This window comes from Priestia sp. JV24, from assembly GCF_025910025.1.
In the GTDB taxonomy this organism is placed as follows: Bacteria; Bacillota; Bacilli; order Bacillales; family Bacillaceae_H; genus Priestia; species Priestia megaterium.
Map to the genome: position 1 here is coordinate 1 of NZ_JAPCIN010000023.1, position 57,671 is coordinate 57,671.

Below are 57,671 nucleotides of genomic sequence, written 5' to 3' on the forward strand. Positions count from 1 at the left end.
CCTCCTTGCATTGGCGGCATTCCTCCTTGCATCGGCATCTGGTCCATTCCTCCGTGCATTGGCGGTAGCTCTCCGTACATTGGCATTTGAGCCATATCTTTTTGCATCGGTGGCATTTCGCCTTGCATCGGCATTTGATTCATTCCTCCATGCATCGGCGGCATTACATCTTTCATCGGCGGCATTTCTCCGTACATTGGCATTTGTTTTGTGCCTTCTTGCACCGGCATTGCCTGCATTTCTTTTGCAGAAGGCATAGGCGGCATTTTAGCAGGTTTAGGTGCTGCTTGCATATATGGATTGGATATCGGTTGTCCGGTTTGTTTCATTCCATACGAATTTCTCATTTTTAAGGGCTCCTTCCCATTCTCTTACTCCGTTTACGTTATTCTTTTTACCATCAATCTGAAATTCGTCCATAAGAAAATAGGCCTTCTACACATTCAAAATTGTAGAACGTATAAGAAAAAAGCTATAATCGAGGCAAATTGCAGATAGAAAGGTGGCACATGATGAATAAAACCATTATCGTATGGATTCGAAAAGATTTTCGGCTGGTTGATAACCCATCTCTATTTCACGCAGCTAAAGAAGGAATGGTTGTACCTGTTTATATCCATGATGACTATGAAGAAAGCTCAATGGGAAGTGCAAGTAAATGGTGGCTTCACCATGCGCTGAATGACTTTAAAAACTCGATCGAAAAAATACAAGGAACGCTGATTGTACAAAAAGGAAACCCTAAAGATGTGTTACAAAAACTACTCCATGAAACGAATGCCCAAGATATTTATTGGAATAGACGCTATGAACCACATGTGCTAAAAAGAGATAAAGAGCTTCAAGCTTTTTTTTCAGAGCAACAAATAAATATTCGCACATTTGAGGGGTTTCTCCTTCATGAACCTTGGAAAATCACAAAAGAAAATGGAGATCCTTATAAAGTGTTTACAGCTTACTATAAAGCTTCTCAAAAACATTCCGTATCTTCTGCTGTAAAAAAAGTTACTTCCATACAGGCTTCCTCTAAACCCGTTGAATCTCTTTCAGTCTCAGATCTCGATTTGCTTCCAAGCATACCGTGGGATAAAACGATTAAGTCGACGTGGGAAGCTACGGAAAAAAGCGCTATTGATGTGTTCAAAACGTTTTTAAAGAATAAGCTGCTTCATTATGAAAAAGGACGAGATTTTCCTGCTGAAGCATTAAATTCATGTCTATCTCCTTATTTCGCTGCAGGACAGCTCTCAGCTCGAGTTCTTTATCATTATTTGAGAACTAAAGCAGAAAAAGTACGTTCTGATGCTTTTGAACAGCAAGCTGAAATGTTTATTCGTCAACTTATATGGAGAGATTTTGCTTATCAGCTGCTTTATCATTTCCCGCACACTACAACTGAACCGCTTAATGAAAAATTCAAGCAATTTCAGTGGGCTGACGGCAATGAAGAGCTTCAAGCTTGGAAAAATGGAAAAACCGGCTATCCCCTTGTCGATGCCGGAATGCGGGAGCTGTGGGAAACAGGTTTTATGCACAATCGAGTTCGAATGGTAGCTGCTTCCTTTTTAGTAAAGCACCTTTTAATTCATTGGAAACACGGAGCAAATTGGTTTTTTGATACCTTAGTAGACGCAGATTTAGCTAATAACACAATGGGCTGGCAGTGGGTTGCAGGCTCGGGAGCAGACGCCGCGCCATATTTTCGTATTTTTAATCCAATTACTCAATCAGAAAAATTTGATAAAGAAGGAGAATATATTAAAAAGTGGCTTCCAGAGCTTAAGCATATTCCTTCTTCTTATATTCATAAACCTTGGGAGGCCCCAGCAGGCGTATTAGAAAAAGCAAACGTTACGCTTAATAAAACATATCCGACTCCAATTGTCGATCATAAAGCAGCTAGAGAGCGAGCGCTAGAGCATTATCAGCCTATCAAATAAGAGGTAAATCACGCCTCTTATTTGATAGGCTGAATTTTTTAAATGTTTAAAAATTCCATTTCGCATCTATTTGCAACTAAAAACATGTATTTGAAATCTATTTATAGGGTTTTCAAGCCCAGTTTCCCTCTCTATAGCACATTTGATTTTTCATATTTTTTCCTATAATTTGAATATATAATAATGATTATATATGCTTGAGAACTCTCTCATTGCATAGATCTGATTGGAGTGATTCGATGCCCGTTTGTCCTTCTTGTAACTATAAGGAAGATTATAATTTTTGCAGAATGTGCGGCACTCAAGTTCGGCACACCTTCACGAACCAAGAAGATCAGCTTTTTTATCCATTAAAAGATCGAATCATGACGGATGACAATGAACCAAAGCATCAAGCTATTTTATCTCATACCCATGATTTAGTATGTGCTATTACTGAAGATGGCATTTATGAATACGCTTCTCCTTCTTACGCTAAAACTTTAGGCGTTTATCCTGATGAGCTTATTGGACAACATGTGCTTATCAATGCGTATCCTGAAGACAAACACCTAATCTCGACTATTTTAGCTAACATGAGCAAAACAAAAGATGCCTCCACATTTGAATACCGAAAGTTTCACGTGAATGGCACCATCGTTTTATTAGAATGTAAAGGCGCTCCCATTATCACATCCACTGGAGAAATCGAAGGGTTTGTATTTGTCTCACGAGACGTAACAGAAAAAAGACAAGCAGAGAAAAAGATCCGAAATTCAGAAAAACTTTCTGTCATTGGTCACCTTGCTGCAAGTATCGCACACGAGGTTAGAAATCCTTTGACAACCATTAAAGGGTTTATACAACTGTTCAGTGAGACACAGCAGCCGAAAAAAACAATGATTTATCGAGATCTCATTCAGCATGAGCTCTCGCAAATTGAACATATTATCGCAGAATTTATGAGTTTAGCTAAACGAGAGTACGCATATACAGAAAGCCTTGTTATGACAGACTTGCTAGATGAGGTATTAAAGCAATTTGAACCGGTTACTGGAGTCAAAAATATCCACATCATTCGCCATTATCCAGAAGAACATCCCCTGCTCATTAGTGGGCAAAAAACACAGCTAACCCAAGCATTTATTCATATTATACAAAATGCCATTGATTCGATGGAAAGTGGCGGCAAGCTGACTGTATCGATTAAAAAATCAGCTAGAGAAACGCTATGTATTGTGATAAAAGATAGCGGATGTGGAATTGACTCAAAGCGTATCCCTCATATAGGAGAGCCTTTTTATACAACAAAAGAACGAGGAGTAGGCCTGGGACTAACCATTTGTAACAAAATTATTAATGAGCATAATGGTTTTTTTCACGTATCAAGCGAAGAAAATGACGGCACAAGCATTACCATTACCCTGCCTATGAAAACGCCTGAACTTTATGTGGTAGAAGTGTAAAAGAAGCCATCTGAGTAAATCAGATGGCTTCTTTCTTTAAAACAGCTGGGTGTACAGCTGATACTTATAAAGCATATAAAAACTTCCTATCACTGCCAGGTAAAAGATGAGAGTCTCTGCTCCACCACCTGTTTCATATGTTAAAGGAGGCTTAAACTTCTTCTTGCTAAGAGGAGAGAAAAAAGGTACCCCTCGTTTAGAAAAGAAATCTCCAAGAATATGAAAAGCGTATCCATAGGCTATCCCTAATGTAAAATCGTTGTTATACATCGTATGTAAATAAAAAATAAGTCCACTTGCAAGAATAGAATGCGTAATACCTCGGTGTCCAAAAATAGATTTAATGACTTTTGCGAGACCAAGAGATCTTCTACCAATATATGAATTTGGTTCATCAATATCAGGAAGCAGCGCTCCAATCGCAATGCCTACAACATAAGGAAATGTAAACGAAGCGTCTCCTGTTATAGCCACACCGGCACCGGCAGCAATCGATGTTGCAATATGTGTGTGATATCTCAAATATGCCACCTTCTTTCTTTTTCAACTTAAGGCAAGCACCGTGACCAAAATCATACATATGTTCGCCCAACGTTAACTATAAGTGAAGGTGGTAAAAATGTCAAAATAATCTATAGTTACGTAAACTGCAGACCGACTAACCCGATAAGCATCACAAGAAAACTAATAAGAGTACCCTTTCCATTTTTCTTTGCTCTTCCATCTTTTTTGACAATGGAATAAATCCACGTACTCGAATACACGGCGAATCCAAGAAAACCAAATAACGTGATATATGTAAACATGCCGAAACTCCTTTGCTTGTCATTACTATTAACTATACGAGATTTTATAAAAAAAAACAAAGTAGTATGACGGCTTGTTTAATATCTCTTTCTTTTTCTTATACTAAAAAGAGGAGGGATGGCTATGCACCAAAAGCAGTTGGAAGATATATTTGACTTTTATGGACTGAGCGAGGTTTATCGAGGCAAATTTGAAGATGTTGAACACCACTGGTTATTTAAAGACGCCGAGCCAACTATACTAGAAGATTTTTTTAATTCTCACGATTGCGAAGACCTTGAATGCTGTACTCTAGAAGAATTTTGTTTTTTATTCATGAATTTTCAATCAATCCATGCACAAATTCCCCACGTGTACTATTACTAAAAAAGTGATTTCGCAGGAAAGCGAAATCACTTTTTATTAAAAGCCTAAAGAAATATATTTTACTTCCAAATATTCTTCAATTCCGTAATGTCCGCCTTCACGTCCAAGTCCACTTTCTTTAAAGCCGCCAAACGGCGCTTGTGGTGTAGAAGGTAGTCCATCATTTAACCCTACAATACCATATTCTAAAGCTTCAGCAATACGAATAGCTTCTGAAATATTTTCAGTGAACACATAGGCTGCTAATCCGTAAGGAGAGTTATTTGCACGGCGAATAACTTCTTCTTCTGTTTGATACGTCGCAATTGGAGCAATTGGTCCGAATGTTTCTTCGTACATACAAAGCATGTCGTCCGTTGCACCATCTACAACCGTAGGCTCAACAAAAAGCCCGCTTCCCTCTTCGCGTACAGCCCCTCCAGTTAAGACATTTCCACCCTTTGCTACAACATCATCTAAGTGGCGCTTTACTTTTTCTAACGCTTTTTCATCGATTAAAGGTCCGATATCCGTACCTTCTTCTAAACCGTTTCCGACTTTCAGCTGACTAACAGCCGCTGCAAACTGCTCTGCGAACGGTTTAGCAATAGACTCGTGCACGTAGATGCGGTTTGTACATACGCATGTTTGACCAGCGTTACGGAATTTAGAAGCAATTGCATTTGTTACTGCTTTGTCTAAATCAGCATTTGCTGTTACGATAAACGGAGCGTGTCCGCCTAACTCTAAAGACACTTTTTTAACCGTATCAGCTGCTCCGCGCATTAACAGTTTACCTACTTCTGTAGAGCCCGTAAACGATAGTTTACGTACGCGTCCATCTTGAAGCCACGCTTCTCCAATCGCTTTTGCATCTCCCGTAACTACATTAATTACGCCTTTTGGAATACCCGCTTCTTGTGCAAGCTCTGCTAGTCGAAGAGCCGTTAGTGGCGTTTGTTCTGCGGGTTTAATAACCGCTGTACATCCAGCTGCTAAAGCTGGGGCTACTTTACGCGTAATCATAGCTGCCGGGAAGTTCCAAGGTGTAATAGCTGCCATGACTCCCACAGGCTGCTTATGAGCAAATAATCGTTTATTAGGAGAAGAAGCTGGAATTGTTTCTCCGTAAATGCGTTTGCCTTCTTCTGCGTACCATGAAACAAATCCGTTGGCATAGCCAATTTCACCTTTTGCTTCTTTAAGAGGCTTACCTTGCTCAACTGTCATTATTTCAGCAAGTTCATCCGTGTGTTCTTCGATCAGCTGATGCCATTTAAATAATAATTTACCGCGCTCTTCTGCTGTTTTTTTAGACCATGTTTGAAACGCTTCATAGGCAGCATCTGCTGCTAGCTTCGCTTCTTTTTCTCCACCTTTTGCAACAGCAGCCACTACTTCATTTGTTGCTGGATTTACCACTTCATATGTATCATTTGCTGAAACAAATTCTCCGTTAATATATAAGTTTGCTTGCTTCATATTTCTTCACTCCCTGCTTAAATTTATCTACTCAATATTCTGTGCTGTCCGAAACGTACTTTCGAATTTTACGACTGGCTTGCGATTGGCTAATACCAAGCTGTTCTGCTACTTTGTAAGACGACCTATGCTGTTCAAACGCCTTGATGACCATTTCTTTTTCCACATGTTCAATCATTTCAGGAAGCGTATGCACAGGTGGGTCGATAGCAAACTCTTTTGCAAATGGCAAGTCTTTAAGCGTAATCATTTCTTCTCCTGTAACAACCAGGCGCTCAATGATATTTTCCACTTCGCGAACGTTTCCTTTCCATTCCTGTCCTAAAAATGCATCTAATGCCTTTGGTGATAAGCGTACATTACGTTCATATACCGTATTAAAATGCTGAAGAAACTGATAGACAAGAGGCAGAATATCTTCTTTTCGCTCTCGTAAAGGTGGAATCGTAATTGGCACCACGTTAAGTCGATAGTACAAATCACGTCTAAACTTTCCTTCTTCGACCATTTGTTCTAGATTTTGATTCGTAGCAGCAATAATTCGTACGTCTATTGATACTGCTCTTGTTGAACCCACGGGACGAATTGTACGGTCTTGCAGCACATGGAGCAACTTACTTTGTGCTGAAAGAGAAAGTTCACCAATCTCATCTAGAAAAAGCGTGCCTTCGTTCGAAAGCTCAATGATCCCTTTTTTCCCTTCTCGAAATGCTCCAGTGAACGTACCGCCTTCATAGCCAAATAGCTCTGATTCAATAAGCTGTTCAGGAAGCGCTGCACAATTAAGCTCATGATACGGCTGCTGTTTTCTTGTACTAAGCTGGTGAAGCAGTTTTGCCACTCTGCTTTTTCCTACCCCTGTTTCTCCAAGTAAAAGAACGGTTGTATTTACAGAAGCAACTCGTTGAATGGTTGAAAAAACTTTTTTCATCGCTTCACTTTTTGTCACGATGCCTTCTAAATCCACGGCTTCGTTTAACTCTTTTTTATAGTTTTCAAGCTGTTCTTCCATCTCTTCTACTTTTCGTTTTAATTCCATTAAGTCTGTGAGATCCCGAGAATAGCTAATAACGCTTTTTAAATGCCCGTCGTTTGTAAATACCGGCCTTGTCCGCACATGAAGATACCGGCCGGAGTTTGTTTTTTGAACCAATTCAATTGCTTGATTAGATTCAATCACTTTTAGCGTGGCCGAAGGATAAAAAATCCCCATTTCCTGCAGTTCTTTTACGTGCTTTCCAATAAAATCTTCCACTTTCAAAGCATAGTTTTTTTCACACTCTGAATTTACAACTAACACATATCCATTTGCATCAGTTACAAAGATTTCATCAAATGATGACTCAAATATATCGTAAAGTTCGTCGTTAATTTGCTGAATATGCTTTTTATGAATGGTCATTTGAATCACCTTTTCGTCAAAAAATAATTATTATTTTATTTTATCAGAAAATGAAAAATCTATAAATAGAGTGTCCAAACATACCTATTCTTTGCGATTCATGAAGAATGAGTGAAGAGTTCTCTCTTCACTCATGTCTCAATTTCACTTACACTTCAACCGTTTGCTGTACGCTTGCTTCTAGTGCTGCTTCAAAAATAGCTAAGCCTTCTTCCAGCTGCTCATCTGTAATAACAATCGGCATTAAGATACGAAGAACGTTTCCAAATACTCCTGCGCTAAGCAGTAATAATCCACGTTTGTTTGCTTCTTTTACGATACGCTGTGTGAGCTCTTTGTCTGCTTCTTTTGTTTCACGGTCTTTCACAAGCTCAATCGCAGACATTGCTCCTAATCCGCGGATATCACCGATACAGTCATATTTTTCTGCTAGTTTTTCAAATCGTGATGTTACCACTTTTCCAAGGTACTCACCGCGTTCGTTTAGCTTTTCTTCTTCAATGATATCAAGTACAGCTAAAGCTGCTTCACATCCAAGAGGACTTCCGCAATACGTTCCGCCAAGCTCACCAGGATTAGATTCATCCATGATTTCAGCACGGCCAATGACACCGCTGATTGGTACGCCAGCTCCTAATGATTTTGATACCGTAATTAAATCAGGCTCAACGTCAAAATGTTCAATACCGAAGTAGCGGCCTGTACGTGCAAATCCTGCTTGAATTTCATCTGATACAAATAAAATTCCGTGCTCTTTACATAATTGATACACTTCTTGCACAAAGCGTTTACCTGGAACAATGAAACCACCTTCGCCTTGAATCGGCTCCATTACAACAGCTGCAATCGTTTCCGGTGCTACTTCTGTATTTAAGAAGTTTTTGAATTCTGTAATCATGAAATCTTCGTATGCTTCAACTGATAACCCTTGTGGACGGCGATACTCATAAGGATATGGAGCTTTGTATACTTCAGGAGCAAACGGTCCAAATTCATATTTATATGGTTTTACTTTACTTGTCATTGTCATTGTCATTAATGTACGGCCATGGAAACCGCGGTTAAAGGAAATAATTCCTTGGCGCTTTGTATATTTACGAGCAATTTTCACTGCGTTTTCTACAGCTTCTGCTCCGCTATTTAAAAGTAATACTTTCTTGTCAAATTCACCCGGTGCAATTGCTGCTAATCTTTCTGCAAGCTCTACGTATGACTCATACATCATTACGTTAAATCCCGTGTGAATAAAACGGTCTACTTGTTTGTGAAGCGCTTCTTTTACTTTTGGATGACTGTGCCCTACATTGATTGTGCCAATTGCGCCTACGAAATCAATAAACGTATTGCCATCGACATCTTTAACGATCGCCCCTTCAGCCGTATCAGCAAATGTCGGAATGCCATAACTTACACCTTTCGGAATGGCACGGTGTCTTCTATCTAATAATTGCTTTGCATTTTCTCCCGGTAAATTTGTTGCTACTTTGCTAAAAGTTTGACTCATTTTTTATCTTCCTCTCATATTAAATAATTCTTCAATTAGTTTATATGCAAAAAACGTGCCAACTTTTAAAAAGCTGAAAAATAAGCATTTTTAGATAATTCTAACGATATTTTACTCATCAATAAGTCTATATAAACTTATTGATGAGTCAATAAAGACTTTCCTCTCGCATAAAGTACAGGAATTTTATATTGCCATAAAAGGAACAAGGCTTTTATAATAAATGTATAAATATAGTAATGTTAGGATTGACCTCTTTATAAAGGAGTGAAAAATATGCTAGAGGGCTGGTTTTTATGGGTTATTTTATTTTGGGTGGTCTTTTTAATGAGCATGTTTGCTATCGGCGGATTTTTTATGTTCAGGAAATTTTTAAAGCGCTTACCAAAAGAAGACGGCATGTCTGAGCTTGATTGGCAAGATCACTATCTTTCCAAAACCGTCCACCTTTGGTCAGCGGATCAAAAGCAGCTATTAAACGTTCTTGTTGAACCAGTACCTGAACTATTTCGCGATGTAGCCAAACAAAAAATCGCGGGAAAAATTGGGGAACTCGCAATTGAGGAACAAGCAGCCTCTATAACGAAAGACTTAATCGTACGTGGATACATTTTAGCTACGCCTAAACGTGATCATAAATTTTTATTAAAAACATTAAAAAAGCAAAAAATAGATGCCGTCCCTTATCAGCATTTATTTTAAACTAAAAAAGGTGGCTGCGCAGCCACCTTTTTTAGTTTAATATCGTTGTATTCCCAAGACGATCATTATGCAGCTTTCGTTCGAGCTTTTTGTACGATGTGTACATAGCAATGCGCCACGGTACAATCATACCAAATGCTAAAATCCAGAACATACCGCCAAGCTGGCCAACATCAATTGAAGAACTTAAATATATTTTCATTGCAATTCGAATAATAAGCAAACCAATAATAATGAATGCAAAAGCTTTTGAACGCTTCAAGTAAATATGATCGTCACGAATTTCAAATTTAGACGTTTTAATTAACAGGATTGAGAAAATCATGCCTGCTATTAACGCCTCAAGCAGTTCTGCACCCGTTACTCGAAACATTGGAAAGATAAACATTAATGCTCCCGTACTCATAAAAAAAGGCGGAAGTATAATTTTTTTTGCATTCGTTGGTTTATCAGCAGCTTTCATTCGAATAACTAATATGAAAGAAGCCATAAAAATTGCGACAAGTGTTGAAGCAATAACCAATGAAATCCTTCCTTTACTATAGTTTAGTGTTTGCTTATATTATAATCCAAAAAACATCAGAAGTAAAAGTGCAACAAAAAAACAAAAGAGTGTCTCTTCTGTTTTTATTTAGTAGAGGTAAGATCCGCTTTTGCTTTTTGCTTTTGTTTTTGCTTTTTCATTGATTTTAGTAAGAACCCGCCTTTAAATTTACGCGGCTCGTACGAAATAATGAAAGCACGAGGCTCATATTCTTCAATGAATGCTAATAGCTCTTCTTCTCTACTTCTTTTTGTTAAAATGTCCAATCTATAGCGTGCACTGTCTCTTCCTTCTCCTTGGTAAACAGTAACACCAAAACCTTCCTGTCGAAGGCGGTTAATTAACTCTTCATTTTTGGTCATAAGGTTAACTAAGAATGTTGTATATCCGATAGCAAGTCTAGATTCGATATAACTTCCAAGAATAATTCCCACTCCAAACCCAACTGCATATACAACCATAGCAAGCGTGCTTTGATCTCCTGAAAATACAAGAGATAAGCCGAATACATAAATTAACGCTTCAACAAATCCAAAAACCGAGGCATACATACTCATACCTTTGACTAAAAAAATTGTGCGCAGCGTCAAGATCGGTACATAGATCAGTTGCAAAAGCAAGATTAACAAAATATCTTTCAATTTATACACCTCTTTTTAACAATTAAAAATATGACGATTTCATTGTATCACTCCGTATTTATAGAAGATATAGTAAAAAAATTTTTTTCTATATATTTTTTACATCATATTCTTGTATATTTCCTAAGAGCAAAAGTAACTATTTTATCTTTTGAAAAATAAAAAGAATCTGCCAATTATCAGATTCTTTTTTTTATCATCTTCCCTTTTTAAAAGCCCGTAAACCCTCCAAATACGCTCGTTGTATAAATAATAATTTTTGTCATCCAGTCAAAATACAAAATAAATCCCATACCGATCATTGCATATCCGCCAACTTTCATCATAGAATTCATATGTTTTTTTAACCAGTTCATTTTCCCGATAAAAAACGTCATAATAAAAAATGGAATAGAAAACCCAAGTGAATAAGCTATCATATACAAAAGACCGGAGCCTGGGTTTGTCGCTGCAAGGGCCATAACTGATACTAAAATAGGGCCCGTACACGGAGTCCAGCCGGCAGCAAAAGCCATACCAATAAAAGAAGAACCTAAGAGTCCAGCCGGCTTATTTGCGAATTTAAGCTTGTGTTCCTGCATAAGAATTCGAGGCTTAAAAATTCCTAGTACAACTAGACCAAAGAAAATAATAAGAATAGCGCCAATCTGCCGAATTAAATCCTTATAGTTAAAAAACCACTGACCAATAAAAGAAGTAGCAAAGCCAATCATAATGAAAATAACAGAAAACCCCAATAGAAAAAATGCTGTGTGAATAAAAGCTTTGCGCTGATGTGACTTAGCGCCTTCCTTTAGCTCGCTAACTGACACTCCCGTTATGTACGATAAAAAAGCTGGGTACAAAGGCAAACAGCAGGGTGAAATAAACGATAAAAACCCCGCGCCAAATGCCAAAAACAAATTTAAATCTCCCACATTTCCCACTTCCCTTTTTTGTTCTTTTTGTTCTTTTTGTTCTTTTTCGTTACCATTTTGTAACCAAATTGTCTTATCTCACTTCTTTCAAATAGTACCATTATCTTGTATAATTAGGTAAACGACTTGTTAGAAGGGATACATAGCATTGGCCAAAAAAGATATTCTATTAGCGATTGAAAAGAAACGAGAAGAACTCATCCGCATAGTCCGAGTAAGTGGATTAAACTCTCCACCTGCTATTAAACATAGTCAAGAATTAGATCATTTATTAAACGTTTACAATGAATTCCCTGCTCAAACAACAGAAACAACCTCTTCATGAAGGTTGTTTCTTTTTTTTACCTTCACTCTATCAATTCTGTATAAATCTCTTTTACTCCTGTTTCTTTGCTGAAATTCTCTTCTTTTTCACTGTGCTGAAGCTGATACATATTATAGTACAAACCGCCTTTGTTTAGCAGTTCAGTATGTGTGCCTTTTTCGACGATTTTTCCTTTATGCAGTACTAAAATACAGTCGGCGTGTTGAATAGTGGATAAACGATGGGCAATCGCAATTGTTGTACGGCCTTTTCCCATATCTCTTAACACTTCTTGAATCGCTTCTTCTGTTTGTGTATCAATGTGTGCTGTTGCTTCATCAAGAATAAGGATTTTAGGATTCCGGATGACCGTTCTTGCAAATGCTAAGAGCTGACGCTGGCCGCTTGATAAAGTGGAACCTCTTTCGACTAGCACTTCATTATACTTATTTGGAAGGGCTTCGATAAATGCATGAGCTTGCACAAATTCCGCCGCTGCTTTTACTTGTTCATCAGAAAAATGGTCTTCGTGCAGCGTAATATTTCGTTTCACGGTATCTGCAAATAAAAAGGCATCTTGAAGCACTAGCCCTACCTCATCTCGAAGCTGTTTATTTGAAAAAGACGATAGCGGTTTATTATCGATCAAAATGTCTCCTTTTTGCTGCTCATAAAAACGCATTAATAAATTAATGATGGAGCTTTTCCCGCTTCCCGTATGGCCTACTAAAGCCACTGTTTCTCCTTCGTTTACCGTAAACGATATATCAGAAAGTACATCTCGAACACCATCATAGGAAAACGTTACGTTTCTGAATTCTACCGTTCCTTTTTGTACCCCCTGCTTTTGTTCTCCTGTCATGACTGGATTTTTTTCTTTTTCATCCATCAAGTCAAATACCCGAGAGGCTGATACCATCGCTTGCTGATACATAGAGAGACGCTGCATCATTTCATTAACAGGCTCAAAAAAACGATCCAAGTAGTTGATAAACGCGTAAAGAACACCAATTTTAACAGGACTGTCAGCTACGGAAATACCAAAATAACTGAGCACAAGAATAACGGCCAAAATGTAAAGAATTTCGACTGCCGGCCTTAGCAGCAAACCATCTAACTTAATATTGCGCATCCCCGCTTTGTAATGTTCATCATTGATTTCTTCAAATTCCGAGCGCAGCCGCTTTTCTTGACGAAATAGCTGAATAATAGACATGCCTTGCAAAGACTCATGAAGCTTGGCATTTAACTGGCTTAGTTTCTCTCGAAGCTGTCCGTAGTAAATAGCGCTGTAATGCTGATAAAGCTTCATAAGTCCCCAAATGAACGGGAGAAGAACTAAACAATAAAAAGCCAGCTTCATATCTAGCATAAACATGGCTATAAAAATACCGACCAAAAATACCCCATTTTGAATAAAAACCGCGATGACTTCTACAAACATTTCTTTCATGGCTTCCGTGTCATTTGTAATTCGAGATACCAGGCTTCCCGTGGGCGTGTTGTCAAAAAAGCGAAGAGCCAAGCGATGAACATGAGAAAAAACGTCAATTCGAATCTGCTGAATAATTTGAAGCGCAATTTTTTGGAACTGCAGAAGCTGAAAGTATTGAACGACAATTTTTAAAAGCTGTAAAAGCAAATAACTGCTAGCCAGCCACACAAGAGGCTGAAGAGGCAAATACTTAGGAGTTAAATAATCGTCAATGAAAATTTTAATCAAAATGGGCCCTAATAAATCCGCAGCCGTAGCAATTAATAATAGTGTGAACGCTAAAAAAAATGATTTTTTATGCGGAATTGTATAGCGAAACAGACGTTTATGTACCGAAGAATGCTCAATTTTCATTTTTCGTCTCTCCTTCTTCTACCGCACGTTCAAGCTGCTGTCTATCGTACATATCCTGGTACCAGCCGCTCACGCTAAGCAGTTCCTCATGAGTTCCTCGCTGAATAATTTTCCCTTTATCAAATACAAGAATCAGGTCTGCATGAGTAACCGAGCTCAGCCGATGCGCTGTAATAATCGTTGTTCGATTTTGACGTTTCTGCTTCAGCGCTTGTAAAATACCCGCTTCCGTTTTTCCATCTACCGCTGATAGCGAGTCGTCTAAAATTAAAAGCTCAGGATCTAATAGAAGAGCTCTTGCAATCGAGATACGCTGTTTTTGTCCACCCGATAATGAAACGCCTTTTTCGCCTACTATTGTTTGATAGCCATCTGTAAAATCGAGAATGTCTCTATGTACATTGGCAACCTTAGCCGCTTCTTTAATCTCTTGATTGCTTGCTTCTCTTTTTCCAAAAGCGATATTATCAGCAACTGTTGTTGAAAACAAAAAGTGATCTTGAGGAACATATCCAATGCTTTTGTACAATGAATCAAAAGCATAGTCTTTAATGTCTTTTCCTCCCCATAAAACAGCTCCGTCTCTTACATCAAATTCACGAAGCAGCAGCTTTAAAATCGTGGTTTTCCCAGCACCCGTCTTTCCGACAATCCCTAACGTTTGACCGCGAGAAAGTGTAAAATAAATTTCGTTTAACGTATATGCGTCTTCTTTACCATACGAAAACCTATGAATAACAGCTTCAATATTTCCTGTTGGCATTTCAACGCTAGGATGCGCTGCTTCTTCAATCGAATTTTCTTCTTTTAATAAAGAAAATACCCTATCATATGATGCTCTTCCACGTTCTACAATGTTAAATAGCCAGCCAAACGCGAGCATCGGCCAAATAAGAAGGCCCAAATAAGTTGTAAAGGTAACAAGCTGACCCAGTGTTAACTCTTCACTAATAACCATCTTGCTGCCAAAAATAAGAGCAAGTAAAAAAGAAAGTGCTACAATAATCGAAATGGTCGGATCAAACAATGCATCTACTCGGGCTACTTTCATGTTCTTTTGCACAACATCTGCAGACTTAATGCGAAATTCTTCGACATCAGCTGCTTCTTCCCCAAACGTCTTAATGACTTTAATTCCGCTAATGCTTTCTTGAACCTTATCATTTAAAGTAGAAAATGCTGCTTGTGCGTGATGAAACCGCGCATGAAGCAATGTACCATAGTAACTTGTTAAAACGGCCATAAGCGGCATAGGAATAAGGCAAATAAGCGTTAATTTCCAGCTGATTGTGAGGGCCATTGTGCATAGAACAAGCCCTCCTGTGACAATGGAATCCACGAGTGTCAAAACGCCCGAACCTGCAGTTTGTTGAATAGCTTGAATATCGTTTGTTGCATGAGCCATCAGATCCCCAATTCGCCGCCGTTGATAAAAGGCCTGATTCATCTTGGTAAAATGAGTGTAGAGGGTATTTCTCAGCTGCTTGGCTAGTTTAACAGATGAACCAAATATCATAATACGCCATATGTATCTTGTGAAATAGGCCACAACAGCAGCTCCTAGCAAAATGCCAACCATCTGCATTAAGCGCTTTCCATTCAGCGTCCCTTCTTTAATGCCATCTACCGTTAAACCAATAATTTTAGGCGGGAGAAGTTCTAATGCTGCCACAATAATGAGCAGCGCTATCCCCGTTATATAAGACTTTTTTTCCTGTTTGAAAAACCACCATAACTCTCGAAAAATTTTCATCGTATCCCCCTAGCCCCACAACTATTTTCTTATCTCTATCATAAAACAAAAGACACCCTTCTGAATAGAGAGTGTCTGTCCAATTAACCATTATTTAATTTGGCCGTTCATTGCTTTCATCATTTGGTTAATTTTTTTCTGCGATGGTTTCATGCCCATTTGCATCATCATCATTTTTAACATTTGTTCATTAATTGGTGGATTTTTCTTCAGATAGCTCATCATATACTTACGAGCAATGAAAAATCCTAGCGCTATCCCAACAATTAATGCTAGAACACCAACTAGAATATACATTCCCATGGTATTACTTCCTCCTTCGTGTTGTCTAACTTACAGTGTACTAGACCATACGCTATTATACAATATTTCCGTTCCAATTTCCTTAAATAATTACACAAATTTTCTTGTTTTCACAGGCCTCAGCCAGCCGTATTCATCCGTTCCATAATTCACTGCTAAAAAACAAGGATCTAGCTTGCGTAATACTTCAAAAAAAGCTGTCTCAGCATCAACATTGCCATCTCCTTCAATTGTTATACAGCGATTCGTTAATTTTATAGATGCTCGACTTTTTTTATGAGGATATTCCAGCACAAACGTCTCTTGATGAGTAAAAAAATGAGGATAATGAGAAAACGCCTGAAGCAATTCTCGTTGAATAAATGAAATGGGCAGTTGGCGAGTAATGTAATGAACTTGTTTTTGTAAGTGCGTTTCCTGCAAGTGACGTTTCATTCTATATTCAATCAGCAGCTGATAAATGAGCTTTTCTCTTCGAAAATAGGATGATGCAACTTCTTCCTCCATTAAATATACTTCATACGTTCTCACGATTCATCCTCCCTTTCGGCTCGTTCTTTTTTGTACCATTATACCGAATGGTGTACGCAATGCTTGTCTATCGATGAAAAAATTCCTTTGTTTTTTTGTCGAAAAAAAAGAGCAGACCACAGGAGTCCGCTCTTTCTTATGAAAAAGAATTATGCATTAAGCAAGCTTTTCACTTTTGCTACTACATTTTCAACTGTAAAACCAAATTCTTTCATGATTGTTTCACCAGGAGCAGATGCACCGAAGTGATTAATACCAAGAACTTGTCCTTCGTCTCCAACATAGCGTTCCCAGCCAAGTGTAGAAGCCATTTCAATACCTAAACGTTTTTTCACTGATTTAGGGATAACACTTTCTTTGTACTCAGCAGATTGCTCTTCGAAACGGTCCCATGCAGGCATACTTACTACAGATACGTCAATGCCTTCTGCAGCTAATGCTTTTTGTGCTTCTACTGCTAGGCTTACTTCAGAGCCTGTTGCAAGTATTAATGCATCCGCTTGGTCTTTACCAGCTTTAGATACAACATATGCACCTTTAGACACGCCTTCGTATGCATTTTCTTTTGTACCTTCAAGCGTTGGCAAGTTTTGACGAGTCAATACAAGCGCCGTTGGGCGGTCAGTTGATTCTAATGCTAGGCGCCATGCAGCAGCTGTTTCATTTGCATCTGCAGGACGAACCACTGAAAGACCTGGCATTGCACGAAGTGATGGTAATTGTTCAATTGGCTCATGTGTTGGGCCGTCTTCTCCAACTGCGATACTGTCATGTGTGAATACATATGTTACAGGAAGCTTCATTAAAGCTGCTAAGCGAATTGCTGGGCGAAGATAATCAGAGAATACAAAGAATGTTCCTCCGAATACTTTTACACCGCCGTGTAGAGCCATACCGTTTAATGCAGCTCCCATTGCAAATTCACGTACACCAAACCAGATATTACGTCCGCTGTAATCAGCTGCAGTGAAGTCTTCTGAACCTTTAATCATTGTTTTATTTGAGCCAGCTAAGTCAGCTGAACCGCCGAAGAATTGAGGTACAGCTTGTGCTACTGCGTTTAATACTTCTCCAGAAGAAGCACGGCTAGCTAGGCTTGAACCCGTTTCGTATGCTGGAAGCGTTTCTTCCCAGCCTTCCGGTAACTTTCCTTCTACTGCTAGTTCAAATTGACGACCTAGTTCAGGGTATTTTTCTTTATACTGTGCAAATACATCGTTCCATTCGTTTTCTTTCTTTTGGCCATCTTCAGCAATTGTAGCTTTGAAGTGAGCATACACTTCTTCTGGCACATAGAAATCTTCTTCAAATGTCCATGCATAAGCTTCTTTTGTTAATTTTGTTTCATCGGAACCTAATGGAGAACCGTGCACGCCAGAAGTACCCGCGTGGTTTGGAGAACCAAATCCGATTGTTGTTTTTACTTCAATTAGCGTTGGGCGTATTAAATCGCCTTTTGCTTCTTCAATTGCGTTTGCAATCGCTGTCAAGTCATTGCCGTCTTCAACGCGGATTACTTGCCATCCGTAAGCTTTGAAACGATCTTCTACGTTTTCAGAGAACGAGCGATCTAAATCTCCGTCTAAAGAAATATCATTTGAATCGTATAAAACAACTAAACGTCCTAATTTTAAATGTGCTGCTAATGAAGCTGCTTCAGCAGATACACCTTCCATTAAGTCTCCGTCACCACAAATACCATACGTAAAGTGGTCTACAATTTCTAAACCTTCTTTGTTGTATGTTTCAGCTAAATGACGTTCTGCCATTGCTTTACCAACAGCCATTGCAATACCTTGTCCTAGTGGGCCAGTTGTTGCATCAACACCTGCTGTATGACCGAACTCTGGATGACCTGGTGTTTTACTTCCCCATTGACGGAAGTTTTTAAGGTCTTCAATTGATAAGTCATATCCAGCTAAATGAAGCAAGCTGTATAATAGTGCCGATCCGTGTCCTGCTGATAATACAAAGCGGTCACGGTTGAACCAGTTTGGATTCTTTGGATTGATGTTCATAAATTTTGTCCACAATGTATATGCCATTGGAGCAGCTCCCATTGGCATACCTGGGTGACCTGAATTTGCTTTTTCAATCGCATCGATTGATAAAGTACGAATTGTTGCAATCGAAAGATCTTCAATACGTTGTGTCATACTCTTCATTCCTTTCAAAACTATGTACATATGTTATCATACTAATGATTTGCTTATTTGTACAATACTTGAACCAAAAAATTTTCCACTTTTACAGTTTTTGTGTGCCTTATTAAAAATATACAAAAAACTAGAGGGAACATTCCCTCTAGTTTTACTAGAACGTCTTAGTGAAGACGCTTCTTTTTACTCTCTTTTAACTTCTTAGGCGTAACATCTTTACCTTCTTCGTCCACAACTTTAATCGTATGAAGGTGATTTGTCATAGATTGTCGGAAAACTTTTAAATATTCCTGACGTAGCTCTTGCTGTTCTTTCGCTTCAGATTCTGTCAGACCTTCAGCCTTTGCCTTTTTTGAAAGAGCATTAATACGAGCAAGTTTATCTTTTGATAGCATATAAAACCTATCTCCTTATAATCAATAATTAAAATTACCGAACCGTTCCGGCAACATGTAGTCATCTTACTAAATCTCTTTCGTTTTATCAAGAGATTGAGCACTCTCTTGGTATTCTTGATAGCGGCGATGTACCGTCGCTTTTGAAATATTATAGCCAAAACCTTTTAGCGTAACTGAGATTTCAGCAAAGGTTAAGCCGTTATGACGAAGGCGGACAATTTCTTCAATTGGCGCTTCTTTTTTTTCTCTTCCCGAGTTAACTCCTTGATTTTTTAAATTTTGCTGCGGACGATAACCGTTTTCTACAGCTCTTTTCATTCCTCTTTTAATTTTAGCATTATGTAATTTCCGCTGATGCTCTTCCACTAAGCTAATAATATCTAACACCATTGAATCAGATTCTGAAAGCTGAAGCTGGCCTTGATGACTAATCGTATAGATGGTAGCATTTTCTTTATGAAAAGCATGAAGCAGCGCAATTCGGGCATTTCCTCTGCCTAATCGTGTTTCATCTTGAATAAGCAACACAGATATTTTTTCTTCTTTCATTGTATGAAGAACATCCAAAATACCCTCTCTGTCTACTTCATATCCGCTTGCTTTTTCCATTACGACTTTTTTTACGTCTAGATGGTGAAGATCAGCAAGCTTTTTTAATTCTTCTTGCTGGCGCTGTAAAGATGTTTCTTGGGTTTTTTTATCCGTACTGACACGGCAATAAATAATGGCATCCACTTTTATCACGACCTTTTCGGCTTCTAACAATATTCAGGAACGACCGTTACACACTACTGTTCAATTGCCACTTGATTATGTAACTCTTTTTTTAAAACAGGAATATATAATTTATCTCCAGGAGATAAAGACTGGACAGTGTCTGAGTTTAAGTCATTGACGTCTTCAACCCATTTGACAAATTCATTGGTGGTCAAATGATGGTGATTATGATACTTGTTGGACAATTCCCAAAGCGTATCTCCTTTTGTGATAGTAACCGTTGAATATTTGTCTAAATCTACTTTATCCGCTCCTAAAACCAGCGTCAATACATATGTAAGTGCAGCGATAACTGCAAAAAAAATAGCGTAATGTTTCATAGAATGTAAGAATTGTTGCATATTATGATCCCCCTATCAGAATATATGTTCTTATTTTAGTGAGAACATTTGTTTCTGTCAATGGAATTCTTCGAACTTATGTTTGTATATTGACACATCACGTGGTATAATTCACCTAAAGAATAGCTAAAATTGAGGTGAAAAATATGAAGCTATCAAAACGTCAACAAGACATACTAGATTTTATTAAGCATGAAGTAAAATTAAAAGGTTATCCGCCTTCTGTTCGTGAGATTGGGGAAGCGGTAGGATTAGCCTCTAGCTCCACTGTACACGGACATTTAGCTCGTTTAGAAAGCAAAGGGTTAATTCGCAGAGATCCGACAAAACCAAGAGCAATCGAAGTTCTTCAACTAGACGAAGTAAACATCCCTAAAAGCAATGTCATTAATGTTCCTGTTATCGGTAAAGTAACAGCGGGTCTGCCTATAACAGCCGTTGAAAATGTGGAAGAATATTTCCCTCTTCCAGATAAATTCGTTTCTCCAGATGATCATGTATTTATGCTTGAAATTATGGGAGAAAGTATGATTGAAGCAGGTATTCTAGATGGCGATATGGTAATCGTACGTCAGCAGCAAACAGCTAATAATGGAGATATTGTGGTCGCTATGACCGAAGACAACGAAGCAACGGTAAAACGTTTCTTTAAAGAAGAAAATTTCGTTCGTTTACAGCCTGAAAATTCAACGATGGCGCCTATTATTCTTCGCCACGTAACGATTTTAGGAAAAGTAACTGGTGTATATCGCACGATTCACTAATCAGACACTGTATGTAAAACCAACTAATCATGATGTTAGTTGGTTTTTTTACGTTTGTTTTCTAAAAAAATTGGCATATTATAAATGATACGTTGAATCATCGCAGGCAGGTAGAACGGTTTTTGTAAATCTTGTTTTACCTTTTTTACTTTCTACCTGCATTTCCTCGACTCTTACAAGGAAATACAACCGACTATAAGAAGGATGTAGTTTATGACCAATACACCAAGGAAAACAGAACCATTTCAAACCATTGTACCTACCAAAGCAATGAACATGTTTCTTTTTCCTTTTTCCTTTGACCGAAAAAATAAAGAGCAGCTTGTTCATGCACTAGAAGCAAATTTGTTTGAGTTTTTTTCCATTCAAAACAAACATGTAGAAAAAGAATACTACGGAGAACAGTATTACGTATCTCATGATAGCTTGGATCAATATTTTCTTCCTTACATTGAATGTATTCTATTCCCTGATTCCTGCGAAAAAGAAGGCTTGCTTCGATTTTCAAAAAAAATAGACCATACCGTTACGCTACAAACTTCCTCCACCACCGTGTCTAGCAACGTGCTGTCTGTGGATGTTTTTTTATGTCCTTTTGAAATTGGCGTCATGACCATTCGCACTGAGATGAGTCATAATCATTACACCTATGATGACATTTTAGAATTCATGAATCATTTTCGTGTATTAGAACCGAAGCTTGCTGAAGAGCATGGATCCACCATTACCTATGAACATCATCGCTATAGCAAAGTACAGGATTATATTTTTTCACAGCTTGCGCCATTTTTGAACGAACACATCAAAAAAGAAGCCACGCGTGAACAGCATGTAGGGAGCCTTCCTTATTTTATCGATGAACGGATGTTTGTATTAAGTTATGTAACGGTAAATCAAGAGCAAGAGATTAACTCCACAACTTTATTTCGTACTGGGCAGCTAAATAGCTATACGCCTGACGGGAAACCGTTTATCTCTGCACACAACCACGAGTATATTAAAACGTATAATACCAAACACGTGTACTCCAGATGGGCTCCTGAAACCTATTACGTTATAACAGACCATGTGTTTTCGTGTATTTCTAAATCGACAGACTCTAAAACGGATCAGCTTTTGATGAATCATCTATTTGGCCAGCATTACTATAATTTATTTTTGCATTTTTTCTATAAAATCGTGTTGCTAAAACTATCTTATGAGTATTCTCAGCTCACGTTTCATAAAAATTCAGAGGGCATTGAGCGACTAATCCGCTCTATTACCGTATTTTCAGGTAAATATTTATTTTTAGAAATTAGCTCTCGCACAGAAGGTCAAGAGTTTTCTGAGCTCTTTAAAAAAATCTTCCACATCAATTCTCTTTATCAAGAAGTCAAAGAAACCCTTGGTACTTTGTATCAAAATCAAGAGAAAATCGCGGCCAAGCGTCACAATTACTTATTATTAATTTTAACGATTTATACCGTTCTTTCCGGTATTTACGGAATGAATTTAGTTATTAGCAAGCTAAAGGGAAACATCAATTGGGATAGTATGAAGCAGTTTTCTATCTTTGAATATATCGCTTTAATAGTAGCTCTATCAGGAATTCTGATCAGCATTAGTCTCGGAGTGAGCTCCCTATGGAATTTATTAAAAGATCGATTTAAAACATAAAAGCTGTTCGCATACTTATGGATGCAAACAGCTTTTTCTATTACGAAATCTTTTTCCTACTCCGCTTACTCTTTTATCAAACGTTATGCCGCTGTTACAATTTCAGAACAATCTAACATTATACTCTATAAGAAAAATATATACAAAATAATAAAATATGGTATCATAGGGTAGGAATTTTGTACCTTATCTATGAAATAATTTGCAGGAGGTAATATGCTTAACTCATTTTTATCCAAAAGCCTGATCTTTTTATGCGTCATTATTCTTACCTGGTCTCTATGGGGCAGTTATAGTGCGATGACAAATTCATTGGAATTAAAAGGCTTGGCTTTAAGTAATTCATTTATTATTGAAGGAATATTTATCACTTTCCTTGTCATTTTTCTAATAGCTATTGCAAGTAGATACATGAACAAAACTGTTTTTTTTATTTCACTGATTGTTTTGACCTTAGGTATTCGATTAGCATGGATGCTTTCTGTTCAAACGCCTGTAAAATCTGACTTTCTTGTCATGTTAGATGCCGCGCGTAATATAGCAAAAGGAAATTATGAATTTAATCAAAGCGTTTATTTTACTACATGGGTATATCAGCTAGGCTTTTCATTCTATGAATCTGTTATTATTCGCTGTTTTGGAGATAACATTTTTATATTAAAATTGTTAAATATTTTTTATTCCACTGGAACCGTTATTTTTATTTATTTAATTGGCGCTAAAGTATTTAACGAACTTGCTGGGAGAATGGCAGCTTTTCTGTATGCGTTCTACATTCCGAACATTCTCTATAGCTCAGTGTTGACTAATCAGCATTTAGCTACTTTTTTATTTTATGCAGCTTTTTACCTTATTATAAAAAGATTTGCTCATAACAAGTTTAGCTGGCTTTATATTGGCCTTTTATTGTCGTTAGGAAATTTAATGCGCCCTCTAGGACCCATTATTATCGTTGCTGTTTTCATTTATTTCATCTTGCAAATTCTTCGACCTTACATTAAAACGAAGGATGCTGCTGAGTTAAAAGCTTGGCGAAAGAAAATAGGAAAAAATCTCGTAGGCATACTGGCTACTTTTTTTATTGCAAATGCGCTGATCAACTATTCTTTTGTAGCTAGCGGTATTTCTAAATATCCTTTAAGTAACAGAGATCCTTTATGGAAATTCGTCATTGGCTTTAATTACGAAACAAGCGGTTCCTATTCTTCAGAGGATGCTAGTCGTTTTATGGGTATGCCAATTGGGGAAAAACGAGCTGAAGCAGAAAAAGAGGTAATTAAAGAGCGGGTAGCAGACAAAGAGCAACTTTTAGATCTCTTTCACATTAAATTCCTAAATATGTGGGGAGGAACGGATGCATCTACATTTTGGAGCATTTCATTAACTCCTCAAGAAGATGTGCCTTTCAATAAAGAGAAATTAATTAGTGCTGCTCAAAGTTATGAAAGAATCATTTATGTTTCAACTACTATTCTTTCCATTATTGGCCTTATATGTTTATTCCTGAGGAAGCAGGATAAATATCCGTATACACTGTTTTTATTACTAATCATAGGATACGTTCTTATTCACTTGCTTATTGAAATTCAAACTCGCTATCGATTCTTTATTTTTCCAAGCTTTATGCTGCTTGAAGGGTTTGGTATTTCAGTGATTCTATCTTATTTAATAGTACGATTTACTAAAAATAAAACTCAGATAAAATGTGAAGAGATAAATTAAATGGAAAGGATTATGCAACCGTGATAAAATTCCTGAAATTCGGATTTGTAGGTATAATGAATACCCTGCTCACCATTATCAGTTACTTAGTACTCATTCATTTTGATATGAATTATATATTGGCTAACGTACTATCTTATTTCATTGGCGTCATAAACAGCTACTATTGGAACAAATCGTGGGTGTTTCAAGCAACTGTACATAAATGGATGTTAGCTCAATTTTTCATCGTAAACCTTATTACCTTAGCAATTAATACATCTTGCTTATTCCTTCTTGTACACTATACACCTGCTAATCCAATAATTGGACAACTGTTGTCTACTTGTATAGGAATGTTTATCAATTTTTTCCTCAATAAAATATGGACGTTTAAGCACACAAACAATCACTCGATAGGAGGTAAAGCATGAAAGAACTAATTTCAATCGTGGTACCTATGTATTTTGAAGAAGAAGTAGCTAATGAATGCTACAATCGCCTGCTTTCCGTCATGCATAAAAACCACATTAACTATGAATTCATTTTCGTCAATGACGGCAGCACAGACCGAACAATTGAAATCTTGAAGGACGTAGCTGCTATGGATTCTAATGTAAAAGTTATTGATTTTGCTCGTAATTTTGGGCACCAAACTGCCGTAACAGCAGGCATTGATTATGCTCAAGGGGATGCTATCGTTATTATTGATGCAGACTTACAAGATCCACCTGAAATGATTCCTGAATTAATTGCTAAATGGCAGCAAGGCTATGAAATTGTATACGCAAAGCGCAAGAAACGAAGCGGAGAGACCTTTTTTAAATTAGCCACAGCTAAGTATTTTTATCGCTTTTTAAATTATATGTCCGATATTGAAATCCCGAAAGATACAGGAGATTTTCGTATTATCGACCGAAAAGTAGCGGATGTATTCAAAAAAATGACTGAACGCAATCGTTTTGTACGAGGAATGATGTCTTGGATTGGCTTCAGGCAAACATATGTAGAATATGAGCGCGATGAACGTTTTGCTGGTGAAACAAAATATCCTTTAAAAAAGATGATCAAGTTTGCTTCAGATGGAATTATTGGGTTTTCAACGAAGCCTTTGCGTTTAGTAATGGTTATTGGCTTATTATCGGTTTTTGTATCACTTTTAGTTTTAAGTTATTCGATTATTGTTTGGCTGATAGGTAAAAACATTCAGCCTGGCTGGACTTCTATTATGGTAGCTATCACCTTCTTTAGCGGTATTCAGCTACTTGGTTTAGGTCTAGTCGGACAATACATCGCAAGAATTTACGATGAAAGTAAAAATAGACCTATTTACGTTGTACGTGAAACCATTAACTTCTCGAAAGCTTCAACAGATTCTCCGAACGTACGTGAAAAAGTATATAGCTAAAAAAACAAGGAAGAAAACAGTTGTTTTCTTCCTTGCTTTTATTCTTTTTGAAGCTGTAAATCACTTGGCGCCCAGTCCGGAATTCCATCATCTTCATCAAATTCAATAATGACATCCGTTACTCCTTTTTCCTGTAAAATACGATTTTCCAGACGATCTTTAATGTCATCAGCTTCTGCCACTGTTAAAGAAGGATCAATTTCTACTTTTAATTCAACGTGAAGCTCTTCTCCTTCTTTCATCACCATTAATGTTTGAATATCACGCACTTGTACATCTTGCATGACAATCGCGCCAATTTTTATTTCCATTTCTTTATCTGCTTCACCAAGCGCTCCAGCAGCATTATCTAAAAATACTCGTCCTACCACAAAAAACATCATAAGCCCAATTAAAATAGAAGCAATTCCTTCAGCTTGGTGAAAAGGTGTAAACCGTGAAATGAAAACGGCTATTAACGCCAATACGCCTCCTCCAGTAGCTACCAGATCTTCCATAAAGACCAGCTTGGTTGCTGGCTTTGCTTTCCTTAAATGAACAAAGCTTTGGGTAAAAACATTGACCTCTGCAGTATTCATTCCGACATCGTGCAAAATTTCTTTCATTGCCTTAAATAGGACAAACATCTCAAGTAACACCGAGATGCCAAGTACTGCAATATTTAAAATAAAGCCTGAAGACTTCGTGGGATGAAGAATATGGTGATATCCTTCTTTAATCGTTTCAAACGCCATAATCCCTACTACAAGAACCGCTCCTAATAGAACAAGATTAACCAATCGGCCGAAACCGTTTGGAAATCGTTTGGTAGGGGCTTTTTTACTTAATGCCGAACCTATAAAGACAAAAAACTGATTAGCTGCATCGCCTAAGCTGTGCATCGTTTCAGCAAACATTGCTACATTCCCTGTTAAAGCGAAGGCAATACCTTTAATGATAGAGATAATGGTATTAACTACAGCGGCCATGATGGCTGATTTATTTCCCTTTCGCAACAATTTAATTAATTCACTCATACAATCCCTCCGTTTGCGCCTTTGATGAGATTCGATTACGGTTAGTGTATGTGAATTTAAAAATTAAAAACCTCCAACATACAAGTTGGAGGTTTTTAGTCATGTTTCATTATTTTTTAAAACGGTACGGTACAGTTGTAACAATTACATTTTTACGGTAAAGCAAATGTGCTTTTAACAACAGACTGGACTGGTTGTGAAGGATATTTTGCCAGCTTTTTTTCGTAATGAATTGCGGAATAACGACCGTAATAGCCATATTATTTTCCCGAGCTTTTTCCTCAGCCATATCGATGAATCGAAACAGCGGCCGCACTAAGCTGCGGTATTGAGAATGAAACGTAACAATACGAATATCAGGCTGCCACTTCTCCCACTTCTCTTCCATTCTCTTTTCGCTTTCTCGATCAAAGGCCACATGCACTGCAATAACGGTATCGCCAATCGTTCTTGCATAATTTAATGAATTTTCTACTACCTTTGTCATTCCTGCTACAGGAACAATGACCACACTTCCTTCAAGCTTTCCAATCTTTTCTCCTTGCTTAATGCGAAGCTGCTCTCCTACCGCTTCATAATGCGTATGAATTCGATGGAAAATATAGACAATAACCGGTAAGAAAATGAGCACGGACCATACTTGTGAAAACTTCGTTGTAAACAAAATAATTAGCACCGTTAAGGTAATGAGGGCACCAATTAAGTTAATGGTTAGCTTCCCTTGCCAGCCGGCCGGCTTTTCTCTAAGCCATTTGACAATCATGCCTGTTTGAGAAAGCGTAAATGGAATAAACACCCCGACTGCATAAAGAGGAATTAATTGTTCAGTCGCTCCTTTAAAAGCTACAATTAAGACAGTAGAAGCAATTCCAAGGGTCACAATTCCATTTGAATAGCCTAATCGATCGCCACGAATTTGAAACATTCTTGGCATGTATTTATCAGACGATAAGTTGACAGCCAGCAAAGGGAAAGCTGAAAAGCCCGTATTCGCCGCTAGCACTAGAATTAGAGCTGTTGTGCCTTGAATAAAATAATAAAATCCATTTCGTCCAAACACACTCGATGCAATTTGTGATACAACCGTTTCATCTGCTTTTGGAGAAATGCCAAGCCAATAAGCTAAAAACGTGATGCCAGAAAATAAAACGGCTAAAATACCGCCCATCAGCATTAATGTATGAACAGCATTTTTTGCACCTGGCTCTTTAAAGTTAGGCACTGCATTTGAAATAGCTTCTACACCTGTCAATGCGGAACAGCCTGATGAAAAAGCTTTTAATAATAAAAACAAACTAATACCTGGCACTACTGTACCTAGAGATGGATGCAGCTCAGGTGAAACTTGACCCGTCGCTATTTTAAATAAGCCTACCGCTATTAACAAAATAAGAGCAATAACAAATAAATAAACCGGATAAGCTAATACGGAAGCGGATTCTGTTACACCACGTAAATTTAAGACGGTAATAAAAATCACCAGCAAACACGCAATTACTACATTGTAATGATGCAGCGCGGGAAAAGCCGAAGTTAAAGCATCGGTTCCTGCTGAAACACTCACAGCAACTGTTAAAATATAATCCACCAACAATGATCCCCCAGCGATAAGCCCGGGATTTTCCCCTAAATTGGTTTTCGAAACAATATAAGCTCCTCCGCCTTGCGGATACGCATAAATAATTTGGCGATATGAAAGAATTAAAGCCGTCAGCAGAACCAATACCCCAAGCGCAATTGGAATCGAATACCAATAGGCAAGGACGCCGACTGTTGCAAGTACAATCAAAATTTGTTCTGTTCCATAAGCCACTGAAGATAAGGCATCTGATGATAAAATAGCCAGTGCTTTAAGCTTACTAAGTTTTTGGTCGCCTAACTCTTTTGTTTTAAGCGGCTTTCCAATCAATAATCTTTTGAGAACTGAATAGTTCACGTAATTTCCCTCCGATGATTGCTTAGCTACTATTTACTGTTCATTGCTAAGCTCCGTTACAAGTTCATAAATAAGTGATATTATCCCTAAAAAGTACCTTTTTATGTTAAAAAAGCGCACAAAAAAAACACTAAGGGTTCTCAGCGTTTTTACACAGCTTAAACCTCCTCTCCAAAACGCTTATGGGGTTAGCTGTCGGATTCGGGCTATGAGAGTAGCCCTACCTTTTAAAAAAAGGATTCACCCCAAGTGACAATGCACAAATTTGGGTCCCCCACTTCTGACGAATTAAGCGATAACAGGTCAATATAATTTTCGGTTAAAGGGTATGATCGATAACATGTTTCTTTCATAACTATCCTTTGTTCTTAGATAATATACTCCCGTACAAATGGTTTGTAAAGCATTATTTTACGCAAACCATAAAATAGTGCTTAAGGCACTTTTAACAGAAAAACAAAAGGTCTTCTGCCCGCGTACAGAAGACTTTTTTGCTTTAACTTTTTGCTTTTAAAACGGCTGCTAGCTTGTTTTTCGTTTGAGGACCATAAATGCCATCCACATCATAAGGAAGATACACAAGCTGAAAACGTCTGACTGCATCTTTCGTTTGAACTCCATATATTCCGTCTACTGACCCTACTTTAAAATTAACTGCGTTTAATGCTTTTTGAAGCTGTTTCACGGCTTCTCCAGAATCACCTTGTTTTAAAATTCCATTTGGAAGTGGATACTGTTCCGAAGGTGGAGTTGGTGACGGTGTTGGAGATGGGTTTGGTGAAGTTCCTGAAGGAATAACAATTGTTTTTCCAACCTGTAGGGTTAAAGGATCAGAAAGCCCTTTATTTGCTTCTTGCAGCGCTTGTACTGTTATTCCGTACTTCTGTGCAATACTGTACAGCGTATCTCCTTGCTTGATCGTATACGTTTTTGTACCTGGTTCAGAAGGTGATGGATTTGGTGTCGGTGTCGGTGTTGGAGATGGTGATGGATTTGGAACTGCACGCCGAGGTAAATTTAAATATACGGCAATTCCTTTAGCATACGATTCACCCATACTTTTTAAAAAAGCTTCATTTTGAAGAAGTGCTGCATCGGCGCTCCTATCAATAAAAGCTATTTCAGTGAGTACTGCAGGCATATTTGTTAAGCGAAGCACCGCATAATTGGCTGATTTTCGTCCGCGATTCGGATGATTATACGACAGCAGCGTTGGCTGTACTTGACCGTGCACAATCGATTGAAACGTTTTACTGGCATTGCTAGCGCTTCTATAAACATAATCTTCGTATCCTGTTCCTCCACCGGCATTTACGTGAATAGACATAAACGCATCTGCGCCCCACGAATTAGCTTGAGAAGCTCGCTGAGATAACGATAAAAAAACATCTGTGGTACGAGTGGTTTTAATCGTAAAATCACTGTACATGCTATTTAAATAGCTTATTAAATATTGTTGAATTTTTAAAACTAAGTTTTTTTCATACAGTCCGTTCGCTCCAACTGCTCCTACATCTGCCCCACCATGTCCTGCATCAAGATAGATTTTTTTCATATTACTTGTCCCTCCTTATTGTTAACATATGCACGAGCGAAAAAAGTGCTACGTATACTAGCCTACCAGGTGAAAAATCACTAAAAAAAGACCCGCTGCCTAATGGTAACGGGTTATTCTGCTTTATAGACAGAATACTGAATAAGGGTAGCTCTCAAGGAGTGACAGCTATATGCAGAGTGTTGATTTGTTGATTTAATGATAATAATTATCATTTTCATTTAAAGTATACACTATGAGGAAAGTATTGTCTATTTTATTATTAGATTTGGAGCTACTTAAAAAGCAGGATACCTATAACAATGAGAATAGTCCAAATTGGAATGCTTATTAATATGCCTATTACTAAACCTTTGAAAAAATTTCCTTCTTGCATTTTTATTCCATTCCTCTCCAACAGTATTTTCTAATGACACTACGACTGGCTGAAAATTCTCTGAAGTTATACTGAAGTGCAGAGTGAACACATAAACAATCTCTCTATCTGTTATACACTACTTTTACATATAGATTCAATGAGACAAAAAGCTTATCCTTTTTAATTCATATAACCAAATTCTTTCCTGTATATAACAAAACAACAAAAATCCTCCCGTAAATTTTACGACAGGCAGTTATACTTGTTTTATAAACAGCTTAGTTCGATATTTAATATGCGCAATGTTATTCATTTTGAAAAACAAAAAAGTCCGAGAGAACGTATAAACGATCTCTCGGACTTTTAGGAATTAATATTGGCTCATGTATTGGTCACGTTCCCAAGGATGAACTTGTGTACGGAACATATCCCATTCGATTTCTTTCGCTTCAACGAAGTGCTCTGCTAAGTGTTCACCTAATGCAGAAACCATAACTTCGTTTGATTGGAAGCTATCTAAAGCTTGAGCTAATGTTGCAGGTAAATCTACGATACCTTCTTCAACACGCTCTTCTTTTGTCATTACATAGATATTACGATCGATAGGTTTTGGAGCTTCAAGGTTGTTCTTGATTCCATCTAAACCAGCTTTTAATAGAACAGCCATTGCTAAATATGGATTAGCAGCTGGGTCTACGCTACGTACCTCAACACGAGTTCCTACGCCGCGAGAAGCTGGGATACGGATTAATGGGCTACGGTTGCGAGCAGACCATGCAACATAACAAGGAGCCTCATATCCAGGTACTAGACGCTTATAAGAGTTTACAGTAGGATTTGTTACTGCTGTAAAGCTGTGTGCATGCTTGATGATACCTGCGATAAATTGACGAGCAGTATCACTTAGCTCTAGATTACCGTTTTCATCATAAAATGCGTTTTGACCATCTTTAAATAATGAAACGTTACAGTGCATACCTGAACCATTCACACCAAATAATGGTTTTGGCATGAATGTAGCATGTAAGCCATGTTTACGTGCAATTGTTTTTACAACAAGTTTGAACGTTTGGATATCATCACAAGCTTTTAATGCAGCAGCATATTTGAAGTCAATCTCGTGTTGTCCAGGAGCTACCTCATGGTGAGATGCTTCAATTTCAAAGCCCATTTCTTCAAGCTCTAATACGATGTCACGACGGCAGTTTTCACCAAGGTCAGTTGGCGCTAAGTCGAAGTAGCCACCTTTATCATTTAATTCTAATGTAGGTTCGCCTTTTTCGTCTAATTTGAATAAGAAGAACTCTGGCTCAGGTCCAAGGTTAAAGTCAGTAAATCCTAACTCTTCCATCTCTTTTAACACACGTTTTAAGTTATTACGTGGATCGCCATCAAACGGAGTTCTATCTGCATTGTAGATGTCACAAATAAAACGTGCTACTTTACCTTTTTCAGATGTCCAAGGGAAAATAACAAATGTATCAATGTCCGGGAATAGGTACATATCTGATTCTTCAATACGTACAAACCCTTCAATAGAAGAACCGTCAAACATCATTTTGTTGTCTAACGCTTTTTCTAGTTGACTTACTGGAATTTCAACGTTTTTAATTGTTCCTAAAATGTCAGTGAACTGAAGACGAATATACTTTACATTCTCTTCTTGAACTTTGCGGAAAATATCTTCTTTTGTGTACTTTGCCATCGTGTGATCCTCCCCTAAATCTCTATATAATATTTATAATCTATACCACTCATATACGAACGGCATAAATATTGATAACTTTATTAATGAAAGAACCTGGACATATCTCCTTGATTTAAAGTTGCTCGATTAAAACGGCCTGCTTGCATAAGTTCTGCACGAAGCATTTTTCGCAATTCATCGTCCGTTAATTCTGGCTTTGCTGTTGCTGCCACAACTTTTTCTTCTTGCTTATGCCCTTTTTGCTCCTTTTGAAGATGAAACAGCTGTTTTACACCTGCTAAGTTCACACCTTGTTCAATAAGATCACGGATTTCAAGCAGCTTATCAACATCGTTAAATGAGAATAATCGTCGATTTCCCTCTGTTCTTACTGGTGCAACTAATTCATGTTCTTCATAGTAGCGAATTTGGCGAGCCGACAACTCAGTTAACTGCATCACAATTCCAATTGGGAAAAGTGGCGTATTTCTTCGAATGTTGTCACTCATTTCAGTTCCTCCTTTGGATTAACTATTTACATTGTATGCTATGTTAGTTCACCTGTCAACCGAATGTTAGTAATTCTAACATAAATTTTTCTGAACATTTCTTCTATACAAATAAATAGCGCTTCGTTTATTTTTATAAGCCTATCTTTTCTTTCTTAGCGGGGAGAAAATAGTCTTTCTATCTTATATTTTATAAAAGTTCTTTCGTCAGCATTTGATCTACTGCCATGCATATTGCTACTTTTACGTGAGCATACGTTAACCCGCCCTGCACGTAAGCAACATAAGGAGGCCTGATAGGTCCATCTGCCGTCAGCTCAAGGCTTGCTCCTTGTATAAACGTTCCAGCTGCCATAATCACATCATCTTCGTACCCTGGCATATAAGCAGGATAGGCCGTTACGTGTGAATTAATTGGCGAAGCAAATTGAATAGCCTGACAAAAAGAAACCATCTTATCACGGTCATCGAACTGCACGGATTGAATTAAATCCGTTCGTTCACTGTTCCACTTCGGTTCACTTTGCATCCCTAGCTTTTCGAACATAGCGGATGAGAAAACCGCTCCTTTTAATGCTTGACCGACTACGTGCGGAGCCAAAAAGAAACCTTGATACATTTCTTGCAAGCTATACAGCGTCGCTCCAGCTTCTGCACCGATTCCAGGAGTTGTCATTCGGTATGAACAAGCTTCCACTAGGTCTTTTCGTCCTGCAATATAGCCGCCGATTTTAGCAAGACCTCCACCAGGGTTCTTAATGAGCGACCCCGCCATCAAATCTGCTCCTACATGCGTTGGCTCGATTGTTTCTACAAATTCACCGTAGCAGTTATCGACAAATACTATAACGTCAGGCTTAATACTCTTTACAAAAGAAATCATTTCTTTTATTTGCGCGACTGTAAAAGAAGGGCGAATGCCGTAACCTTTTGAGCGCTGAATGCCTATCATCTTTGTGTGCTCATGAATAGACGCTTTCACTTCTTCAAAATCCACTTGACCTTGCGCTGTTAAATCTACTGATTTATAGCTAATATTATATTCTTTTAAAGAGCCTACGCCGCTTCCTCGTATACCAACAATTTCTTCAAGAGTGTCATAAGGCTTTCCAGTTATATATAATAGTTCATCTCCAGGACGCAGTACACCAAACAGCGATATACCAATTGCGTGCGTACCTGAAATAATTTGCGGACGCACCAGGCAAGCTTCTGTTCCAAAAACGTCCGCGTATACTTTCTCCAACGTATCGCGGCCTAGATCGTCATATCCATACCCCGTTGTCGGATTAAAATGTGAATCACTCACTCGATTTTGCTGAAAGCTTTGCAGCACCCGAAATTGATTTGCTTCAATGCGCTCGTCAATTTTCTCATGTACAGGCTTAATTTGTTTTTCTACTTTTGCAGCAAGTTCCCGAATGTGTGCCCCGTTTTTTAACTGATCAAACATCATTTCTTTGTTCCTCAACTTTCTTCAAACGTTTGTAGCTTTTTGTAAAGGGGATGCTCTTTTGCAATATACCCTTTGCACTGATACTTCTCAGTTTCTTCATTAAATTTTAACGACTCAAGAATAGAGACCGTTTTGAGTTCAGCGAGCATTTTTCCTTCATAAGCCGGCAGCAGCACATGAAAAAACGCCATTTCTTTTTTCATTTCTTCTTGAATTCTTTCTCCAAGCTTCACTAAATCAGTAGCTTTAAAAGCGCTCATTGATAAAGATGTGGAAGCGGATGGGACAAATAGTTCATGCTGCATATCTTCTTTATTGTAAACTGTCAGCATCGGAATGTCCGTTACGTTCAGCTCTTCTAGTAAGCGATGCACTGTTTTTTCGTGGTTGTTGTAATCTGGATTAGAAGAATCTACCACGTGCAGAACAAGGTCAGCTTCGGTTACTTCTTCAAGTGTTGAACGGAACGCGGCTACTAACGTTGTTGGAAGATCTTGAATAAATCCAACCGTATCCGTTAAAAGAGCCGTTAGTCCTGACGGAAGCGTATACTGTCTTGTCGTTGGATCAAGAGTTGCAAACAGCTGATTTTCTTCAAAAATACCCGCCTCTGTTAAGCGGTTAAAGATCGTCGATTTACCAGCGTTCGTATAGCCCACAATTGCAATTTGATAGACATGATTACGCTTACGTCTTTCTCGATAACGTTCGCGGTGACTTACCACTGTCTTTAACTGACGCTTAATTTCATCAATTTTACGGCGAATATGTCTGCGGTCACTTTCAAGTTTCGTTTCACCAGGACCTCTTGTTCCAATTCCGCCTCCAAGACGTGACAAAGCGGTACCTTGTCCTACTAACCTAGGCAGCAGATAATTTAATTGAGCCAGTTCCACCTGCATTTTTCCTTCTCGCGTTTGAGCACGCTGTGCGAAGATATCCAAAATCAGCTGCGTACGGTCAATAACACGCGCAGATAACCCTGCTGACAAATTGCGGATTTGACTCGGTGACAATTCATCATTAAATACAATTAAATCAGGCTCTAACTCTTCTTCAAGAGCCACAAGTTCTTCTACTTTCCCTTTTCCAATATAAGTAGCTGGATGAATGCGATCGCGCTTTTGCGTTAACCTTACCAGCACTTCGCCTTTTGCAGTCTCAGTTAAAGATGCTAGCTCATCCATTGAATATTCAAAACGTTCGTCATCGTCATGAAGCTGACATCCGACTAAAATTACGCGTTCAAGTTCAGTATTCATTTCTGCTGTCAAAGATTTTTCCTTCCCTTACTATTAAATTGACAAATCATTCATATCATATCAAAAAAATGTCCATTTCTCCATCTTTGCAAAAGAGACAGAATACATTGTCTTTTACTAGTTTAACACCCTTTTTAAAATCTATAAAACGATGATTAAAAAAACATTGAAATATCACGAAATTCTGTATACAATTTGAATTGGTTTACTTATCGAAATTTGAATCAGGCTGCCTGATTTTAAAATAATAGTCGCTACTTGGTGAAAACAGAATAAAGGGGATAGCATCATGACTTGGGACGTACTTAGCATTATTGGAACGATTGCCTTTGCAATCAGCGGAGCTTTCATTGCCATGGAAGAGGAGTATGATATTTTAGGCGTTTACATACTGGGAATTGTAACGGCTTTTGGCGGAGGAGCCATTCGAAACCTGCTTATTGGTGTACCGGTGTCTGCCCTTTGGGAACAAGGACTCTTTTTTCAGATTGCTTTATTATCTATCACTGCCACTTTTTTATTTCCAAACAATATCTTAAAACATTGGAAGCGATGGGGAAACTTTTCGGACGCCATTGGCCTTGCAGCATTCGCGATTCAAGGAGCGCTTTATGCCACTCATATGAACCATCCGCTTAGCGCGGTTATTGTAGCTGCGGTCTTAACAGGAAGCGGCGGGGGAATTATCCGAGATTTATTAGCACGCCGAAAGCCTACTGTTCTTAAAGATGAAATTTATGCGGTATGGGCGATTATCGCAGGATTTAGCGTAGGGCTGCATATTACAAATACGCCTGTAGAACTTTATACGTTATTTATCTTACTTGTAGGTCTTCGGATGTGTTCATATATTTACAAATGGCGCCTGCCGATCAAAACGATTCGACAACCAAATATGTAGAAAAAAAAAAGCCTTTCGTAACGAAAGGCTTTTTTTTACAGCTGAATATCGCTTGACGTTAAAGTTAGAAGCTCGTTGCGCTCAAAGCTTTCTTCTTCTAAAAGCCTCATGGATTGAGTACGTATGGAACGTTCGATAATGTTTCGCACATATCTACCGTTACTAAAATCCCTAGGCGTCTGATTGTACTTCACGTCCATAAAATGATCTTTTAGCTTTTTATAGGCCTCTGTACTAAACTGATACTGCCTGTCATTCATCATGTGACCGGCAATGTCCATCAGTTCATTGACATCATAATCCGGAAAATCAAAAATAAACGGAAACCTAGAGCGCAGCCCTGGATTAAGACTTAAGAAATTTTCCATTTCTCTTGGATAACCAGCTAAAATCAATACAAACTTATCATTTGAATCTTCCATATGTTTAACCAATGTATCAATCGCTTCTTTTCCAAAATCTTTTTCTCCTCCTCTTGCAAGAGAATAAGCCTCATCAATAAATAAAATACCTCCAAGCGCTTTTTTTACAAGATCTCTCGTTTTCTGAGCGGTATGACCAATGTATTCTCCAACTAAATCTGCCCGCTCTGCTTCAATTAAATGTCCTTTAGACAAGATGTTCATATTCAAAAATAATTTACCTAGCAGGCGGGCTACCGTCGTTTTCCCTGTTCCTGGATTTCCTTTAAACATCATATGCAGCGCCTGCTTTCCCGCTTTTAAGCCCTGTTCCTCTCTTTTTTTGTTAATATATAACCACGCATATATTTCTTTTATCATTTTTTTCAATTCTTCCATTCCAACCAGTCCGCTCATTTCTCGTTCAATTTCCCGAAGCGGCTCATGATTTATGACAGCTTTTTTGGCAGGACGCGGAATTGATGTCGTATACGATTTTTCCTTTTTTGTTTCATTATTTAAAATGATATTAATTTGCCCATTATTTTTAAGAGTTATCGGCTGTTCCACCATGTTCACCTCTCGTTTCATCCCACTTCTCTGTATCGCATAGCTGCATGCGATGAACGATACGAAGACAATGATCCCTTATTACCGAAGAAATAATCGTCTATTATAAGGTTTATGTTCAATGAGTAAAAACAATGTTAAGAAACTTTTCTAAGCCTTTATTTACATAAAAAAAGCATCCGAATATGCGGATGCTTCTCTTTAATCTCTATTCAAGTTCTACTGTAATATTTTTATTTGGTACAAATGTCGAAATCGCATGTTTATAAATCAGCTGCTGTTTTCCTTCAGATTCAATTAACACAGTAAAATTATCAAATCCTTTAATTAGTCCTCTTAATTGAAAACCATTTAAAAGAAATACTGTCACATAGATATTTTCTTTACGTAATTGATTTAAAAATTGATCTTGAATATTAACTGATTGTTTCATTATTCGGCCTCCTCGTTTCTCTATCTGTTTACTTAATTCGCTTCTTTCTTCAGCTTTCCTGCAATATATGTAAAAATTTCAGCAAACTTTTCGGGAAATTTGTCAACTTCCATCTCTATCCATTTTACAGGCATTTTATTTCGAAACCACGTTAACTGACGCTTTGCATATCTGCGTGAATTTTGTTTCAACTGTTCAACGGCTTCTTCGAGCGTACAGCGTCCCTCAAAATAAGCATAAAGCTCTTTGTAGCCGATAGCTTGAATTGATTGTACATCATGCAGACCACTTTCGTACAATGATTTAACTTCCTCAAGCAGTCCAGCCTGCATCATCATATCGACTCGGTGATTAATTCTCTCATATAATACGTCTCTATCCATTGTAAGTCCAATAATGGTTACATCGTATAATAACTCTTGCGACTGTTCTTTTGTATAGTCACTGAATTTTTTGCCGGTTACTTCATAAACTTCAAGCGCTCGAATTACACGGCGATGGTTATTTTTATGAATAGCAGCCGCACTGTCTGGGTCAATTTCTTTGAGCTTTTCATGCAGGGGATCGATGCCATGAGCTTCAATAAATACTTCCATTCGTTCACGAACTTTTTCATCACTAGGAGTTTCTGTGAACTGATAATCATAAATAACGGATTGAATATAAAGACCCGTCCCTCCAACAATCATCGGCATTTTTCCTCTAGCATGAATATCATCGATTTGTTTTCTTACAATCTCTTGAAATTCTGCCACAGAAAACGATTCATCCGGCTCCTTAATATCGATCAGGTAATGGGGAACCCCCTGCATCTCTTCTTCTGACACCTTTGCTGTTCCGATATCCATCCCTTTATAAATTTGCATCGAATCACCTGAAATAATTTCTCCGTCTAACTGTTTGGCAAGTTCAATGCTTAATTTTGTTTTACCAACCGCAGTTGGTCCAATAATGACAATAAGTTTTGGTTTCTCTCCCGTCATAACAACACTACTTTCATCTATAGGCATTCACATCATTCCATTTTATCCAAATGGTGATGATTTATTCAACAAAACGGCTAGCTGCAGCTAGCCGCATTGCCTACATCACTCGCTTAAACATTTTTTCCATTTCATACGTCGAATGATGAATAATAATTGGTCGTCCGTGCGGACACGTAAATGGATCCGTAGTTTTTCTCAACGTTTCAAGTAAAGCAAAAATCTCATCGTTTCGCAAATGATGATTCGCTTTAATCGATCCTTTACAGCTCATCATAATAGCCGCTTCTTCTCGTAACTTTTCGATATTGACTCGTTTCATGGTAAAGATTTGCTGAATCATTTCTTCAATGGTTTCCTGTTCCTCTCCTTTTGGAAACCACTGCGGATGCGAACGAACTATATAGGAGTTTTGTCCAAACGGTTCTAAGAAGACTCCTACTTCAGCAAGCATGTCTTTGTATTCTTCTAAAATCAAGGCTTCATTTCCCGAGAACTCTAGCGTAAGCGGCATAAGCAGTTCTTGAACTTCTGAATCTACTTCTCCGAGCTTTCGCTTAAAATATTCGTACTTAATTCTCTCCTGCGCCGCGTGCTGATCAATAATAAATAATCCTTTTTCATTTTGTGCCAAAATATACGTTCCGTGCATTTGACCAATTGGGTACATCGCAGGAACACGCGGTTCTGGCTGATCTTCGGCTGAATAGTTCGGTTCTGGAATAGGAGCGTTTTCTTCCACCGATTCTTCATAGTGTTCTATTTCTCGAAACGTTGGTTGGAGTTCTTCATCTTGACGTATGACCTCAGTTTTAACAGGCGGCATAATCTCGTCTACACGAGCCGGAGCCTCCTTAAAACTAGGTTCGCGAACCGTATTAGAGGGCTGATAGCCAGACGTTTTAGACTGATGATCAAATGTAAAGGTCTGCTGCTCAGTTGGCTGAACAGCAGATTTTGACTTAGTTGGTACTACAGCATCCGGAATTAACTGCTGCTTTTTAAAAGCAGCTTTCACTCCTTGTTCAATAAGCTCAAACAGCTCCGCTTCTTTACTTAAGCGCACTTCTAGTTTCGCTGGATGAACATTCACGTCCACTAACAAAGGGTCCATTGTAATGGTTAAAAACACGATTGGAAAACGGCCGATAGGTAAAAGGGTATGATAGCCCTGCTGTACCGCTTTTAACAGCCCGTAGTTTTTAACAAACCGACCGTTAATAATGGTGGACATATAGTTACGAGAAGCTCTTGTAATTTCAGGAAGAGCGACGTAACCATTCACTTCATAATCAAGTGACTGAACGTTAATCGGAATCATTTTTTTGGCTACTGCCATTCCATAAATAGCGGCAAGCACTTGGCGCACATCTCCGCTTCCGTTCGTATACAGAAGCTGTCTTCCTTGATGCATCAGCCGAATTGAAACTTCAGGATGAGACATCGCAAGACGATTGACGACATCCGTTACGTTACCAAGCTCCGTGTTTACCGTCTTCATATATTTCAAACGTGCAGGTGTGTTGAAAAATAAGTTTTCAATAACAAGTTCGGTACCTTTTCGGCTTGACGTTAATTCGTGATGAACGATTTCTCCGCCTCTAAGTTTAAGATGAGTGCCGGCTTCTTCTCCCGTACTCGTTTTGAGTTCAAGCATTGAAACTGAAGCAATACTTGGCAAAGCTTCACCGCGAAATCCTAACGTTCGAATTCGAAATAAATCTTGTTCTGTTTTGATTTTACTTGTCGCATGTCTTTTAAAAGCGGTCAAGCAGTCTTCAGAAGCAATGCCGTCTCCATTATCCAATATACGAATTTTTGAAAGCCCAGCTTCTTCTAGCTCAATTTCAATAACTGTACTGTTTGCATCAATAGCATTTTCGACTAGTTCTTTCACCACCGAAGCAGGTCGTTCAACAACCTCTCCGGCAGCAATTTTATTTGAAAGTTCGTCTGAAAGCTGCACAATTTTACCCACAGACTCACTCCTCTCAATCTATTTCTTCTTTAATGATTTTTGCAGTTCATACATCGCATTCATTGCGTCTAAAGGCGTCATTTCTAAAATATCCAGCTCTTTTAAACGATCTATAATTGCTTTTTCCCGTTTCGAAAGCGCAGGCTTTTCTTTTTTCTCTTCTATTTCAAAGAACGAAAGCTGATTGGCTTCATCTGCTTTTTTATTATCTGCACGTTCTTCTTGAACCAAAGAAGCACCTTCTTGTGGAACTTGTTGTGTCATCTCTTCTCTTTTTGGAGTCTGACGTACAGGTTCACGCTCAGAAGATTGTTCTAAGTCGTGTAAGATGACGCGAGCTCGCTCTAGAAGAGGATCTGGAAGTTCTGCTAGTTCCGCTACGTGAATACCATAACTTTTATCTGCAGCACCATCTTTGATTTTGTGTAAAAAGACGACTTTCCCATTTTTTTCAACCGCGCTTACATGAACATTTTTAAGCGCAGGAAGCGACTCATCGAGTACGGTTAATTCATGATAATGAGTAGAAAATAGGGTCTTACAGCCAATATGTTCATGAACGTATTCAATAATTGCTTGAGCAAGAGCCATTCCGTCATACGTAGACGTGCCGCGTCCAATTTCATCTAATAGAATTAGACTCGACTGAGTTGCATTTGTCACTGCATTTTTCGTTTCTAGCATCTCGACCATAAACGTACTTTGACCTGAAATTAAGTCATCGGCTGCTCCGATACGTGTAAATACTTGATCAAAAATCGGCAGAACCGCTTCGTCTGCTGGCACAAAACAGCCAATTTGAGCTAATATCGCCGTTAAAGCGACCTGGCGCATGTACGTACTTTTACCAGACATATTGGGTCCTGTAATCAGTAAAATTGAACTATCATCCGTCATTTGACAGTCGTTTGGCACATATTCCTGCGAATTCATTACTTTTTCTACCACTGGATGGCGTCCATTTTGAATCGAAATATCTTCACTTGAAAAAATAGGCTTCGTGTAATGACGTTCTTCACTGATTTTTGCAAAGCACTGCAGTACATCAAGCTCACTTACTTTTTTAGCGAGTTCTTGCAGCCTTGGGATATATGCTTTTACTTCCTCACGGATTTGTAAAAACAATTCATATTCCAGCTCTACAATTTTCTCTTCCGCTTCTAAAATCAGCGCTTCTTTTTCTTTCAGCTCAGGCGTAATAAAACGTTCTGCATTGGTTAACGTCTGTTTTCGTTCATACATTCCTTCAGGCAAAAGATGCAGATTTGCCCGCGTTACTTCTATATAATAGCCGAACACGCGATTATAACCAATTTTCAGTGAGCGAATCCCTGTTTTCTCACGCTCTTGCTGTTCAAGTGACGCAATCCACGTTTTTCCGTTTCGGCTTGCATCTCGGTATTGGTCAAGCTGTTCATGATAGCCGTCATTAATAATGTCTCCTTCTTTAATTGACAAAGGAGGGTGCTCTTTTAATCCTCTTTCAAGAAGATTAGCTAATCGCTCACAAGGATCAATGTCTTCAACAAGCTTTGTCGCATAAGGATGATTCAAACGATTCACAACCTCTTGAATATGAGGTACATTTTGCAATGATTTTTTTAATTGAATTAAATCACGAGCATTTACATTACCAAAAGCGACTCGACCAGCTAAGCGTTCTAAATCATATACGTCTTTTAGCAACTCACGCAGTTCTTCTCGTTCAAAAAACTGTTTCATTAAGACATCTACCATATTCAAACGATTATCAATATCCGCTTGTTTTAAAAGCGGACGGTCAATCCAATTTTTTAATAAACGGCCGCCCATTGCCGTAACGGTCTGGTCTAATAACCATAGAAGCGAGCCTTTCTTTCCTTTTGAACGAATCGTTTCGGTTAACTCTAAGTTTCGCTTAGAGAACAAATCAATTTTCATATATTCATTGATTTGATAAAACTGCACGGGCTGTAAGTGTTCAAGCGAACGCTTCTGCGTGCGAGTTAAATACTGAAGAATACGCGCAAACGTTGTGATAAGCTTTTGCTGCTGAAGCGACTCTACTAAATAATCTAGTCCTTCTACTTGCTCTGTACTATTCTCATAAGAAATGGTAATCGTCATGCGCTCTTTTAGTGTTTGTAATAAGTCAGCAGGAAACTCAGAGCTTACAACGACTTCTTTTGCTTCTTTTGCATAAATCTCTGAGACTATATCGTGAAACGAACTAACAAGCGTTACGCTGTTTTCTCCTGTAGACAAATCAGAAAGAGCAAGACCAAACGTTTGATCCTCGAACGCAGTAACAGAACAAATATAGTTATTTTCCTTTTCATGCAGTCCGCGTTCGTTCATCAGTGTTCCGGGTGAAATCACCTGCACCACTTCCCGCTTTACAACACCTTTTGCATGCTTAGGGTCTTCTACTTGCTCACAAATAGCTACTTTAAATCCCTTTTCAATTAAACGCTCGATATACGTAGGAGCAGAGTGATACGGAACCCCGCACATCGGAATTCTCTCTTGTCCTCCTCCGTCTCGGCTTGTTAATGTTATTTCAAGTTCTTGAGAAGCTGTCGTAGCATCTTCAAAGAACATTTCATAAAAATCACCTAATCTAAAAAACACAAAGGCATCTTGATACTCTGCCTTAATTCTCAAATATTGCTGTATCATTGGCGTATACGCTGCCATACTATTCCTCCATACCACATCTAGTTGTGCGTTTTTGCTACACGTATTATAACATAAGTCTTTCTTAAACTTAATTTATTCAAATAGAACAATCTTCAATTTCTTTTCATAAAACAAATAAAAAAGCTTCGGACGAAGGAAGAAGCTTGTCCGAAGCTTTTCATTATTTACTGCTGTTCAAATGACTATGCTTACGTCCGTATAAGAAGTAAACCACTAGCCCTAATACAAGCCAAATTACGAAACTAATCCATGTTAACTTTGGAAGCTGAAGTGCTAAGTATAAACAGAACACAAAAGCTAAAATTGGAATCACCGGCACGAACGGTACACGGAAACCAGTCGATTCTGAAGTTTGTTTTGATTTACGTAAATATAAAATTCCAATTGATACGGTCATGAAAGCAAAAAGAGTACCGATGTTTGTTAACTCAGCTAATCTTCCTAATGGTACTAAACCAGAGAAGATGGATACTAGTAAACATGTAATCCACGTATTTACTACCGGCGTTTGTTTTTTCTCACTGATTTTTGAAAAAGGCTTTGGCAATAGACCATCTCGACTGATCGCATAAAATAAACGAGTTTGTCCATACATCATAACGAGTAATACCGTTGTAATACCAACAATTGCGCCTAATGAAATAAATCCTGCTACCCAGTCTTGGTTAATGTAGCTTAAAGCAAACGCTACAGGGTTTTTAACATTTAATTCTGTATAAGGTACGATTCCTGTTAAGATAAGCGATACGACGATATAAAGGACTGTACAAATCGCAAGAGATGCGATAATTCCGATTGGCATATCCCGCTGAGGCTTGCGTACTTCCTCGGCCGCTGTTGCTACAGCATCAAACCCAATGTAGGCGAAGAATACAGTTGCTGCTCCAGTCGCTACTCCCGAGAAACCAAACGGCATAAACGGCGTCCAGTTTTCTGGTTTAACATAGCTAACTCCTACCCCGATAAACAGAAGTACAACAGCCAGTTTAATAATAACCATGATAGCATTAAAACGTGAAGATTTTTTTACTCCTTGCGTTAAAAGTAATGTGATTAAAAATACGATCATAATTGCTGGAATATCAATATAAGTGCCGTTTGCAGGATTATATGCACTTGTTAAAGCTTTTGGAAAATGTATGCCAAACCCTGCTAATAATCCTTGGAAATACCCGGACCATCCGCTGGCTACAGCAGAAGAAGCAAGACCGTATTCCAAGATAAGATCCCACCCTAAAATCCAAGCGATTAATTCACCAAATGTTGCATAACTGTAAGTGTATGCACTTCCTGAAACGGGAACTGTTGAGGCAAACTCTGCATAACAAAGAGCTGCAAACACACACGCAAGTCCTGACATAATGAAAGATATAACTAAAGCTGGACCGGCATGTTCAGCGGCGGCTACGCCCGTTAATACAAAAATCCCGGTTCCGATAATGGCTCCAATCCCTAACATTGTTAAATCGAAAGCGCCTAAATCCTTTTTTAATTTAACACCTTTAGAGTTGGTTTCACTAATTAACGTTTGAATTGATTTTTTACGAAATAAGCTCATAGTAACCCCCCAAAAAATACTTATCTGATATAACTAAATTTTCTGAAAATTAATGCATTATTTTCTTTAGATTTACTATACACTGCGCATTCGACAAAAAGCAATATATTTTTTTGTTTTTATAAGAATTTTCTTAAAATAGTAAAAATAAAAAAACTAGGAAGAACTTCTTCCTAGTTACTCATCGTCCCCTAATATAAAATCAGGATCCAAATCTTCAAATTCATCGTCATCTACGTCTAAATCAAACTCGTCTTCATCATCGCAGCCTTTCGGATTTACTGCAACACAAACCTTTGTTTCACCAATCACTTCCGCCAACAATTCTCTCTCTACTTGAACAATCGTTTTATTGCCATTTGGTGAAATTGTGCACTCTAGGCAATTTGGCTGCTGCAGCACGCGAACAATTACTTCGTAATCGTCTCCAATCGAATCTTCATCTTTATAGCGCAGCTTAATATTATCTTTGTATGATACGGTTTCCGTCCAAACTTCGGTTTTTGTATTATTATTGTACGAATACCAAATATTAATATCATATCTGCCGTCAACTTCTACATTGCTGCCGCTTTTCTTTGCTTTGTACTCATGGTTAATCACCCAGCACCCTAAGATGCTTGTTGGTCGATTTTTCGGTGCAAGCGTATGAGACGATTGTGTAAACTTGCGACCTTTACCTACGACTGCTTTTGTAATAATTTCTCTATAGTGTTGTGACATGTGAGCATACCCTCCTCAAACTATCTTCATTTCATCCTATGCAGGCTCATTCACTTGTTTGCACATTATTTTTAAGAAACTAGGTTTAAGGCATAAAAAACCTATGTTCCATTGTATGCAAGGATATAGAAAAACGTGACAATTATTAGAGAGAAAATCTGCCCAATTTTTATGCCACGGAATGCACAAAAAAATGCCTCAGCAAATTGCTGAGGCATTTTTTCTTTATGAGCAGCTAGATCCAGGGCTGTTTCGCACCTGTGAACCTGTTTCACCGCGCAGTAAGTCACCATCTGTTGACACAATAATTTCATCCGTTACTGTGTTTGAAATAGTGTTAGCAACAAGTTGAAGCAAATCATTCACGTTTATTTGAGACTCTTGAAACTGCTGAATAATCGGCAGTTCATCCAACTCTTCCTGTAAACGATCGATTTTTGCCTCCACTTGTTTTAACGCTTCTGTTTTACCATAATGTTGGAAATTAACAGCTTGTTTTTGCAAACTTTTAATGCTTGCAATGGTTTCACGCACTTTTTGATTTTCGTTAAGCTGAGCTTCGGCACGCTTGAAGAAATCTACTTCTTCCGTTTCAGCAATCATTTTTGCCAGCTCTTGAGCACGTTTAATTACGTCACTCTTGTTATACTGCGCCATATTACTTCACCTCTGCTGTTTCTTCTACCATTTCCCCGTTTAATGTCCATGTTTTGGCTTTTGTAACTTTTACTTTTACAAGTTGCCCAATCACTGACTTAGGTGCTTTGAAGTTTACAAGCTTACTTTTTTCCGTGTAGCCTGCTAATACTTCCGGATTATTTTTACTTTCACCTTCTACTAATACTTCGACAACTTTACCTTCATATTCCTTCAATTTCTTTGCAGAAATTTCATTTACAAGAGCATTTAAGCGCTGAAGACGCTCTTTTTTCACTTCCATTGGTACGTTGTCTTGCATCTTAGCAGCTGGCGTACCTTCACGAGGTGAATAAATAAATGTATAAGCACTATCAAATTCAACCTCACGATATAGCGACATTGTTTCTTCAAACTGCTCATCCGTTTCATTTGGGAAACCAACAATAATATCAGTTGTTAAGGATGCTGTTGGAATGGCTTCTTTAATTTTACGAACAAGCTCTAAATAATGTTCACGAGAATATTTTCGTGCCATAATTTTTAAGATATCGCTGCTTCCTGATTGAACAGGCAAGTGAATGTGGTCGACAAGATTTCCGCCTTTAGCAAGAACTTCAATTAAACGGTCATCAAAGTCACGAGGATGACTTGTTGTAAAACGGATACGAGCAACGTCAATTTTACGGATTTCGTCCATTAAGTCGCCTAGGCCGTACGTTATGTCTTCAAAATCTTTTCCGTATGCATTAACGTTTTGACCTAAAAGCGTAATTTCTTTGTAGCCTTGAGCAGCTAAGTGACGTACTTCTTGGATAATGTCTTCTGGACGGCGGCTTCGTTCTTTTCCTCGCGTATACGGAACGATACAGTACGTACAGAACTTGTCACAGCCGTACATGATGTTAACCCATGCTTTGACGCTGCCTTTGCGTGCTCTTGGAAGGTTTTCAATAACGTCCCCTTCTTTAGACCATACTTCAATCACCATTTCTTTTGCTAAGTATGCTTCGTTTAAAATGTGAGGCAAACGGTGAATGTTGTGTGTACCAAAAATCATATCCACGTGCTGATGTTTTTGTAAAATTTTATTTACAACTGACTCTTCTTGAGACATACACCCGCAGACGCCGATTAATAGCTCAGGGCGCTCGCGCTTTAAGGCCTTCAAGTGTCCTAATTCACCAAACACTTTATTCTCCGCATTTTCACGGATCGCACACGTATTCAATAAAATAACATGAGCATCTTCAACAGAGTCAGTTGGCTCGTAGCCAAGGCCTAGAAAAATACCAGCCATTACTTCTGTATCGTGCTCATTCATTTGACAGCCGTACGTACGGATATAAAACTTACGTCCCTGTCCCATTCCATGAAACTGTTCATCGATTGCAAAATCATTGTGATAGGAAACTTCTTCTTTTCCTCGTTTTTTCGCATCTTTTAAAGAAGGTGGCATGTATACTGTTTGAAAATATTTGCTGTAATCCTTTTCGGATTTTTTGTCCGCTGGATTAACTTGGTTGCTTTCTAAACGTTGTTTTTCGTTCATAAAAAAATCTCCTTTCACCATGACAATTGTCACGTTGCACCTGTAAATCGCAAAAAATGTGACAGCCCTATGCTTATGCATAAAACTCATCACATTAACATAGTATATAACTTTCAAGTAGCGAACACAATCATATACCTATTTTCTATACCTGTTTCGTTAAAATTCCATTCGGCTTTCGAAACATTTCTTAAATCACAAGAAGAGATTGATACATAACTAAATTATTCTATTTTAGAGACGAACAAACGGGATAAAAGAGCTCATAGAAATTCGCTTATTACACCGCTGTTGATTTCTGTGCAAAACTTCGCTTTCGGCGAGCGGTCGATGAGCCTCCTCGTCGCTTCCGCTCCCGCGGGTTCTCACCTATTTCGCTTTTCTCGCAGGAGCCTTCTCCTAGCTCTCCAATTAACAGCTAGAAACCACTCACTACATGAAACCTACGTTCGCTATCACTATGAAAAAATCCGAACGAGTTGGATTCTCCATCAAGAATCTCAGTTCACCGTTCGGATCTTCTCTCTACTAAACTGCTTTTATTGCAGCCTCTTTTACATAAATTCAGCTACTAGCTCATCAAACTTTTCCTCAGTCATACCTAAGTCTGCTTTTGACAGCGGCTCTTCACTATAACCGTGAACAAGCTGCTGATACGACGGCTGATGCGCATTTTGATAAATAAGTCCTGTTACTAAGCCGTTATGCTCCATTAACGTCTGCATAGCTTGCATACGATTGTTTGCATCATAACCTTCAATTGTGCTAAGACTAGTTAGGTTTTCTTTAAACCAATCATACGTGTTCACTTTGTTATACGTTACGCACGGGCTAAATACGTTAATTAAAGAAAAACCTTTATGCTGGATGCCTTGTTCAATTAAGCTTGTTAACTCTTTTAAATTCGTTGAAAAGCTTTGAGCCACAAACGTTGCTCCAGAAGTTAACGCAAGCTCCATGACAGATAAAGACGACTCAATTGATCCTTCAGGCGTACTTTTTGTCTTGAATCCTACTTCACTACGAGGAGATGTTTGTCCTTTTGTTAAACCATAGATTTGGTTATCCATTACGATATACGTCACATCGATGTTTCGGCGAATCGCGTGTACCGTGTGTCCCATACCGATAGCAAACCCATCTCCATCGCCGCCAGATGCGATAACGGTTAAGTCACGATTAGCCATTTTTACACCTTGAGCGATTGGAAGCGCACGTCCGTGAATACCGTGAAAACCATATGAATTAATATAACCAGAGATACGTCCAGAACATCCAATACCTGAAATAACAGCAAGCTCATGAGGTTCTAAACCTACGTTAGCAGATGCGCGTTGAATGGCTGCTTGTACGGAGAAATCTCCACACCCCGGACACCAGTTAGGTTTTACACTGTTACGAAAATCTTTAAACGTTGCCATTTAACACAAACATCTCCTTACTTTTTGCGTATACTTCTTGCGGAAGAAATGGATTTCCATCATACTTCAATACGCTTTGAATTTTATCATGACTTGCAATATTCATTTTTAAAATATTAGCAAGCTGTCCAGTAGCATTGTTTTCAACGACGACTACTTTTTTAGCTCCTTGCACGTAAGGAAGCAGTTCGTCAGTTGGGAAAGGATGAATTAAACGAATGTGAGCGTGATTTACTTTTATACCGTCCTGTTCCAAACGTTCCATTGCCTCTTCAATAACTCCACGCGTCGAATTAAATCCAACAAATAAAATATCAGACTCTTTTTCATGAGAGTGAACATGAATTGGCGTATTAAAACGAATTCCTTTTGTTTTACGAAGACGCTTATTCATTTGATCATCGCGGTTCACCGGAGATTCAGATGGCTTTCCTGTCTCATCATGTTCTACTCCTGTTACGTGATGAATTCCATGCTTCATTCCTGGAATGACGCGTGGTGATACACCGTCTTCTGTTACGCGGTAGCGCTTGTAGTACTGTTTTTCTTCCAGCTCTTCTAGCTCTCCTTGGTGAAGCTTACCGCGGCGGATTTCAACGCGGTTATAGTCAAGCGGTTCTACTGATTGCTTCCCAAGTGAAAGCTGTAAATCCGTTAGCATAATAACTGGACACTGATATTCTTCTGCTAAGTTAAACGCTTCAATCGTATCGTAGAATGCTTCTTCAACCGTACTTGGCGCCATGACGATCTTCGGAATTTCACCGTGCGTACCGTAAATCATAGCCATTAAATCAGACTGTTCTTGCTTAGTTGGAAGCCCTGTACTAGGACCGCCGCGCTGCGTATCGATAATCACAACAGGCTGCTCAGTGATGCCCGCTAATCCAATCGACTCCATCATTAAGGATAAACCTGGTCCAGCTGATGCTGTCAGCGCGCGTACGCCTGCATAGTTAGCTCCGATAGCCATCGTACATGCTGCGATTTCATCTTCTGTTTGGATAACGGTTCCACCGAATTGAGGAAGCTTTTTAATTAAGTATTCCATGATTTCTGAAGCAGGGGTAATTGGATATGCTGGCATAAAACGAGCCCCACCGGCTAAAGCACCTAGCGCAATGGCATCGTTTCCAATCATAAACATACGTTTTTTACCATCCGCTGGATCTAGTTTCATTGTTTCTAATTGTTCGCCTAGCTGTTCACGAATGTAATCTGCACCTTTTTTAATAGCTTCCATGTTTTTTTGTACAACTTTTTGGCCCTTTTTACCGAAGATTTCAAGTACTACTTCTTCAAATACTTCTGTGTCAATATGAAGCACAGCACTTGAAGCGCCTACAGCAACCATGTTCTTCATTAGCGACGTTCCTAATTCCGTTGCAATTTCCGTAAACGGAACAGCATATAGCGTAGCAGTTGTACATGTTTCGGGCAGACTTGGGTTGAATTTCGCATCTGCAATTACAACGCCTCCTACGCGCAGCTCATGGACGTTTACATCGATTGTTTCCTGATCGAACGCAACTAAAATATCCAAATCATCTGACACAGATCGAACTTGAGTTGTACTCACTCGAATCTTATTATTTGTATGTCCACCTTTGATACGAGAAGAAAAATGACGATAGCCGTATAAGTAATAACCTAATCGATTTAAAGCGGTTGAAAAAATTTCTCCCGTACTTTCGATTCCCTCACCCTGCTGTCCGCCAACTTTCCATGAAAGTTGCTGTACCATAAATCAACGCCACTCCTTTAATTGCTCATAATATAGAAATCTATTTTATTGATAAAAACTGAAAAAAGTAAATTAGCAAACGATTTCATTTGCTTCTGCATTTCACGAACCAAAATCATCTGCAAAACTCCCACAGCACCTTGCCGCTGTGCAGGATACGTTTCTGCTTGAACAGCTCCATAATCCGTTTTCAATTTTATTCCGATTGCCAGAAAAATGCAACCCTTTCCATTGAATTCTCAATCGTTTTAATTATATTTATATTTAATGAATAAGATGAAGTTTTTTAATGATCTTTTCTGCCTTCACATGAGGCATTAGTATATAAATAACTTCTATAAAAAAGAGCTTTTCCAAGAAGAAAAAGCTCTTTTTTTATTAGCTGCATACACGATCAGCAAAGTTTTGAAACAGAAAACGTTTTACCTGCTCCTCAGTGTAATGCTTAAGGAGTTCTTCGATTAAATTCGTATACTGTTCATATCTTCCGAGACGATGAACCGTTTTGTCAATGCCGTCAAAGTCAGAGCCAAAACCAACGGAGTATTCGCCTCCTCTTTCACACATGTAATCAAGATGACGGATCACATCCTCTATTTGCGCTTTGGCAGAACTCGTTAAAAATTCAGGCACAAACGTAATGCCAATCACGCCGTTTCGCTTTATTAAAGCATGAATTTGATCGTCTCTTAAATTCCGCGGGTGAGAACACAATACGTGTGAATTGGAATGAGTAGCCACTACATATTGTGCTAGCTCAATCACATCCCAAAAACCTCTTACCGATAAATGAGATACATCCGTCCACACTTTATGTTCATTATTCAATTCAACAACTTCTCTTCCAAAAGAAGATAACCCTGCGCCTCGAGGTTCTAAAATACCGTCACACACGGCATTGCTATAATTCCATGTCAAACCTACTGAACGTACACCCAGTAAAAAAAGCGTCTTTAAGCGAACTAAACTTGTATCAATGGCATCGCACCCTTCAAGCGTCAGCATTGCTCCTATTTCACCTTTTTTCAAGCTATCTATATCGCGTTTTGAACGAACCCATTTCACACCGGGAAGCGACAAAATATGACTCTGAAACAGCTGTATCATTTCTAACGCAACATCAAAGCGCTGAGCTGCCGGAACTGCTTCTGGAATATAAATAGCGAATAGCTGAACTTTCCCATTTGCTTTTTTTATTCCTTCTAACGTCACATGCAGCGCTGAATCATATGTAAAAGATAAACGTTTATTTAACCAGAGCTTCATCAATACATCACAATGAGCATCAAATATCACAACCCACACCCCTTTAACTCTATACAAAAAGGACCTGTTTGGCTTCTATGCTTTACAGGTCCGTGGTTTTTATAATTATCGCGGCTCTACAATTAATTTAATGGCTGTTCGCTCTTCTCCATCAATTTGAATATCTGTAAAAGCTGGGATGCAGATTAAATCAACCCCACTTGGTGCAACGAACCCTCTTGCGATTGCTACAGCTTTTACTGCTTGGTTAAGCGCCCCGGCCCCAATGGCTTGAATTTCTGCTGCGCCGCGTTCGCGCAGCACGCCTGCTAAGGCACCAGCAACTGAATTTGGATTAGACTTTGCTGAAACTTTTAATATTTCCATATCTAGCTCCTCCTTATTCTTTACAATGTATGATGAGAGATCATTAGACCAATGACTTAATTGATTTCAATGTTACTATATTCACGATATGTCAAACGTATTCCTGCTTGTTTTTCCTAAATATTCAAAAACTTATATTTCTACACCTTTCTTTTTTCTTTTTACGTTTTTGACAAAATAAAAAAGCCAACGTATCGTCTTTCGACACATTGACTTTTTCCCTTTATTCAAAAAACGGATGGTCTTCGTTAATTAAAATTCGCTCTGTTTTTGTTGCTTTCCCCGTCTTTTGATCAATATCGATAACGATTCCACTAAGCTGCGTTCTTCCTTCTTTTGGCACTTCAAATCGAACAGGAAGAGACGTTAAAAAACGCTTAATAACAGCTTCGCGCTCCATCCCTAAAATGCCGTCATATGGTCCCGTCATTCCTACGTCAGAGATGTAGGCTGTTCCTTTTGGCAATATACGATTGTCAGCTGTTTGAACATGCGTATGAGTGCCGACAACAGCGCTGACACGACCGTCCACATACCAGCTAATCGCTTGCTTTTCACTTGTTGTTTCAGCATGAAAATCAATAAAAATGAGCGGAGTGCGCTGACGTGCTTCTTCAATCATTTCATCCGCTTTTTGAAATGGACAATCAAGCGGAGCCATAAACGTGCGCCCTTGTAAATTAATCACGGCTACCTCAAGCTGATTGTACGTAAAATACGTAATTCCCTTGCCGGGTGTACCTTCAGGAAAATTAGCTGGACGAACAAGATTTTTTGCATCGTCAATAAAATCAAAAATTTCACGTTTGTCCCACGCGTGGTTACCAAGGGTAATAATATTAGCCCCTGCTTGCAAGAACTGACGATAAATCTTTTCAGTAATGCCTTTTCCTGAAGCTGCATTTTCTCCATTCACAATTGTAAGTCCCGGAGAGTATTTTCTTTTTAATCTTGGTAAATATTCTTCAACCATTTCACGGCCTGGAGAACCAACTACGTCTCCAATAAATAAAATTCTCATGTAAAAGCTCCTATACTTCATTCTTAATCTGCATCTTCATCTCTACGAAAAAAAATAAAGTGGCGAAACGCCACTTCATTTTTATTTTGCATACTCTACTGCTCTTGTTTCACGAATAACGGTTACTTTGATGTGGCCAGGATAATCCAGCTCATCTTCAATTCGTTTTCGGATATCTCGAGCAAGTCGATGCGCTTCTAGATCACCAATCGTATCTGGTTTCACCATAATACGAACTTCACGCCCTGCTTGAATCGCAAATGATTTTTCAACGCCTTCATAAGACTCTGAAATTTCTTCTAACTTTTCAAGACGACGAATGTAGTTTTCTAATGTCTCACTACGAGCACCTGGTCTTGCAGCAGATAATGCATCCGCTGCTGCAACTAGTACAGCAATGATTGATGTTGGTTCTGTATCTCCATGGTGAGAAGCAATCGCGTTAATAACAACCGGATGTTCTTTATACTTTGTAGCTAATTCAACACCGATTTCTACGTGACTTCCTTCTACCTCATGATCAATTGCTTTACCAATATCATGTAACAATCCTGCTCGTTTGGCTAACGTTTCATCTTCACCTAATTCAGCAGCCATAAGTCCTGATAAATGCGCTACTTCCATTGAATGTTTCAGCACATTTTGACCATAGCTTGTTCTGAATTTTAAGCGACCAAGAATTTTCATCAAGTCTGGGTGCAACCCGTGAACACCGACTTCAAACGTCGTTTGTTCACCAACTTCACGAATATATTCGTCCACTTCACGGCGAGATTTTTCAACCATTTCTTCAATACGCGCGGGATGGATACGACCATCTTGAACGAGTTTATCAAGTGCAATTCTTGCTGTCTCACGACGAATTGGGTCAAATCCTGATAAAATAACTGCTTCTGGCGTATCATCAATAATAAGATCAATTCCTGTCAAAGTTTCAAGCGTACGGATGTTTCGACCTTCTCGACCGATAATTCGGCCTTTCATTTCGTCATTTGGCAAGTTAACAACTGAGACAGTCGTTTCAGCAACATGATCTGCTGCGCAACGCTGAATAGCAAGTGAAAGAATTTCTTTCGCCTTTTTATCGGCGTCTTCTTTTGCACGGTTTTCTGTTTCTTTTACCATTATTGCAATGTCGTGGGAAAGTTCATTTTCAACACGATCTAAAATAATCGCTCTTGCATCTTCTCTTGTTAAGCTTGAAATGCGCTCTAGCTCTGTTTGCTGTGCACGTACTACTTCTTCAACTTTGCTTTCCATCTCTTCAATATGCTGTTGTTTAACAGTAAGAGAATCATCTTTCTTTTCAAGTAACGCTTCACGTTTATCAAGTGATTCGTCTTTACGATCAAGATTTTCCTCTTTTTGCATTAATCGATTTTCTTGTTTTTGAAGTTCTGCTCGACGATCACGAATATCTTGTTCTGCCTCTGTACGAAGCTGATGGATTTCATCCTTCGCTTCTAGTAAAGCTTCTTTTTTCAAAGCTTCCGCCTCGCGGGTTCCTTCATCAATAATTTGTTCTGCACTAGACTTTGCTCCCGCAATTTTAGCTTCAGCAATCGATTTACAAACAAAAAAGCCAACAACTGCACCGACGATTAGGCCAAGCAAAGCGAAGATGATTGTATTAGTATCCATCATTTCACCTCCCCTTGCTATAAACTTGTAAGTTTTAAATTTCATGTCGGCATGTACATCGTATTCACCTTTCAATATACACACAAAGGCTTTTAAACGCTAAAATGTTTTAAAAAGGGAAAATATACATCTTAATTGTAAATCTGTGCATTTTTATTGTCAAGCCTGCCTCTACAGTATATATTGAAATTTCGTATGTTACTTTTCTAGCATTAACAATTTTTACAAAAAAAAGACCCCTTCTTTGAAATAGAGGAGTCTTTTTTTATCTCGCAGCAAATTAAATATTTAAATCGCCTTGATCGTCATCCTCAGGAGCTGGCTCTCCATCTTGGTCTAAACCATGATGTTCACGCACTTGTCCCGCAATTTCCTGACGAATATCAGTATTTTCTTTTAAGAATTGTTTTGCATTTTCACGACCTTGACCTAGACGCTCGTCATTATATGAATACCAAGATCCACTTTTTTGAACAATATCTAGTTCAGAAGCGATATCCAAAATTTCACCCTCTTTTGAAATACCTTCTCCGTACATAATATCTACTTCAGCAGCACGGAAAGGCGGAGCTACTTTGTTTTTCACAACTTTAATTCTTGTTTTGTTACCTACAATATCGTTTCCTTGCTTTAACTGCTCTGCACGACGCACTTCTAGACGCACTGAAGAATAGAATTTAAGCGCACGTCCACCAGGAGTTGTTTCAGGATTACCAAACATAACGCCGACTTTTTCACGAATTTGGTTAATAAAGATAGCGATTGTTTTAGACTTATTGATAGCTCCAGATAGTTTACGCAATGCTTGAGACATTAAACGAGCTTGTAGACCCACGTGAGAGTCTCCCATTTCTCCTTCAATTTCCGCTTTTGGCACTAATGCTGCTACTGAGTCAACAACGATAATATCTACTGCACCGCTTCGAACTAAAGCTTCAGCGATTTCTAAAGCTTGTTCTCCCGTATCAGGCTGAGATAATAATAGCTCATCAATATTCACACCTAATTTTTGAGCATATACAGGATCTAACGCGTGCTCCGCATCGATAAATGCAGCCTGTCCGCCCTGCTGTTGAACTTCTGCAATCGCATGAAGAGCAACTGTTGTTTTACCTGAGCTTTCTGGACCATATACTTCAACTACACGTCCACGTGGATATCCACCTACACCTAAGGCTATATCTAACGCTAATGAACCACTTGGAATTGTAGAAATTCTTTTTTCCGTTTGTTCACCTAATTTCATAATTGAACCTTTACCAAATTGCTTTTCAATTTGTTTTAAAGCCATATCAAGGGCTGCTTGACGATCGTTCACTCAATTTCCTCCTCTATCTCTTTGAAATCATCTATAAACTGCAAACTTACTACGATGTAGTAGCAATGTCGAATTAACAACTTTCTATAACTTACTATACTAGTTTTTGAGTCGTTTGACAAGCAAAAAGCGAATAAATGTTCGTTTGTTATTTTATAAAAAAAAGGCTGTTTTGGAAAAACCAAACAGCCTTTTTTCTTTATTTCTTTATCATCTTTAATACGTAATGACAGCCATAATTAACCGTTCGTGAACGAATCCCCTGGCGGCTTCCAGATAGCTGCAGGCTGTAAACTTGAGGAGCTTGATCTTTATAGGCTACCCCTATATATACTGTTCCTACAGGATGTCCTTCTTGTTTGGAGGGTCCAGCTACACCTGTAAACCCGATGCCAATATCCGTTTTGCATAACTGTTGAATACGCTGAGCCATTTCAGCCGCGCACTGCTCGCTAACGGCTCCGTACTGATTCAGCGTGTGTTCGCTCACTCCGAGAATATTTTGCTTGATTTCATAATGATAGGCGACCAGGCTGCCTTTTACAGCTTCTCCAGCACCTGAAACAGATGTTAAACGTTCGCTGAATAAACCGCCGGTTAAACTTTCGGCTGAAGCAATCGTTAATCCTTGTGCCGTTAATTCTTTTACCAATTCATTATGTAAAGAAGTTGCTTCGTATCCATATAAATACTCGCCTACGCGCTCTGAAATGGTTTTTTCCATTTCGTCTAACATGCGCTGTGCTTCAGCAGCATCAGCGTGCTTAGCAGTTAAGCGAAGCGTCACTTCTCCATCTCCTGCTAGCGGCGCGATCGTCGGGTTGGTTTGCGCATCAAGCAAATCTTCAATTTCCGTCTCAAGCTGTGATTCCCCTATTCCGAAAAAGCGAAGAACGCGTGATTCAATACTTTCTTTTAATTCAAGCTTTTGAGCTAAAAATTCTTGACCATACGATTCATACATTGGATAAAGCTCTTTTGGAGGCCCGGGGAATAACATATAGTGTTTTCCCTCTACCGTAAGC

General features: G+C 38.5%; 52 protein-coding genes, 1 pseudogene and 1 riboswitch (1 of these 54 running past the window's edge). Of the genes and pseudogenes, 11 read left to right on the forward strand and 42 right to left on the reverse strand.

Annotation, left to right across the window (positions count from 1 at the left end):
* Window positions 1-347, reverse strand: a pseudogene (locus OK414_RS21290) (hypothetical protein); the annotation flags it as partial.
* 165 nt (window positions 348-512) lie between these two features.
* On the opposite strand from OK414_RS21290, the gene OK414_RS21295 reads away from it, so the two are divergent.
* Entirely contained in the window at window positions 513-1,940 is a 1,428-nt protein-coding gene (locus OK414_RS21295) for a cryptochrome/photolyase family protein (protein ID WP_404932049.1), read from the forward strand.
* A gap of 239 nt (window positions 1,941-2,179) precedes the next feature.
* On the forward strand, window positions 2,180-3,385 hold the full coding sequence (locus OK414_RS21300; protein ID WP_263045034.1) for an ATP-binding protein: 1,206 nt from the start codon (window positions 2,180-2,182) through the stop codon (window positions 3,383-3,385).
* 36 nt (window positions 3,386-3,421) lie between these two features.
* Here the strand turns inward: OK414_RS21300 and OK414_RS21305 are convergent, their stop codons facing one another.
* The gene (locus OK414_RS21305; protein WP_013084711.1) at window positions 3,422-3,907 is read right to left on the reverse strand and encodes a metal-dependent hydrolase; all 486 of its coding nucleotides are present in this window, start codon (window positions 3,905-3,907) and stop codon (window positions 3,422-3,424) included.
* Window positions 3,908-4,023: 116 nt separating this feature from the next.
* Window positions 4,024-4,191, reverse strand: coding sequence for a hypothetical protein (locus OK414_RS21310; RefSeq protein WP_013058761.1), 168 nt, complete (start codon window positions 4,189-4,191; stop codon window positions 4,024-4,026).
* A 118-nt stretch (window positions 4,192-4,309) separates the two neighbouring features.
* Between OK414_RS21310 and OK414_RS21315 the strand changes: the two genes are divergently transcribed.
* A complete protein-coding gene (locus OK414_RS21315) occupies window positions 4,310-4,558 on the forward strand; it encodes a hypothetical protein (protein WP_129542265.1) in 249 nt (82 codons plus the stop codon).
* A gap of 36 nt (window positions 4,559-4,594) precedes the next feature.
* Here OK414_RS21315 and OK414_RS21320 read toward each other — a convergent pair whose 3' ends face one another.
* The 3 genes from OK414_RS21320 to gabT form a co-directional block, all read right to left on the reverse strand.
* Entirely contained in the window at window positions 4,595-6,019 is a 1,425-nt protein-coding gene (locus OK414_RS21320; protein WP_013084712.1) for an NAD-dependent succinate-semialdehyde dehydrogenase, read from the reverse strand.
* Window positions 6,020-6,050: 31 nt separating this feature from the next.
* On the reverse strand, window positions 6,051-7,421 hold the full coding sequence (locus OK414_RS21325; protein ID WP_263045035.1) for a sigma-54 interaction domain-containing protein: 1,371 nt from the start codon (window positions 7,419-7,421) through the stop codon (window positions 6,051-6,053).
* A 148-nt stretch (window positions 7,422-7,569) separates the two neighbouring features.
* Window positions 7,570-8,925 (reverse strand): 4-aminobutyrate--2-oxoglutarate transaminase, encoded by a 1,356-nt coding sequence (gene gabT / locus OK414_RS21330; RefSeq protein WP_014458523.1) that lies wholly within the window; start codon window positions 8,923-8,925, stop codon window positions 7,570-7,572.
* Between the two features lie 276 nt (window positions 8,926-9,201).
* Between gabT and OK414_RS21335 the strand changes: the two genes are divergently transcribed.
* Complete coding sequence (locus OK414_RS21335) at window positions 9,202-9,627, forward strand: DUF2621 domain-containing protein (RefSeq protein ID WP_263045036.1); 426 nt, start codon at window positions 9,202-9,204, stop codon at window positions 9,625-9,627.
* A 31-nt stretch (window positions 9,628-9,658) separates the two neighbouring features.
* Here the strand turns inward: OK414_RS21335 and OK414_RS21340 are convergent, their stop codons facing one another.
* The 3 genes from OK414_RS21340 to OK414_RS21350 all read right to left on the reverse strand — a co-directional run bounded on the left by OK414_RS21340 (window position 9,659) and on the right by OK414_RS21350 (window position 11,729).
* Window positions 9,659-10,150 carry a CcdC family protein gene (locus tag OK414_RS21340; RefSeq protein ID WP_016765340.1) on the reverse strand — a complete coding sequence of 164 codons (492 nt, stop codon included), beginning with the start codon at window positions 10,148-10,150 and terminating at the stop codon, window positions 9,659-9,661.
* Between the two features lie 104 nt (window positions 10,151-10,254).
* Window positions 10,255-10,812, reverse strand: a complete 558-nt coding sequence (locus OK414_RS21345) for a DUF2179 domain-containing protein (RefSeq protein WP_034649310.1) — start codon at window positions 10,810-10,812, stop codon at window positions 10,255-10,257.
* Between the two features lie 209 nt (window positions 10,813-11,021).
* A complete protein-coding gene (locus OK414_RS21350) occupies window positions 11,022-11,729 on the reverse strand; it encodes a cytochrome c biogenesis CcdA family protein (RefSeq protein WP_034649306.1) in 708 nt (235 codons plus the stop codon).
* Window positions 11,730-11,877: 148 nt separating this feature from the next.
* Between OK414_RS21350 and OK414_RS21355 the strand changes: the two genes are divergently transcribed.
* Window positions 11,878-12,054 carry an aspartyl-phosphate phosphatase Spo0E family protein gene (locus tag OK414_RS21355; RefSeq protein WP_013084718.1) on the forward strand — a complete coding sequence of 59 codons (177 nt, stop codon included), beginning with the start codon at window positions 11,878-11,880 and terminating at the stop codon, window positions 12,052-12,054.
* 22 nt (window positions 12,055-12,076) lie between these two features.
* Here OK414_RS21355 and OK414_RS21360 read toward each other — a convergent pair whose 3' ends face one another.
* The 8 genes from OK414_RS21360 to yneA all read right to left on the reverse strand — a co-directional run bounded on the left by OK414_RS21360 (window position 12,077) and on the right by yneA (window position 20,144).
* Window positions 12,077-13,882 (reverse strand): ABC transporter ATP-binding protein, encoded by a 1,806-nt coding sequence (locus OK414_RS21360; RefSeq protein WP_034649304.1) that lies wholly within the window; start codon window positions 13,880-13,882, stop codon window positions 12,077-12,079.
* Complete coding sequence (locus OK414_RS21365; protein WP_034649302.1) at window positions 13,872-15,635, reverse strand: ABC transporter transmembrane domain-containing protein; 1,764 nt, start codon at window positions 15,633-15,635, stop codon at window positions 13,872-13,874. The genes OK414_RS21360 and OK414_RS21365 overlap by 11 nt, the downstream gene beginning before the upstream one ends.
* Before the next feature lie 90 nt (window positions 15,636-15,725).
* Window positions 15,726-15,938, reverse strand: coding sequence for a YneF family protein (locus OK414_RS21370; RefSeq protein ID WP_013058772.1), 213 nt, complete (start codon window positions 15,936-15,938; stop codon window positions 15,726-15,728).
* A 90-nt stretch (window positions 15,939-16,028) separates the two neighbouring features.
* Complete coding sequence (gene sirA, locus OK414_RS21375; RefSeq protein WP_013084721.1) at window positions 16,029-16,469, reverse strand: sporulation inhibitor of replication protein SirA; 441 nt, start codon at window positions 16,467-16,469, stop codon at window positions 16,029-16,031.
* Between the two features lie 149 nt (window positions 16,470-16,618).
* Window positions 16,619-18,625 (reverse strand): transketolase, encoded by a 2,007-nt coding sequence (tkt, locus tag OK414_RS21380; protein ID WP_263045037.1) that lies wholly within the window; start codon window positions 18,623-18,625, stop codon window positions 16,619-16,621.
* Between the two features lie 167 nt (window positions 18,626-18,792).
* A complete protein-coding gene (locus OK414_RS21385; protein ID WP_013058775.1) occupies window positions 18,793-19,023 on the reverse strand; it encodes a DUF896 domain-containing protein in 231 nt (76 codons plus the stop codon).
* Window positions 19,024-19,092: 69 nt separating this feature from the next.
* A complete protein-coding gene (locus tag OK414_RS21390) occupies window positions 19,093-19,761 on the reverse strand; it encodes a recombinase family protein (RefSeq protein WP_034649300.1) in 669 nt (222 codons plus the stop codon).
* 53 nt (window positions 19,762-19,814) lie between these two features.
* On the reverse strand, window positions 19,815-20,144 hold the full coding sequence (yneA, locus tag OK414_RS21395; RefSeq protein ID WP_034649298.1) for a cell division suppressor protein YneA: 330 nt from the start codon (window positions 20,142-20,144) through the stop codon (window positions 19,815-19,817).
* Window positions 20,145-20,290: 146 nt separating this feature from the next.
* Between yneA and lexA the strand changes: the two genes are divergently transcribed.
* From lexA to OK414_RS21420, 5 genes are all read left to right on the forward strand, one after another.
* A complete protein-coding gene (gene lexA, locus OK414_RS21400) occupies window positions 20,291-20,908 on the forward strand; it encodes a transcriptional repressor LexA (RefSeq protein WP_013058778.1) in 618 nt (205 codons plus the stop codon).
* 213 nt (window positions 20,909-21,121) lie between these two features.
* Window positions 21,122-22,567, forward strand: a complete 1,446-nt coding sequence (locus OK414_RS21405; protein WP_034649295.1) for a hypothetical protein — start codon at window positions 21,122-21,124, stop codon at window positions 22,565-22,567.
* Between the two features lie 216 nt (window positions 22,568-22,783).
* Window positions 22,784-24,289 carry a glycosyltransferase family 39 protein gene (locus OK414_RS21410; protein WP_205661892.1) on the forward strand — a complete coding sequence of 502 codons (1,506 nt, stop codon included), beginning with the start codon at window positions 22,784-22,786 and terminating at the stop codon, window positions 24,287-24,289.
* Between the two features lie 20 nt (window positions 24,290-24,309).
* On the forward strand, window positions 24,310-24,702 hold the full coding sequence (locus OK414_RS21415) for a GtrA family protein (RefSeq protein WP_263045038.1): 393 nt from the start codon (window positions 24,310-24,312) through the stop codon (window positions 24,700-24,702).
* Window positions 24,699-25,676 carry a glycosyltransferase family 2 protein gene (locus OK414_RS21420; protein ID WP_263045039.1) on the forward strand — a complete coding sequence of 326 codons (978 nt, stop codon included), beginning with the start codon at window positions 24,699-24,701 and terminating at the stop codon, window positions 25,674-25,676. The genes OK414_RS21415 and OK414_RS21420 overlap by 4 nt, the downstream gene beginning before the upstream one ends.
* A 38-nt stretch (window positions 25,677-25,714) precedes the next feature.
* Here the strand turns inward: OK414_RS21420 and OK414_RS21425 are convergent, their stop codons facing one another.
* The 7 genes from OK414_RS21425 to hflX form a co-directional block, all read right to left on the reverse strand.
* Complete coding sequence (locus OK414_RS21425) at window positions 25,715-26,692, reverse strand: cation diffusion facilitator family transporter (protein WP_016765348.1); 978 nt, start codon at window positions 26,690-26,692, stop codon at window positions 25,715-25,717.
* Between the two features lie 109 nt (window positions 26,693-26,801).
* Window positions 26,802-28,628: an APC family permease gene (locus tag OK414_RS21430; protein WP_263045040.1), complete on the reverse strand. Its 1,827-nt coding sequence runs from the start codon at window positions 28,626-28,628 to the stop codon at window positions 26,802-26,804.
* Between the two features lie 162 nt (window positions 28,629-28,790).
* Window positions 28,791-28,933, reverse strand: a riboswitch (cyclic di-AMP (ydaO/yuaA leader).
* A gap of 191 nt (window positions 28,934-29,124) precedes the next feature.
* On the reverse strand, window positions 29,125-30,183 hold the full coding sequence (locus tag OK414_RS21435; protein WP_034649290.1) for an N-acetylmuramoyl-L-alanine amidase: 1,059 nt from the start codon (window positions 30,181-30,183) through the stop codon (window positions 29,125-29,127).
* 728 nt (window positions 30,184-30,911) lie between these two features.
* On the reverse strand, window positions 30,912-32,246 hold the full coding sequence (gene glnA / locus OK414_RS21440; RefSeq protein ID WP_013084732.1) for a type I glutamate--ammonia ligase: 1,335 nt from the start codon (window positions 32,244-32,246) through the stop codon (window positions 30,912-30,914).
* Between the two features lie 83 nt (window positions 32,247-32,329).
* Window positions 32,330-32,737 (reverse strand): MerR family transcriptional regulator, encoded by a 408-nt coding sequence (locus tag OK414_RS21445; protein WP_013058786.1) that lies wholly within the window; start codon window positions 32,735-32,737, stop codon window positions 32,330-32,332.
* 190 nt (window positions 32,738-32,927) lie between these two features.
* The gene (locus OK414_RS21450; RefSeq protein WP_263045152.1) at window positions 32,928-34,190 is read right to left on the reverse strand and encodes an aminotransferase class I/II-fold pyridoxal phosphate-dependent enzyme; all 1,263 of its coding nucleotides are present in this window, start codon (window positions 34,188-34,190) and stop codon (window positions 32,928-32,930) included.
* 14 nt (window positions 34,191-34,204) lie between these two features.
* Window positions 34,205-35,467: a GTPase HflX gene (hflX, locus tag OK414_RS21455; RefSeq protein WP_080743228.1), complete on the reverse strand. Its 1,263-nt coding sequence runs from the start codon at window positions 35,465-35,467 to the stop codon at window positions 34,205-34,207.
* A gap of 277 nt (window positions 35,468-35,744) precedes the next feature.
* Between hflX and OK414_RS21460 the strand changes: the two genes are divergently transcribed.
* Window positions 35,745-36,356, forward strand: a complete 612-nt coding sequence (locus tag OK414_RS21460) for a trimeric intracellular cation channel family protein (RefSeq protein ID WP_013058789.1) — start codon at window positions 35,745-35,747, stop codon at window positions 36,354-36,356.
* A 35-nt stretch (window positions 36,357-36,391) separates the two neighbouring features.
* Here OK414_RS21460 and spoVK read toward each other — a convergent pair whose 3' ends face one another.
* From spoVK to OK414_RS21550, 18 genes are all read right to left on the reverse strand, one after another.
* A complete protein-coding gene (gene spoVK / locus OK414_RS21465) occupies window positions 36,392-37,348 on the reverse strand; it encodes a stage V sporulation protein K (protein ID WP_016765353.1) in 957 nt (318 codons plus the stop codon).
* A gap of 187 nt (window positions 37,349-37,535) precedes the next feature.
* Entirely contained in the window at window positions 37,536-37,760 is a 225-nt protein-coding gene (hfq, locus tag OK414_RS21470) for an RNA chaperone Hfq (RefSeq protein ID WP_013058791.1), read from the reverse strand.
* A gap of 32 nt (window positions 37,761-37,792) precedes the next feature.
* Entirely contained in the window at window positions 37,793-38,743 is a 951-nt protein-coding gene (miaA, locus tag OK414_RS21475; RefSeq protein ID WP_034654991.1) for a tRNA (adenosine(37)-N6)-dimethylallyltransferase MiaA, read from the reverse strand.
* A gap of 100 nt (window positions 38,744-38,843) precedes the next feature.
* On the reverse strand, window positions 38,844-40,721 hold the full coding sequence (gene mutL / locus OK414_RS21480) for a DNA mismatch repair endonuclease MutL (RefSeq protein ID WP_263045041.1): 1,878 nt from the start codon (window positions 40,719-40,721) through the stop codon (window positions 38,844-38,846).
* A gap of 18 nt (window positions 40,722-40,739) precedes the next feature.
* The gene (gene mutS, locus OK414_RS21485; protein WP_263045042.1) at window positions 40,740-43,397 is read right to left on the reverse strand and encodes a DNA mismatch repair protein MutS; all 2,658 of its coding nucleotides are present in this window, start codon (window positions 43,395-43,397) and stop codon (window positions 40,740-40,742) included.
* 163 nt (window positions 43,398-43,560) lie between these two features.
* The gene (locus OK414_RS21490; protein WP_013084740.1) at window positions 43,561-44,958 is read right to left on the reverse strand and encodes an amino acid permease; all 1,398 of its coding nucleotides are present in this window, start codon (window positions 44,956-44,958) and stop codon (window positions 43,561-43,563) included.
* Window positions 44,959-45,135: 177 nt separating this feature from the next.
* Entirely contained in the window at window positions 45,136-45,681 is a 546-nt protein-coding gene (locus OK414_RS21495) for an outer spore coat protein CotE (protein WP_013058796.1), read from the reverse strand.
* Window positions 45,682-45,906: 225 nt separating this feature from the next.
* The gene (locus OK414_RS21500) at window positions 45,907-46,338 is read right to left on the reverse strand and encodes a RicAFT regulatory complex protein RicA family protein (RefSeq protein ID WP_013058797.1); all 432 of its coding nucleotides are present in this window, start codon (window positions 46,336-46,338) and stop codon (window positions 45,907-45,909) included.
* A 1-nt stretch (window position 46,339) separates the two neighbouring features.
* Complete coding sequence (gene miaB / locus OK414_RS21505; protein ID WP_013084741.1) at window positions 46,340-47,869, reverse strand: tRNA (N6-isopentenyl adenosine(37)-C2)-methylthiotransferase MiaB; 1,530 nt, start codon at window positions 47,867-47,869, stop codon at window positions 46,340-46,342.
* Window positions 47,870-48,423: 554 nt separating this feature from the next.
* Window positions 48,424-49,290, reverse strand: coding sequence for a 2-oxoacid:ferredoxin oxidoreductase subunit beta (locus OK414_RS21510; RefSeq protein WP_013058799.1), 867 nt, complete (start codon window positions 49,288-49,290; stop codon window positions 48,424-48,426).
* The gene (locus OK414_RS21515) at window positions 49,277-51,034 is read right to left on the reverse strand and encodes a 2-oxoacid:acceptor oxidoreductase subunit alpha (RefSeq protein ID WP_047930762.1); all 1,758 of its coding nucleotides are present in this window, start codon (window positions 51,032-51,034) and stop codon (window positions 49,277-49,279) included. Before OK414_RS21515 ends, OK414_RS21510 begins: the two co-directional genes overlap by 14 nt.
* A gap of 17 nt (window positions 51,035-51,051) precedes the next feature.
* A complete protein-coding gene (locus tag OK414_RS21520) occupies window positions 51,052-51,228 on the reverse strand; it encodes a hypothetical protein (RefSeq protein ID WP_155276292.1) in 177 nt (58 codons plus the stop codon).
* 184 nt (window positions 51,229-51,412) lie between these two features.
* Window positions 51,413-52,330, reverse strand: a complete 918-nt coding sequence (locus OK414_RS21525) for a dipeptidase (protein ID WP_034649274.1) — start codon at window positions 52,328-52,330, stop codon at window positions 51,413-51,415.
* A 75-nt stretch (window positions 52,331-52,405) separates the two neighbouring features.
* Complete coding sequence (spoVS, locus tag OK414_RS21530; RefSeq protein ID WP_003181955.1) at window positions 52,406-52,666, reverse strand: stage V sporulation protein SpoVS; 261 nt, start codon at window positions 52,664-52,666, stop codon at window positions 52,406-52,408.
* Window positions 52,667-52,889: 223 nt separating this feature from the next.
* Window positions 52,890-53,687 carry a TIGR00282 family metallophosphoesterase gene (locus OK414_RS21535; protein ID WP_028410858.1) on the reverse strand — a complete coding sequence of 266 codons (798 nt, stop codon included), beginning with the start codon at window positions 53,685-53,687 and terminating at the stop codon, window positions 52,890-52,892.
* An 81-nt stretch (window positions 53,688-53,768) separates the two neighbouring features.
* On the reverse strand, window positions 53,769-55,328 hold the full coding sequence (rny, locus tag OK414_RS21540) for a ribonuclease Y (protein WP_013058803.1): 1,560 nt from the start codon (window positions 55,326-55,328) through the stop codon (window positions 53,769-53,771).
* A 280-nt stretch (window positions 55,329-55,608) separates the two neighbouring features.
* A complete protein-coding gene (gene recA / locus OK414_RS21545; RefSeq protein ID WP_013058804.1) occupies window positions 55,609-56,646 on the reverse strand; it encodes a recombinase RecA in 1,038 nt (345 codons plus the stop codon).
* A 199-nt stretch (window positions 56,647-56,845) separates the two neighbouring features.
* A protein-coding gene (locus OK414_RS21550) for a competence/damage-inducible protein A (RefSeq protein WP_034649269.1) crosses the window boundary here: on the reverse strand, window positions 56,846-57,671 show its 3' portion. It continues 416 nt past the right edge of the window; 826 of the gene's 1,242 nt are visible here — the last part of the coding sequence; the start codon falls outside the window, past its right edge; its stop codon occupies window positions 56,846-56,848.

What these genes read in the sequence shown, in the direction of transcription:
- OK414_RS21315 (WP_129542265.1), top strand. Translation starts at nt 4,310, where the DNA reads ATGGCTATGCACCAAAAGCAGTTGGAAGATATATTTGACTTTTATGGA.
- OK414_RS21500 (WP_013058797.1), bottom strand. Translation starts at nt 46,338, where the DNA reads ATGGCGCAGTATAACAAGAGTGACGTAATTAAACGTGCTCAAGAGCTG.
- OK414_RS21295 (WP_404932049.1), top strand. Translation starts at nt 513, where the DNA reads ATGAATAAAACCATTATCGTATGGATTCGAAAAGATTTTCGGCTGGTT.
- OK414_RS21460 (WP_013058789.1), top strand. Translation starts at nt 35,745, where the DNA reads ATGACTTGGGACGTACTTAGCATTATTGGAACGATTGCCTTTGCAATC.
- OK414_RS21495 (WP_013058796.1), bottom strand. Translation starts at nt 45,681, where the DNA reads ATGTCACAACACTATAGAGAAATTATTACAAAAGCAGTCGTAGGTAAA.
- OK414_RS21405 (WP_034649295.1), top strand. Translation starts at nt 21,122, where the DNA reads ATGACCAATACACCAAGGAAAACAGAACCATTTCAAACCATTGTACCT.
- OK414_RS21325 (WP_263045035.1), bottom strand. Translation starts at nt 7,421, where the DNA reads ATGACCATTCATAAAAAGCATATTCAGCAAATTAACGACGAACTTTAC.
- OK414_RS21360 (WP_034649304.1), bottom strand. Translation starts at nt 13,882, where the DNA reads ATGAAAATTGAGCATTCTTCGGTACATAAACGTCTGTTTCGCTATACA.
- OK414_RS21320 (WP_013084712.1), bottom strand. Translation starts at nt 6,019, where the DNA reads ATGAAGCAAGCAAACTTATATATTAACGGAGAATTTGTTTCAGCAAAT.
- OK414_RS21450 (WP_263045152.1), bottom strand. Translation starts at nt 34,190, where the DNA reads ATGTTTGATCAGTTAAAAAACGGGGCACACATTCGGGAACTTGCTGCA.
- miaB (WP_013084741.1), bottom strand. Translation starts at nt 47,869, where the DNA reads ATGAACGAAAAACAACGTTTAGAAAGCAACCAAGTTAATCCAGCGGAC.
- spoVK (WP_016765353.1), bottom strand. Translation starts at nt 37,348, where the DNA reads ATGAAACGAGAGGTGAACATGGTGGAACAGCCGATAACTCTTAAAAAT.
- OK414_RS21365 (WP_034649302.1), bottom strand. Translation starts at nt 15,635, where the DNA reads ATGAAAATTTTTCGAGAGTTATGGTGGTTTTTCAAACAGGAAAAAAAG.
- OK414_RS21370 (WP_013058772.1), bottom strand. Translation starts at nt 15,938, where the DNA reads ATGGGAATGTATATTCTAGTTGGTGTTCTAGCATTAATTGTTGGGATA.
- glnA (WP_013084732.1), bottom strand. Translation starts at nt 32,246, where the DNA reads ATGGCAAAGTACACAAAAGAAGATATTTTCCGCAAAGTTCAAGAAGAG.
- yneA (WP_034649298.1), bottom strand. Translation starts at nt 20,144, where the DNA reads ATGCAACAATTCTTACATTCTATGAAACATTACGCTATTTTTTTTGCA.
- OK414_RS21535 (WP_028410858.1), bottom strand. Translation starts at nt 53,687, where the DNA reads ATGAGAATTTTATTTATTGGAGACGTAGTTGGTTCTCCAGGCCGTGAA.
- OK414_RS21515 (WP_047930762.1), bottom strand. Translation starts at nt 51,034, where the DNA reads ATGGTACAGCAACTTTCATGGAAAGTTGGCGGACAGCAGGGTGAGGGA.
- mutS (WP_263045042.1), bottom strand. Translation starts at nt 43,397, where the DNA reads ATGGCAGCGTATACGCCAATGATACAGCAATATTTGAGAATTAAGGCA.
- gabT (WP_014458523.1), bottom strand. Translation starts at nt 8,925, where the DNA reads ATGAGTCAAACTTTTAGCAAAGTAGCAACAAATTTACCGGGAGAAAAT.
- tkt (WP_263045037.1), bottom strand. Translation starts at nt 18,625, where the DNA reads ATGACACAACGTATTGAAGATCTTTCGATTGCAACAATTCGTACTTTA.
- OK414_RS21445 (WP_013058786.1), bottom strand. Translation starts at nt 32,737, where the DNA reads ATGAGTGACAACATTCGAAGAAATACGCCACTTTTCCCAATTGGAATT.
- OK414_RS21420 (WP_263045039.1), top strand. Translation starts at nt 24,699, where the DNA reads ATGAAAGAACTAATTTCAATCGTGGTACCTATGTATTTTGAAGAAGAA.
- OK414_RS21335 (WP_263045036.1), top strand. Translation starts at nt 9,202, where the DNA reads ATGCTAGAGGGCTGGTTTTTATGGGTTATTTTATTTTGGGTGGTCTTT.
- OK414_RS21425 (WP_016765348.1), bottom strand. Translation starts at nt 26,692, where the DNA reads ATGAGTGAATTAATTAAATTGTTGCGAAAGGGAAATAAATCAGCCATC.
- spoVS (WP_003181955.1), bottom strand. Translation starts at nt 52,666, where the DNA reads ATGGAAATATTAAAAGTTTCAGCAAAGTCTAATCCAAATTCAGTTGCT.
- OK414_RS21410 (WP_205661892.1), top strand. Translation starts at nt 22,784, where the DNA reads ATGCTTAACTCATTTTTATCCAAAAGCCTGATCTTTTTATGCGTCATT.
- OK414_RS21310 (WP_013058761.1), bottom strand. Translation starts at nt 4,191, where the DNA reads ATGTTTACATATATCACGTTATTTGGTTTTCTTGGATTCGCCGTGTAT.
- OK414_RS21510 (WP_013058799.1), bottom strand. Translation starts at nt 49,290, where the DNA reads ATGGCAACGTTTAAAGATTTTCGTAACAGTGTAAAACCTAACTGGTGT.
- OK414_RS21490 (WP_013084740.1), bottom strand. Translation starts at nt 44,958, where the DNA reads ATGAGCTTATTTCGTAAAAAATCAATTCAAACGTTAATTAGTGAAACC.
- rny (WP_013058803.1), bottom strand. Translation starts at nt 55,328, where the DNA reads ATGGATACTAATACAATCATCTTCGCTTTGCTTGGCCTAATCGTCGGT.
- hfq (WP_013058791.1), bottom strand. Translation starts at nt 37,760, where the DNA reads ATGAAACAATCAGTTAATATTCAAGATCAATTTTTAAATCAATTACGT.
- OK414_RS21385 (WP_013058775.1), bottom strand. Translation starts at nt 19,023, where the DNA reads ATGCTATCAAAAGATAAACTTGCTCGTATTAATGCTCTTTCAAAAAAG.
- lexA (WP_013058778.1), top strand. Translation starts at nt 20,291, where the DNA reads ATGAAGCTATCAAAACGTCAACAAGACATACTAGATTTTATTAAGCAT.
- miaA (WP_034654991.1), bottom strand. Translation starts at nt 38,743, where the DNA reads ATGACGGGAGAGAAACCAAAACTTATTGTCATTATTGGACCAACTGCG.
- OK414_RS21300 (WP_263045034.1), top strand. Translation starts at nt 2,180, where the DNA reads ATGCCCGTTTGTCCTTCTTGTAACTATAAGGAAGATTATAATTTTTGC.
- OK414_RS21435 (WP_034649290.1), bottom strand. Translation starts at nt 30,183, where the DNA reads ATGAAAAAAATCTATCTTGATGCAGGACATGGTGGGGCAGATGTAGGA.